The 57,671-nt window shown below is 40.6% G+C and carries 49 protein-coding genes and 1 tRNA gene (2 of these 50 cut by a window edge); 28 read left to right on the top strand and 22 right to left on the bottom strand.

What is annotated here, in order from left to right; genetic code table 11:
- Both HYG89_RS05925 and HYG89_RS05920 read right to left on the bottom strand, forming a co-directional pair.
- On the bottom strand, positions 1-695 hold the 5' portion of the coding sequence (locus HYG89_RS05925; protein ID WP_178866591.1) for an integrase arm-type DNA-binding domain-containing protein. The gene continues 532 nt to the left of window position 1, outside the view; the window shows 695 of its 1,227 coding nt (coding positions 1-695); its start codon is at positions 693-695; its stop codon lies beyond the left edge, outside the window.
- A gap of 163 nt (positions 696-858) precedes the next feature.
- Positions 859-934 (bottom strand) — tRNA-Arg (locus HYG89_RS05920).
- Positions 935-1,113: 179 nt separating this feature from the next.
- Between HYG89_RS05920 and HYG89_RS05915 the strand changes: the two genes are divergently transcribed.
- The 7 genes from HYG89_RS05915 to HYG89_RS05885 all read left to right on the top strand — a co-directional run bounded on the left by HYG89_RS05915 (position 1,114) and on the right by HYG89_RS05885 (position 7,264).
- Entirely contained in the window at positions 1,114-2,049 is a 936-nt protein-coding gene (locus tag HYG89_RS05915) for an ABC transporter ATP-binding protein (RefSeq protein ID WP_154320519.1), read from the top strand.
- Complete coding sequence (locus HYG89_RS05910; protein ID WP_096902393.1) at positions 2,046-2,819, top strand: ABC transporter permease; 774 nt, start codon at positions 2,046-2,048, stop codon at positions 2,817-2,819. The genes HYG89_RS05915 and HYG89_RS05910 overlap by 4 nt, the downstream gene beginning before the upstream one ends.
- A complete protein-coding gene (gene queF / locus HYG89_RS05905; protein ID WP_154320518.1) occupies positions 2,819-3,634 on the top strand; it encodes an NADPH-dependent 7-cyano-7-deazaguanine reductase QueF in 816 nt (271 codons plus the stop codon). Before HYG89_RS05910 ends, queF begins: the two co-directional genes overlap by 1 nt.
- A gap of 18 nt (positions 3,635-3,652) precedes the next feature.
- Positions 3,653-4,303 (top strand): hypothetical protein, encoded by a 651-nt coding sequence (locus HYG89_RS05900; RefSeq protein ID WP_070152374.1) that lies wholly within the window; start codon positions 3,653-3,655, stop codon positions 4,301-4,303.
- Between the two features lie 369 nt (positions 4,304-4,672).
- Complete coding sequence (gene mltB, locus HYG89_RS05895; RefSeq protein ID WP_096902392.1) at positions 4,673-5,674, top strand: lytic murein transglycosylase B; 1,002 nt, start codon at positions 4,673-4,675, stop codon at positions 5,672-5,674.
- 294 nt (positions 5,675-5,968) lie between these two features.
- On the top strand, positions 5,969-6,577 hold the full coding sequence (locus HYG89_RS05890) for a septal ring lytic transglycosylase RlpA family protein (protein WP_004972798.1): 609 nt from the start codon (positions 5,969-5,971) through the stop codon (positions 6,575-6,577).
- 231 nt (positions 6,578-6,808) lie between these two features.
- Positions 6,809-7,264 (top strand): DUF962 domain-containing protein, encoded by a 456-nt coding sequence (locus HYG89_RS05885; RefSeq protein ID WP_004972797.1) that lies wholly within the window; start codon positions 6,809-6,811, stop codon positions 7,262-7,264.
- 34 nt (positions 7,265-7,298) lie between these two features.
- Here the strand turns inward: HYG89_RS05885 and HYG89_RS05880 are convergent, their stop codons facing one another.
- From HYG89_RS05880 to rpsB, 3 genes are all read right to left on the bottom strand, one after another.
- Complete coding sequence (locus HYG89_RS05880) at positions 7,299-7,820, bottom strand: DUF3465 domain-containing protein (protein WP_104852266.1); 522 nt, start codon at positions 7,818-7,820, stop codon at positions 7,299-7,301.
- Between the two features lie 192 nt (positions 7,821-8,012).
- Positions 8,013-8,888, bottom strand: a complete 876-nt coding sequence (gene tsf / locus HYG89_RS05875) for a translation elongation factor Ts (protein ID WP_004972793.1) — start codon at positions 8,886-8,888, stop codon at positions 8,013-8,015.
- A gap of 143 nt (positions 8,889-9,031) precedes the next feature.
- The gene (gene rpsB, locus HYG89_RS05870) at positions 9,032-9,778 is read right to left on the bottom strand and encodes a 30S ribosomal protein S2 (RefSeq protein ID WP_004972791.1); all 747 of its coding nucleotides are present in this window, start codon (positions 9,776-9,778) and stop codon (positions 9,032-9,034) included.
- A 208-nt stretch (positions 9,779-9,986) separates the two neighbouring features.
- Here rpsB and map point away from each other — a divergent pair, with 208 nt between their 5' ends.
- The 5 genes from map to HYG89_RS05850 all read left to right on the top strand — a co-directional run bounded on the left by map (position 9,987) and on the right by HYG89_RS05850 (position 14,944).
- Positions 9,987-10,814 (top strand): type I methionyl aminopeptidase, encoded by an 828-nt coding sequence (gene map, locus HYG89_RS05865; RefSeq protein WP_004972787.1) that lies wholly within the window; start codon positions 9,987-9,989, stop codon positions 10,812-10,814.
- A gap of 341 nt (positions 10,815-11,155) precedes the next feature.
- Complete coding sequence (locus HYG89_RS05860; RefSeq protein ID WP_178866589.1) at positions 11,156-12,208, top strand: OmpW family protein; 1,053 nt, start codon at positions 11,156-11,158, stop codon at positions 12,206-12,208.
- A 195-nt stretch (positions 12,209-12,403) separates the two neighbouring features.
- A complete protein-coding gene (locus tag HYG89_RS05855) occupies positions 12,404-13,615 on the top strand; it encodes an MFS transporter (RefSeq protein WP_178866587.1) in 1,212 nt (403 codons plus the stop codon).
- Positions 13,608-13,742, top strand: coding sequence for a hypothetical protein (locus HYG89_RS16000; RefSeq protein ID WP_004972778.1), 135 nt, complete (start codon positions 13,608-13,610; stop codon positions 13,740-13,742). The genes HYG89_RS05855 and HYG89_RS16000 overlap by 8 nt, the downstream gene beginning before the upstream one ends.
- Positions 13,743-13,987: 245 nt before the next feature.
- Positions 13,988-14,944, top strand: coding sequence for a TauD/TfdA family dioxygenase (locus HYG89_RS05850; RefSeq protein WP_178866585.1), 957 nt, complete (start codon positions 13,988-13,990; stop codon positions 14,942-14,944).
- A gap of 160 nt (positions 14,945-15,104) precedes the next feature.
- On the opposite strand, the gene sthA is transcribed toward HYG89_RS05850, so the two are convergent.
- On the bottom strand, positions 15,105-16,520 hold the full coding sequence (gene sthA / locus HYG89_RS05845; protein WP_042068765.1) for a Si-specific NAD(P)(+) transhydrogenase: 1,416 nt from the start codon (positions 16,518-16,520) through the stop codon (positions 15,105-15,107).
- A gap of 287 nt (positions 16,521-16,807) precedes the next feature.
- Here sthA and lipA point away from each other — a divergent pair, with 287 nt between their 5' ends.
- Positions 16,808-17,821, top strand: a complete 1,014-nt coding sequence (gene lipA, locus HYG89_RS05840; protein ID WP_096902386.1) for a lipoyl synthase — start codon at positions 16,808-16,810, stop codon at positions 17,819-17,821.
- 333 nt (positions 17,822-18,154) lie between these two features.
- A complete protein-coding gene (locus HYG89_RS05835; protein WP_004972770.1) occupies positions 18,155-18,541 on the top strand; it encodes a carboxymuconolactone decarboxylase family protein in 387 nt (128 codons plus the stop codon).
- Positions 18,542-18,618: 77 nt separating this feature from the next.
- Here HYG89_RS05835 and HYG89_RS05830 read toward each other — a convergent pair whose 3' ends face one another.
- Positions 18,619-18,879 (bottom strand): hypothetical protein, encoded by a 261-nt coding sequence (locus tag HYG89_RS05830; protein ID WP_004972768.1) that lies wholly within the window; start codon positions 18,877-18,879, stop codon positions 18,619-18,621.
- Between the two features lie 205 nt (positions 18,880-19,084).
- On the opposite strand from HYG89_RS05830, the gene HYG89_RS05825 reads away from it, so the two are divergent.
- Positions 19,085-19,597 carry a tetratricopeptide repeat protein gene (locus tag HYG89_RS05825; RefSeq protein WP_004972766.1) on the top strand — a complete coding sequence of 171 codons (513 nt, stop codon included), beginning with the start codon at positions 19,085-19,087 and terminating at the stop codon, positions 19,595-19,597.
- Positions 19,598-19,686: 89 nt separating this feature from the next.
- Here the strand turns inward: HYG89_RS05825 and HYG89_RS05820 are convergent, their stop codons facing one another.
- Positions 19,687-20,193: a cysteine peptidase family C39 domain-containing protein gene (locus tag HYG89_RS05820; RefSeq protein ID WP_178319510.1), complete on the bottom strand. Its 507-nt coding sequence runs from the start codon at positions 20,191-20,193 to the stop codon at positions 19,687-19,689.
- Positions 20,194-20,413: 220 nt separating this feature from the next.
- On the opposite strand from HYG89_RS05820, the gene ahcY reads away from it, so the two are divergent.
- The 6 genes from ahcY (at position 20,414) to HYG89_RS05790 (ending at position 30,385) form a co-directional block, all read left to right on the top strand.
- On the top strand, positions 20,414-21,796 hold the full coding sequence (gene ahcY, locus HYG89_RS05815) for an adenosylhomocysteinase (protein WP_004972762.1): 1,383 nt from the start codon (positions 20,414-20,416) through the stop codon (positions 21,794-21,796).
- 183 nt (positions 21,797-21,979) lie between these two features.
- A complete protein-coding gene (gene metF, locus HYG89_RS05810) occupies positions 21,980-22,816 on the top strand; it encodes a methylenetetrahydrofolate reductase [NAD(P)H] (protein ID WP_004972760.1) in 837 nt (278 codons plus the stop codon).
- A 42-nt stretch (positions 22,817-22,858) separates the two neighbouring features.
- A complete protein-coding gene (locus tag HYG89_RS05805; RefSeq protein ID WP_178866583.1) occupies positions 22,859-23,575 on the top strand; it encodes a 16S rRNA (uracil(1498)-N(3))-methyltransferase in 717 nt (238 codons plus the stop codon).
- A 188-nt stretch (positions 23,576-23,763) separates the two neighbouring features.
- On the top strand, positions 23,764-26,640 hold the full coding sequence (locus tag HYG89_RS05800; protein WP_178866581.1) for a bifunctional diguanylate cyclase/phosphodiesterase: 2,877 nt from the start codon (positions 23,764-23,766) through the stop codon (positions 26,638-26,640).
- Positions 26,641-26,779: 139 nt separating this feature from the next.
- Positions 26,780-29,059 (top strand): NADP-dependent malic enzyme, encoded by a 2,280-nt coding sequence (locus HYG89_RS05795; protein WP_004972754.1) that lies wholly within the window; start codon positions 26,780-26,782, stop codon positions 29,057-29,059.
- 90 nt (positions 29,060-29,149) lie between these two features.
- Positions 29,150-30,385 carry a multifunctional CCA addition/repair protein gene (locus HYG89_RS05790; protein WP_004972751.1) on the top strand — a complete coding sequence of 412 codons (1,236 nt, stop codon included), beginning with the start codon at positions 29,150-29,152 and terminating at the stop codon, positions 30,383-30,385.
- A 170-nt stretch (positions 30,386-30,555) separates the two neighbouring features.
- Here HYG89_RS05790 and epmA read toward each other — a convergent pair whose 3' ends face one another.
- Both epmA and HYG89_RS05780 read right to left on the bottom strand, forming a co-directional pair.
- Complete coding sequence (gene epmA / locus HYG89_RS05785) at positions 30,556-31,536, bottom strand: EF-P lysine aminoacylase EpmA (RefSeq protein WP_178866579.1); 981 nt, start codon at positions 31,534-31,536, stop codon at positions 30,556-30,558.
- On the bottom strand, positions 31,533-32,600 hold the full coding sequence (locus tag HYG89_RS05780; protein ID WP_004972744.1) for a 4-phosphoerythronate dehydrogenase: 1,068 nt from the start codon (positions 32,598-32,600) through the stop codon (positions 31,533-31,535). Before HYG89_RS05780 ends, epmA begins: the two co-directional genes overlap by 4 nt.
- Positions 32,601-32,651: 51 nt before the next feature.
- Here HYG89_RS05780 and HYG89_RS15995 point away from each other — a divergent pair, with 51 nt between their 5' ends.
- On the top strand, positions 32,652-32,783 hold the full coding sequence (locus tag HYG89_RS15995) for a hypothetical protein (protein WP_256732322.1): 132 nt from the start codon (positions 32,652-32,654) through the stop codon (positions 32,781-32,783).
- Between the two features lie 26 nt (positions 32,784-32,809).
- Here HYG89_RS15995 and purL read toward each other — a convergent pair whose 3' ends face one another.
- From purL to HYG89_RS05720, 12 genes are all read right to left on the bottom strand, one after another.
- A complete protein-coding gene (gene purL / locus HYG89_RS05775) occupies positions 32,810-36,646 on the bottom strand; it encodes a phosphoribosylformylglycinamidine synthase (protein WP_178866576.1) in 3,837 nt (1,278 codons plus the stop codon).
- A 331-nt stretch (positions 36,647-36,977) separates the two neighbouring features.
- A complete protein-coding gene (locus tag HYG89_RS05770) occupies positions 36,978-37,745 on the bottom strand; it encodes an OmpA family protein (protein WP_178866574.1) in 768 nt (255 codons plus the stop codon).
- 2 nt (positions 37,746-37,747) lie between these two features.
- Positions 37,748-38,707 carry a type VI secretion system-associated protein TagF gene (tagF, locus tag HYG89_RS05765; RefSeq protein ID WP_178866572.1) on the bottom strand — a complete coding sequence of 320 codons (960 nt, stop codon included), beginning with the start codon at positions 38,705-38,707 and terminating at the stop codon, positions 37,748-37,750.
- A gap of 37 nt (positions 38,708-38,744) precedes the next feature.
- The gene (gene tssM / locus HYG89_RS05760) at positions 38,745-42,569 is read right to left on the bottom strand and encodes a type VI secretion system membrane subunit TssM (protein WP_178866570.1); all 3,825 of its coding nucleotides are present in this window, start codon (positions 42,567-42,569) and stop codon (positions 38,745-38,747) included.
- A gap of 25 nt (positions 42,570-42,594) precedes the next feature.
- Complete coding sequence (locus HYG89_RS05755) at positions 42,595-44,022, bottom strand: hypothetical protein (RefSeq protein WP_136144007.1); 1,428 nt, start codon at positions 44,020-44,022, stop codon at positions 42,595-42,597.
- Positions 44,016-45,017 carry a type VI secretion system baseplate subunit TssG gene (gene tssG, locus HYG89_RS05750; protein WP_004972723.1) on the bottom strand — a complete coding sequence of 334 codons (1,002 nt, stop codon included), beginning with the start codon at positions 45,015-45,017 and terminating at the stop codon, positions 44,016-44,018. The genes HYG89_RS05755 and tssG overlap by 7 nt, the downstream gene beginning before the upstream one ends.
- The gene (gene tssF, locus HYG89_RS05745; protein ID WP_178866568.1) at positions 44,981-46,789 is read right to left on the bottom strand and encodes a type VI secretion system baseplate subunit TssF; all 1,809 of its coding nucleotides are present in this window, start codon (positions 46,787-46,789) and stop codon (positions 44,981-44,983) included. The genes tssG and tssF overlap by 37 nt, the downstream gene beginning before the upstream one ends.
- Before the next feature lie 12 nt (positions 46,790-46,801).
- Positions 46,802-47,278 carry a type VI secretion system baseplate subunit TssE gene (gene tssE / locus HYG89_RS05740; protein ID WP_004972715.1) on the bottom strand — a complete coding sequence of 159 codons (477 nt, stop codon included), beginning with the start codon at positions 47,276-47,278 and terminating at the stop codon, positions 46,802-46,804.
- Between the two features lie 81 nt (positions 47,279-47,359).
- Positions 47,360-47,863 (bottom strand): type VI secretion system tube protein Hcp, encoded by a 504-nt coding sequence (locus HYG89_RS05735; RefSeq protein WP_004972712.1) that lies wholly within the window; start codon positions 47,861-47,863, stop codon positions 47,360-47,362.
- A gap of 45 nt (positions 47,864-47,908) precedes the next feature.
- Positions 47,909-49,390, bottom strand: a complete 1,482-nt coding sequence (tssC, locus tag HYG89_RS05730) for a type VI secretion system contractile sheath large subunit (protein ID WP_136144009.1) — start codon at positions 49,388-49,390, stop codon at positions 47,909-47,911.
- Entirely contained in the window at positions 49,383-49,886 is a 504-nt protein-coding gene (gene tssB / locus HYG89_RS05725) for a type VI secretion system contractile sheath small subunit (protein WP_004972705.1), read from the bottom strand. Before tssB ends, tssC begins: the two co-directional genes overlap by 8 nt.
- A gap of 15 nt (positions 49,887-49,901) precedes the next feature.
- On the bottom strand, positions 49,902-50,567 hold the full coding sequence (locus HYG89_RS05720) for a hypothetical protein (protein WP_004972704.1): 666 nt from the start codon (positions 50,565-50,567) through the stop codon (positions 49,902-49,904).
- A 439-nt stretch (positions 50,568-51,006) separates the two neighbouring features.
- Here HYG89_RS05720 and tssH point away from each other — a divergent pair, with 439 nt between their 5' ends.
- The 6 genes in view from tssH to HYG89_RS05690 are tightly spaced (at most 28 nt apart) and all read left to right on the top strand, a layout consistent with a single transcriptional unit that may run on beyond the window.
- Positions 51,007-53,673: a type VI secretion system ATPase TssH gene (tssH, locus tag HYG89_RS05715; protein WP_218644923.1), complete on the top strand. Its 2,667-nt coding sequence runs from the start codon at positions 51,007-51,009 to the stop codon at positions 53,671-53,673.
- Positions 53,674-53,701: 28 nt separating this feature from the next.
- Positions 53,702-54,793 (top strand): type VI secretion system protein TssA, encoded by a 1,092-nt coding sequence (tssA, locus tag HYG89_RS05710; protein ID WP_178866566.1) that lies wholly within the window; start codon positions 53,702-53,704, stop codon positions 54,791-54,793.
- Positions 54,794-54,803: 10 nt separating this feature from the next.
- The gene (gene tssK / locus HYG89_RS05705; protein WP_136144160.1) at positions 54,804-56,168 is read left to right on the top strand and encodes a type VI secretion system baseplate subunit TssK; all 1,365 of its coding nucleotides are present in this window, start codon (positions 54,804-54,806) and stop codon (positions 56,166-56,168) included.
- A gap of 10 nt (positions 56,169-56,178) precedes the next feature.
- On the top strand, positions 56,179-56,979 hold the full coding sequence (icmH, locus tag HYG89_RS05700; RefSeq protein WP_136144161.1) for a type IVB secretion system protein IcmH/DotU: 801 nt from the start codon (positions 56,179-56,181) through the stop codon (positions 56,977-56,979).
- Between the two features lie 10 nt (positions 56,980-56,989).
- Positions 56,990-57,556: a hypothetical protein gene (locus tag HYG89_RS05695; protein WP_004972690.1), complete on the top strand. Its 567-nt coding sequence runs from the start codon at positions 56,990-56,992 to the stop codon at positions 57,554-57,556.
- Positions 57,557-57,559: 3 nt separating this feature from the next.
- Positions 57,560-57,671, top strand: partial view of a M15 family metallopeptidase gene (locus HYG89_RS05690; RefSeq protein WP_004972687.1) — the start only. The gene runs 839 nt beyond the window's last position; only the first 112 of its 951 coding nucleotides appear in the window; it begins with the start codon at positions 57,560-57,562; its stop codon lies beyond the right edge, outside the window.

The following is a 57,671-nucleotide window of genomic DNA, read 5'->3' as shown; positions in this document are numbered from 1 at the left end:
CGACCTGCATGTGTATTAATATTCTTTAATAGTTGTCCTAGCTTTTGCTTATCAGTAATAGCCGCTCGATGCTTAGTTTTACCCACCTTCAAAATACCGCTAATTTGGTCAGCAACGTTAAATTGACATAAACCCAAAGCAATCGCATACCGAAACACCTGAGATGCTTTACTTCTCATTCGCTTTGCTGAGTCAGTCTTACCTTGTCTTTCATAAAGACGGCATACTTCCAAAATTTGAGTGGCTGTTATCGAATCAATGGGGAACTCACCAATAGCAACATAAAGCTTATCCCAGATAAACTGATTCCGACGTTGTGTACTTGGTTCCAGCTCTTCTGTCTTACGGTATTCATCTGCTACTGATCTAAAACTATTATTTCGACATTGGGACTGTTTATCTTGCTTTTGAATTGCTGGGTCAATATTCTGCGCAAGCAGTTCTCTAAACTCACTTCGTTTTGCGCGAGCTCTGGCCAATGTACAACTTGGATAAATACCGATAGCTATAGTGGCTCTTTTCTTAGAGATTGGGCGAATATAATCAAAACGCCAATATGCCCCGCCTTTTTTATCTAATAACAGATAAAGGCCACCACCATCTGAAAGCTTAATATTTTTTTCAAATGATTTCTTTTGCATTGATATTGCAGATTTAATTTTTGAGTCTGTAAGACTAATAACGAGTTTAGGCATTTTTTTACGGTATATTTTTCAAGAAACAGAATGTACCGTAAAAAATACCGTAAAAACTTGCGGTATCCTAAAACGCCCTCGGACATTATCGGACAATAAGCAGATATAAGTTATTAATTTTTAATAATATTAGGATTAATTCGGATGTGATCAAACAAGGAAATGGTGCGCTCAGCGGGACTCGAACCCACGCCACAGGCTTCGGAGACCTGTACTCTATCCAGTTGAGCTATGAGCGCGCGCTGCACATCATAACAAAAAATTGCTGAAGGTAAAGCAACTATATATAAGTTACGTATTTTTATGCTTATGCTTTAAACAATGTTCCAAACTTGCAACATAGAATTCCATCTAACTTACTTGGTTTATTGGCGCAGATCGCTCACAATAGTGGCTCTATTCCTCAAGTGAGAATTTCATGACTGATGCATTGACGTTAAGGGACGTGTCAAAGACCTATCGAAATGGTTTCCAAGCACTGAAAGGAATTAATTTGACCGTTCCTGAAGGCGAGTTTTATGCCCTACTTGGACCCAATGGTGCAGGTAAATCTACAACCATTAGCATCATCAGTTCTCTCACCAAAAAAACGGCAGGCACGGTAGAAATTTTTGGGCACAATCTGGATACACAACCATCTCAAGCCAAGCAGTGCTTAGGAGTTGTGCCGCAAGAATTTAACTTCGGTCAGTTTGAAAAGACGTTTGATATTTTGGTCACACAAGCAGGCTATTACGGTATCCCTAAAAAAATTGCCGAACAACGTGCCGAAGAATATTTAGAAAAACTGGGTTTGTGGGATAAACGTGCCACTCAAGCGCGAATGCTGTCTGGCGGCATGAAGCGTCGTTTAATGATTGCACGTGCCATGATGCACGAACCGAAACTACTTATTTTAGATGAACCGACTGCAGGCGTAGATATTGAGCTGCGTCGTTCAATGTGGGATTTTTTAACAGAGATGAATGATAAAGGCACCTCAATCATTCTCACTACCCACTATTTAGAAGAAGCCGAAATGTTGTGTCGTCGTATCGCGATTATTGATCGTGGTGTGATTAAAGAAGACACTTCCATGAAAAACTTCTTAAACCAGTTAAGTGAAGAATCTTTTATTTTCGATTTAGCTGAACCGATTCAACCCATTCATTTAGATATTATTGGTGTACGTTTCAACTTAATTGATGCAGTGACCCTAGAAGTCACTATGGATAAAGCTCACACCTTAAATGATTTATTCCAACTTTTAGAAGCACAAGGCATTCGCGTGCGCAGTATGCGTAATAAGTCCAACCGTCTAGAAGAGTTATTTGTCAAAATGGTCGAAAAGAATTTAGATGGAGCTGCGCAATGAATTTTACCCAACTACGGATTGCACTCTATACCTTAGTGCATAAAGAAGTTCGTCGTTTTATGCGCATATGGCCTCAAACCTTGCTCCCGCCAGCCATCACCATGAGTTTGTACTTTGTGATTTTTGGTAATTTGGTCGGTTCGCGTATTGGTGAAATGGGCGGCTTTAGCTATATGCAATTTATTGTGCCCGGCTTAATTATGATGGCAGTCATTACCAACAGCTATGCCAACGTATCTTCAAGTTTTTTTAGTGCAAAATTCCAGAAAAGCATTGAAGAACTAATCATGAGCCCTGTACCTTTGCATGCCATTTTATGGGGCTATGTTTTGGGTGGTGTTAGTCGTGGCGTATTGGTCGGTATTATTGTCACCACCATGAGTCTATTCTTTACCGACCTTTATATTACCAATTGGTTTGTTACCATTTATACCGTATTAATTACGTCCTTTTTATTTTCATTAGGCGGTTTTATTAATGCTGTTTATGCCAAATCATTTGATGATATTTCTATTATTCCAACTTTTGTACTGACTCCACTGACTTATTTAGGTGGTGTATTCTATGCCATTAGTGCCTTAAGCCCTTTTTGGCAAAATCTCTCTTTAATTAACCCTGTGGTGTATATGGTTAATGCTTTCCGTTACGGCATTTTAGGACATAGTGATGTCAACGTGACGATTTCATTATCTGTGATTACACTATGCTGCGCAGTGCTTTATGGTATTGCCTATCATTTACTTTCTCGTGGTTCAGGAATGCGTGAATAATGAGTGTTGAACAATCTCTCCTTGGTAAAGACACCAATTATCCTACAGAATATCAACCCGATATTTTATTCCCTATTTCACGTGCTGCTGCACGTGAAAAATATGCAGATGTTGAGGGAATTCAACTGGGGCAAGACTGGTGGCACGTTTTTGAAATTTCGTGGTTGAATGCCGCAGGCATTCCGCAAGTTGCGATTGGTCGGATTACACTACCTGCTTCATCGCCTAACCTGATCGAATCAAAATCATTAAAGCTCTACTTTAATAGTATGAACTTTACCCGCTTTCAGTCTGAAGCCAATTTCATTGAAACTGTTGAGCATGATTTAACGGCTGCTGCGCAAGCACCTGTTACGCTAACTTTATTTCAGGTCGATGATTTAGCGATTAGCCAGCCTGAGGGCATTTGCATTGATCAGCTCACGCCTGAGCGTTTAGAGCAGCATCCTGACCCAAGTTTATTGCAATTCGATTTAGAACAAGCGGAAGATATAGAGGTACAACTTTTCTCACATTTATTACGCAGCAATTGTCCTGTCACAGGACAACCTGACTGGGGCACGGTTTTTATCCGTTATCAAGGCAAAAAACCTTGTTATCGCAGTATTTTGGCTTATATTATTTCTTATCGTCAGCATAATGGTTTCCATGAACAATGTGTGGAACAGATGTTTGCAGACATCTGGCAAAAATTCGCACCAGAAAAACTGATGGTATATGCAACCTATACACGTCGTGGTGGTTTAGACATTAACCCTTGCCGTGTATCGGACTTAACATGGATGCCTCGCCCTATTCGTTTAGCGCGACAATAACAACATTGAGGTTGAACAATGCCATTTTTTGGATTCATTCCATCTGCAGAATTATTAAATACGATTGAAACTGCACAACAGAAAAAAAATTCAAGTGAGCCGCTGTACCCACTGCGCGACAAAACCGCATTAATGATTAATGAAGAAATCATTGATGCCATTTTAACCGAGTTGGTACGTCGTTTTCCTGCCAGCGATAAACGCGACACTGCCGAAAAACTTGCGGGCTATGTCAAATCTACCGTTGCAGTACTCCTAAAACAATTATTAAGCAAAGCGCCAAATGATGTCGTGAAACAATCGATTGAATTTTCTGAGCGCAGTAGCTTTAAAGATGCAGCAGGCAATGCACGTGTAGGTGAAACGCTCGATGCAAGTCTAGTGACCAACCTGAAACACAACTATGCCGAAATTCAAGCAGGCAATGAAGTGAACAAAGCTGCTTTAACCGAACTATATAAACAGTTTGCAGAAGCGACGGTACGCCACTTTATGAGCGACTTTAACAAAACCCTCGATTTGGGCATGATTAAGCGTAAAGCAGCAGATATTGGCGCAGCAGCGGTAATTAAAGCTGTCCATATTGCGGTGGATAAAATCATCCCAAATTTAACCAAAGAGGAACTCTTGGTTTTAGCGGAATATCACGACACCTTATTCCATCATTAATATCAGTGGGTTTAACTCATAATGCGTTTTAAGCCCTTTTGTTGCATGTTAAGTGCAAAATGCCTGATTTTGATCAGGCATTTTTATATGCAATGCAATATCAGGATATGTCTGCAACTTTTGCACAATCAAGAATAACTTTTTGCACCTAGATTGAATTTTGTTACAAATCCTGCGCGCTTTTTACACATTCTTTGTCTATTTTTGTATAAGTTTTTGCAAACCAGTCACGCATGAATGCTATCTTAGCCACTTACTTCGCTTTCGCAGTTTGGCCCCAATAGCGGCTTATTCTTCATATATAAGTAGCAACTTATTTACTGCATATAAATAAGTTGTGTAAATCATCAATTTGGAATTTTCCTCAATATGTTCAAACTTGATTTTTATAACAAACTAAAACGTCTTTCTTTACTCATTGGTGCATTTTCTATCACCAGTTTTTGTCAGGCCAATGATTTCCAAAATCATCCGTCTTATGCCAGTTTTAAACAAAAAACCATGCAGACCTATGGCTTGAGTGCAGCACAAGTCGATTGGGCGATGGAAGGCTCTAAAAACTTACCCAATATCATCAACATCATGAACCGCCCAGGCGAAAGTAAGCCTTGGTACGACTATAAAACCAATTTCCTTGCAGAAAGCACTATTCAGCGCGGTGTGCGCTTTAAACAACAATATGCAGACACGCTCAATCGTGCTGAACAGCAATTTGGTGTACCGCAATCCATTATTTTAGGGATTCTGGGTGTAGAAACAGGTTTTGGAAGCAATAAAGGCTCTTTTGTAACCCGTGATGCCCTTGCCACCTTAGGCTTTGGTTATGAACGTCGCGCGGAATACTTTAAAGATGAACTCGCAGCACTGATCGCATGGTCATATAAAGATGGTGTGCCAACTTCTTCAATTGTTGGTTCTTATGCAGGTGCTGTTGGTTATCCGCAGTTTATGCCTAGCAATATTCCAAAATTTGGGGTCGATTATGACGGCAACGGACATATTGATCTACGCAACTCGGCAGTCGATGCCATTGGCTCCATTGCAAACTACTTGGCACAACATGGCTGGCAGCGCAATCAACCCATTGCATTTGCTGCACGATATACAGGCAACAATCCTGACAGTGTCATTGCCAAAGATTTGACCCTGCCAACACCTTATGGGGTTTTAAAATCGCAAGGCGTGATGCCAATGAATCCAATTGTGCAAATAGATGACCTCGACTTGGTCAATGTCATTCAATTACAAGAAAATTATGGTCATATCTACTATATAACCTACCCAAATTTTCAGGTGATTACGACTTATAACCGTAGCCGTATGTATGCGACTGCACTGTGGTTATTGGGCACTGAAATTGCGAGTCGCTAAGTACAAATTTAAATATAAAACCAAAAAGTCAAGAAATATTTTTGACAATTTGATCACAAAACAAACTTTTTACATATAATGTTACAATATTGATTATTTTTTAATCAAATAGAGTTGGTTTTTGGTACTTTTTGTCATTATTTTCGTATAAAGACTAGACACCTTTAGTGAGGGATGAATATGATCCATTTCGTCAAATGTAGTCGAAAAAGTGAAATTACAGACAGGATTACCACTATTTCAATCAGTTAAGAGCGAAATAAGTTAAAAATTCTGTCTTCAGGAGTTCAAACCATGCATAGTTCACTTAAATACTTACTTGCACTTTCTGCAGCTGTTGCCCTAAGTCAGTCGCAAGCTGAAATGGTGCAATCATCATTCAACAATGATAATGAGTCATCTAGCCTAGCAGCGCGTGTACTCAACAAAGAAGCACAAAGTTTTAATTCACATTTCTCAAATTTGAATAGCCTTTCAATCACCGAACGTTCAGGCGACCAAATCCGTCGTCAAACGATTGCAGCGAAAATTGAAATTCCTGCTGAAGAGCCTTCAGTGATTGAAAAGTTAAATACAGTGGCATCGAACACTGTACGTAAATTTAGCCAAACAGGTATGGCATCTTGGTACGGTCGTCAATTCCACGGTCGTAAAACTGCAAGCGGTGAAACGTTCGACATGAACGCAATGACTGCTGCACACCGTAGCCTGCCGCTAAACTGCTATATTCGCGTAACCAATAAAAACAATGGTAAAAGCGTTGTAGTTAAAGTAAATGACCGTGGTCCATTCCATGGCAACCGTGTACTCGATCTTTCTTATGGCGCTGCAAAACAATTGGGCATCACCAATGCAGGTACTGCCAAAGTAAGCATTGAGCGTATTGACGGTCCAAACTCTTAAGATTCGCTTACACGACTTCACATTTGACTTGAAAGCCACAGCAATGTGGCTTTTTTAATGCCTGTAAGATTTACAGTCATCCCATGCATGTCTGCACAAAGATGATCCACACAAATTTTGTTGCCACTTCATTTTGAAAATATGAATACTGTTTTGACCGCCTCACTGTTCTCAGTTATATTTTAGACAGTCAAACAATAACAACGGATGATCGGTCTACAGGAGTAGCACATGAAGACAGTAAGCGAGTGGCTAGATGAATACAGCGAGAGCCATCAAAATAAAACCAATAAATTAATTCACTGGGTGTGCGTACCTACGATCTTTTTTTCGATTGTCGGCATCTTGGCGCATTTCAGCGCTTTACTAACAACATTACTTCTGGTGCTCAGTTTTATTTTTTATGCACGTTTAGACTTGGTTCTTGCAGTTGCAATGGCAGCATTAATGCTGGTAATGGCATGGCTGATTTATGTTTTGCCTGTTGGAATGGGTTTTTATATCGCAATTTTTGTTTTGGCGTGGATTGGGCAGTTTTATGGTCACAAAGTTGAAGGGAAAAAGCCTTCATTCTTCAAAGACCTCCAATTCCTTCTCATTGGCCCAATTTGGTGCATGGATGCCTATTTAGGTAAAATCCTACCCTCTTGGAAAACACGTCGTAAAAACAGCATTATGAGCATTTAAACGCTATATCCTATTTTCGTTATCGGAAGAACCGTTATTGATAGGTTCTTCCTTGATGTTTTAACCATCCGCCCACGTGTTTGTTTGCTGGATCATGATGCGTCCAGTGAATCACCCCACCCTTATCTGAGTATTCATATTCACCAAAAAACTCAACAGTATCACCTTTTGCAATATTGGTAATTCGTGGTGCAAGATCAATATTATGTGCAACCAATACAGTTTGCCCATTATTCAGTTTTAAAATAAATTTTTGATGACGTGAGCCTTCGTTGTCATCCGCTAACACTGCAATGACCTGCCCACTCGCACGGACTTGTAAATCGCTCTGTTTGCGCTCAAACGCACGTTCAATCAGCTGAACACCCTGAGCATCATCTTGCAGCGTATCTCGCTGTACGTCTAACTGCTCTTTTTCATCTTGTGATGTGCGAGCAGTGCTTGTAGTTGGCGCGCTTGATGTTTCAGACTGAAACTGTTGTAAATCTATGCCAAAAAATGCAGCAATTAACACCACAATAATTGCGCCAATGCTTAAATTCTTTTTATTTGCCATATAACCTCCTTGTTCTGATTCCACCCTATACGATTAAGTCAATTATTCGTAACATACTGATTTAAAATTAATATCTTTAATCTTCATCTCAATATTTATGCCACGATTGCATATTGCCAAAATCTATATTCACAAAAAAGCCCCAAAATAAATTGGGGCTTTCCTTACAAAATATTTTACCTTAAGTAAAAATTATTTTGCAGCAGCTTGAGCAGCAGCAACTTCTTCAGCGAAGCTCATTTCTGCTTTTTTCTCAATACCTTCGCCTACTTCGAAACGAACGAATTGAGCAACAGTTGTACCAGTTGCTTTTAATACTTCAGCAACTTTCTTCTCGTTGTCAATTACGTACATTTGACGATCAAGCGCAACTTCGTTCAAGTATTTTTCAACTGAACCAGTTACCATCTTCTCTACGATGTTTGCAGGCTTACCAGATTCAACTGCTTTCGCTTCTGCAATTTCTTTCTCTTTAGCGATAAGATCAGCAGGAACTTGTTCAGCAGTAACAGCAACTGGGTTGAATGCAGCAACGTGCATTGCAATACCTTTACCAGTCGCAGCATCACCTGTGTAAGAAACAACAACACCGATTTTTAAACCGTGCTTGTACACAGCAAGGTTTTCACCTTCAACGATTTGTGCACGACGAACTTGGATGTTTTCACCAATTTTTTGAACAAGTGCAACACGTGTTTCTTCAACAGTTGCGCCATCTTCAAGTTTAAGTTCAGCAATTTTAGCAGCATCAGTTTCGTTTGCAGCAAGAGCAGCAGCAGCAACTTTCGCAGAGAAACCAGCAAAGTTTTCGTCTTTTGCAACGAAGTCAGTTTGACAGTTTACTTCTAAAAGAATCGCTTTGTTGCCTTCTTGAACGATTGTGATTGCACCGTCAGCAGCAATGTTACCTGCTTTTTTAGCAGCTTTTGCTTGACCAGATTTACGAAGGTTGTCAATCGCTAATTCGATGTCACCGCCCGCTTCTGTTAATGCTTTTTTACATTCCATCATTGCTAGACCAGTACGATCACGCAATTCTTTAACCATGCTTGCTGTAACTGCAGTCATGTTTATCTCCTAAAATCGGTAGAAAATGAATTCTTTTTTTAACAGAAACGGCCCAGAGGGTGTCTCTTGGGCCGTCTGCATACATGACGCTTACTTTGCCACCATCACATGTCGCAAAAATGACAAGCTTACGTCAAAACGCATTAAGCCTCAGAAGCAGGAGCTTCTTCGCCTTTTGCTTGAGCATTGGCTTGAGTTTGAGCGTATTCTTTACCAGCAATGATCGCATCAGCCATTGAAGAAGCGTAAAGTGTTACTGCACGGATCGCATCGTCGTTACCCGGAATAACGTAGTCTACGTTGTCTGGGTTAGAGTTTGTATCAACGATACCGATTACAGGAATACCTAAGTTTTTCGCTTCTTTAATTGCAATTGCTTCGTGATCAACGTCAATTACGAATAATGCGTCAGGTAAACCACCCATGTTTTTCACACCGCCTAAAGCGCGCTCAAGTTTTTCCATTTCACGGCTACGCTCTAAAGCTTCACGTTTAGTAAGCTTAGCAAAAGTACCGTCAGTAGACTGAACTTGAAGATCTTTTAAACGGCTGATAGATTGGCGAAGTGTTTTCCAGTTCGTCAACATACCACCTAACCAACGGTGATCTACATACGGTTGACCAGCGCGTTGAGCTTGTTCACGGATGATTGCAGAAGCAGCACGTTTTGTACCAACGAACAAAACTTTGTTCTTTTTGCTAGCCAATTGGTTTGCAAAGTTCAAAGCATCATTTAACGCAGGAACAGTGTGTTCAAGGTTGATGATGTGAATTTTGTTACGCGCACCAAAGATGTATTGACGCATCTTTGGGTTCCAGAAACGTGTTTGGTGACCAAAGTGTGCGCCAGCTTGAAGAAGGTCGCGCATGCTTACGTTGTAATCTGCCATTTTCTTTACCTTAAATGTTTGGGTTAGGCCTCCATATATCCGCATTCTCCACCCCAAAGGGCACCCAGAGTAATGTGACGATATATGTGCGGATTTTTAATTTCCCTTTTACCAAGCTCTTTGAAACATATTCATAAAAAGCATTTGATAAAATGGGCGGCTATTTATACCATAGTCACACACAAATTTCCAAAAGTTTTTAAAGATCATGAACACAACTTATCAAGCACCTCGTCGACTCATCAAAACCGCAGAAGATATTGAAAAAATGCGCGTGGCAGGACGACTGGCGGCAGAAGTTTTGGAGATGATCAAAGCACACGTTAAACCAGGCGTTACTACGCTCGAACTAGATACGATTTGCCATGACTATATTGTCAATCAGCAACAAGCTATTCCTGCCTGCTTAGGTTATGGTGCTGCTCCGGGTCGTCCAGCATTCCAACACACCATTTGCACATCGGTTAACCATGTGGTTTGTCACGGTATTCCGTCAGAAAGTAAAGTGCTGAAGAAAGGCGATATTTTAAATATTGATGTCACAGTCATTAAAGATGGTTTCCACGGCGATACCAATATGATGTATATCGTGGGTGGTGAAACTTCCATTTTAGCCAATCGTTTATGCAAAGTTGCCCAAGAAGCGATGTATCGCGGTATGGCAACCGTTAAACCCGGTTCAACCATTGGTGATATTGGTCATGCGATTCAAAAATATGTTGAATCTGAACGCTTTAGTGTCGTGCGTGAATATTGCGGTCATGGTATTGGGACGACCTTCCACGATGAGCCACAAGTATTGCACTATGGTCAAGCCAACACAGGCATGATTTTAGAAGAAGGTATGACTTTTACCATTGAACCAATGGTCAATGCAGGCGTATGGCAAACCAAATTACTTGGCGATAAATGGACAGTGGTGACCAAAGACCACAAATTATCGGCACAGTTTGAACACACCATTTTGGTCACCAAAGATGGCTTGGAAGTGCTGACTGCCCGCCCTGATGAAGATTTATCACGCTTTACTGCATAACGTGTTTGCAGCCAAAATCTGTCATTGGCTAAAAATTTAACCCGTATGTCAAAAAGATCAGTTCCGACTGGTCTTTTTTATTAATTTCAACGCATACAATTTCTATAAAATCTTTTTATTTCAAACCAATAGAACTTTAAAGCCATCCAATAAAACAAGCATTTTCACGTATTCAACAGTTTTGGATTTAACAAAACACCTGCACACTTTTCCAGTTATTCACAAAAGTTTAAAAAAATATCTTGTAAAAACAACAGTTTTATTTTTCCAGTCCATTTCATAATGCCTTGCATAACAATGCCGTAAATAACAACAAGCAAAATTGGACATGGAGTTCCACAATGAAAAAAACACTATGCTGTTTGGCACTGAGTAGTTTGCCAGTCATCAGTTATGCCAACTCACCTTATTTTAGTTTAAAAGATGGCGATGGTTTTAAACGCTTTTCTGTTTCGGTTGGTGCACTGCATGTTATGCCGCAAGGCAAGGCACAACCTTTTCGAGTCAATACAGCTATTCAAAATGGCTACACAGCCGATGTCGGTGAGGTTCAATCCCAAACTGTAAAAGATAATTTACGTGACGGTTTTGAGCCACCCGTATTATTAAGTGGGGCATTAAATTTGCTGCCTACCGTTCCTGCCAACATGAGTGGACAAGCCACAATTTCAGGTTTGGAGCAATGGGATAATCATGGTACAGGTTTAGAAGCAGATGATGTCACCACGTTGGGTATCATCAGCAACTATTTCTTTACCGATAATATTTCCTTTGAAGTCAAAGGTGGTATTCCCCCTAAAGTTGATTTACAAGGTAAAGGTAAAATCTATGCACCCTTCTCAGCAATTGCACGTCCATTAGGCGGCGCATTGGGTGAGCTTGAATTACAAAATGATATTTTCATTACCGATTTAGAAGCACATGGCCCTGCTGCCTCTGCCCGTGCCTGGACACCTGCATTCGAGTTTCAATACCATTTTGGAAAAACAGGTGTAAATAAATTCCGTCCTTATGTCGGTGTCGGGTTAATGTATGCTTATTTTAATGAATTAGAAATTAACCCACGCACTGAACAAGACCTGATCGCCGCAGGTCACATGATTGCCAATATTAAAGAAGGAAAAGCGGGCGCATCTTTAGAAGGTACACCAAGTGCAGCCAATCCTAAAGTTGAATTAGACGCCACCGATGCCTTTGCGCCCGTTGCAACCGTAGGTTTTACCTATGACTTTAATGAAAAATGGTTTGCTGTCGGTTCTGTATCTTATGCACATCTTAAAAACGAAACCACCATTACTGTGACCGATGCTAAACACGGCGAACTCATTCACTCCAAAGCCGATATTGAAGTGAATCCGATCATTGCATACGCAGGTTTTGGGATGCGCTTTTAAGCTCTAATTTTTCTCTTCCCTCTTTCAACTAAATTTAAGACGGCTACGGTCGTCTTATTTTTTCCTGTACTTTTTAATTAAAGCAATCGCTTCAATCTTAATAACTCAATTTTATCATTTGATGAATTTTATTTTATCGCGATCTTGAGCTGAATCGACTACCATAGCAGTCTGTTTGCTGTTGTTGGATGCCTTATGTCGAATGCTCAATTTTCCAAACCTCTGATTTACATGTTAATTGGAAGTGCCATTATTTTGGCATTGTCACTTGGTGTTCGACATGCCTTTGGCTTATACCTTGTGCCAATGAGCCATGAATTTGGCTGGGGACATAATGTTTTCAGTTTAGCCATTGCCATGCAAAACCTCATTTGGGGTGCAGTCCAACCCATTACAGGCGCTTTTGCAGACAAATACGGCAGTAAAATTGTAGTGGCCGTAGGCGGTGCACTGTATGCCATTGGCTTATTACTCATGGCCGTCAGCTCAACAGGCTTGTTGCTAAATTTGAGCGTGGGTTTAATTTTAGGTCTCGCTTTATCTGCCACTTCATTTCCTGTACTACTTTCAGCAGTTGGTCGTGCGGCACCACCTGAAAAGCGAAGCCTTGCGATGGGTATTGCCAGTGCAGCAGGCTCTTTTGGGCAATTCATTATGCTGCCATCGACCTTATTGTTATTACAAAATGTTGGTTGGTCGGGTGCTTTAATTGTCAGTGCTATTTTAATTGCATTGATTGTTCCTTTGGCATGGATGCTCAAAGCTCCCATGTATCAAAACCCTAATGCAAGTTCAGTCAGCCAACCCGCTTTAGGCTTTAAACAAGTTTTGGTGATTGCCAAAAACCATAAACCCTTTTGGTTTTTAGCTTTGGGCTTTTTTGTCTGTGGTTTTCAAGTGGTGTTTATCGGGATTCACCTCCCTAGCTACTTAATTGATCATGGCTTTAATGCAACCACAGGCACAGTTTTTCTAGCACTCGTGGGTTTATTTAATATTGTAGGCACCTATACCGCAGGTTGGTTAGGCGGTCGCTATTCGAAACCGCACTTGCTGATGTGGCTTTACGGACTACGCGGTATTGCCATTATCGCCTTTTTAATCCTGCCTTTAAGCATCTGGACAATTTATGCATTCGGGATCATTATGGGTTTGTTGTGGTTATCTACAGTGCCTTTAACCAATGGTATTGTGGCAAATATGTTTGGGATTAAATACCTGACCATGCTCAGTGGCATTGTGTTTTTTACACACCAAGTCGGCTCATTTTTTGGTGGATGGCTTGGCGGTTTAAACCACGATCTGACAGGTAACTATAATGCTATCTGGATTGTTTCTATTGCTTTAAGTGCGTTTGCGGTCTTGGTGCATTTCTGGGTCAATGAGGAGCACGTCATTCATGACTAATTCTTTATTTAATTTTAAAGTGCTGCTCGCGCTGGCGGTTATTGCCCTGCTCGTCTTTTCAATTTTTTTATGGATGCAAACGCCTCAACTGTTTGAGTATTTTAATCAGGCATTCTGCGCACATTAATTGTCTGCGTCACTCGATCTCTTTATCAATGTATTCAATACTGAAGGAGTAACTTATATAACTTGCTCCATTGACTAGATTGCATTTAAACAGCAAATCTATGCAAAATAAGTTAAATGGTTCAAGATCAAACATTTATTTAAAAAGATAATATTTTTCATAAGCTTAGCATTTCTTTTAATTTTATCTGATGGCTGTTTTTACTTAAATTTTCTTGACCATATACCAAGAAAGAGTAAAACCCAATGAGCAGTCTAAGCCCACTTTCTCAAGCGATTCATGATGCACCACGTTGGCATCAAGCCGATTCATTACAAAATCCTAATGATATTCAAATACAACCTTTAGCAGGTGCTGCCTTAGGTGCTGTCGTGACAGGACTAGATACGAAAAAATCCCAAACAGGGGCAACAATTTATCGTCTAAAACAAGCTTTGGCACAACATCTAGTTTTGATTTTTAAACAACAACAGCTAGATGATTTACAGTATTTAGCATTTGCCAGTTACTTTGGTTCTATTTTCCGTCCAAGTTCAGACAATCCTGTTTTAGGCAGTCAAGCCGACACAGGCACACCGCCCGATGTTGTACCGGTATCTAATGCTGTTGGACAAGGTGATTATACGGGACATGCAGAACTCAAACCGCATGCAGACCATCAATGGACACCTCTACCCTCTTTTGCCTCGCTGCTGTATGCCATAGAAATTCCAAAACAAGGCGGACAAACTACGTGGTACAACACCATTAAAGCCTACGATGCCTTAGATGAAACCACCAAAGCGGAAATTAATCACCTTCAACTCATTACATACAACCCTTTTGTTCGTGCGCAAAATACGACTGCAACGGGTAGCTATGGTAATTCGCCGCTGTATCGTTTTCATGATCAACCTATTGTTGGTCATGGCTATCCACACCCTTTGGTGAGAGTCCATCCTGAAACTAGACGTAAAGCCCTTTGGCTGAACACCCATTCTGAAGTTGAGTTGCTCAATTATGACGATCAGGCAGGTAGTGAATTAATTGCTCGGCTCCGCGCACATATTTTAAAGCCAGCCTTCCGCTACACGCATCATTGGGAACAAAGGGATTTGGTATTTTGGGACAATCAAGTGACCTTACACTCTAGGGAGCCATTCCCTGCCGAGCAACGGCGCTTACTTAAAAGAATAAGTTTGGCGGGTAGCCGGCCATTTTAATCTTGCTACTCATGTTAAAAGGCAGCACGCCACTATTGGACTCAAATAAAAAGATGCGCCAAAACTAAAATAACAAACGAACAACTTAGAATAAGAAAACCCGTAAAGCCTAAACTTTACGGGTTCTTTTTTAATGAACTTTAAGCAATATTGCAGCAACTTAGAATAAACGATTCATACCATTTAAAGTTGCTACACGGTAAGCTTCAGCCATGGTCGGATAGTTAAATGTTGTTTCAACAAAATACTTAATTGTATTGTTCGGGCTGTTCATCACCGCCTGACCAATGTGGATAATCTCTGCCGCATTATTACCAAAGCAATGCACACCCAATACTTCTAAAGTGTCACGGTGGAATAAAATCTTCAATTCACCCACTGTATCACCCGTAATTTGCGCACGTGCCAAATGACGGAAAGATGCCTGACCAACTTCATAAGGAATTTTTTCTTCCGTCAATTCCTGTTCAGTTTTACCAATCGAAGAAATTTCTGGAATGGTATAAATACCTGTTGGAATATCGGTCACAGGCGCAACATTTTCTTCGCCACTCATATTTGCACCCGCGCAACGACCTTGGTCATAGGCAGCTGATGCTAACGAAGGCCAACCAATTACATCGCCCGCAGCATAAATATTCTCTACTTCGGTTTGATATTGATCATTGACTGTTAACTGACCACGGCTGTTTGGCTTAAGTTCGACATTTTCAAGACCTAAACCATCGGTATTACCCGAACGACCGTTACACCACAAAATCGCATCGGCTTTGATTTTCTTGCCACTTTGCAAATATAAAACCACGTGATCATCAAAAGTTTCTAAATGATCAATTTGCTCATTGTGGCGAATCAGCACCCCTTGCGCACGCAAGTGATATGACAAGGCATCTGAAATTTCATCATCCAAATAGCTGAGCAATTTGTGCTGAGTATTAATCAAATCAACTTTATGATCTAAACCAATGAAGATGGATGCATATTCACAACCAATCACACCCGCGCCATAAATAATAATTTTTTGAATCGAGAAATCCAAATCCAAAATTTTGTCTGAATCAAATACACGTGGATGGTTGAAATCCAACATTTCTGGACGATATGGACGGCTACCTGTCGCAATCACAATTTGCTGACACATAATGGTTTCTTTAATGCCATCTGCACCAAATACCAAGACCGTATTTTTATCTTGGATATAAGCACGACCATGATAAATCGCAATTTCATTACGGTCATAAAAGCGAGAGTGCGTTTCAACTTGCTGCTGAATAACTTTATGCGCACTTTGCAACACTTGCTTCATGGTGAACTGACGCCAATCGCCCATTTTTTTAAACATTGGGTCACGGCGATAACGGATAATATTCGACACTGTCTGACGCAATGCTTTACTTGGAATGGTACCCACATGGGTACAGTTACCGCCAAGCTGCTCACGAACATCTACAATCGCAACACGCTTACCAGATTTGGCAAGTTTCATTGCCGCGCCTTCACCCGCAGGGCCTGAACCGAGAACAACCGCATCGTACTTCACGAAAGTTCCACTAACGACCTCTTTTTTACGTGGCATTCAACGCTCCTTTTCTTTAAATCTGTCTTTTCAATGGGCTATATTATGACGTAAATCTTTTGAATTTTCTGTATTTACTGTGCATATATTACGTGATAACCACATTTTTTATATGAATATCGTTTTTACCCAATTTAAGCACAATTTCGTTATAATAACCGTCTTATGATGAAGTTAAGGTGACATTTTACTTTTGCACTTAGATTCGGTTTAATCAGACTCTATTTCACGTAAAATCTAGCCTACACTAAATCTCTCCCCTTTCAAAAACAGTGGAAAAGTTGAATATGTCTGCAAACCGTAAACCAGAACAGGGTGTCAAACTTCGTGGTGCTGAAAAAGTCGCACGTATTCCTGTAAAAGTTGTTCCTACGGTTGAAACGCCTCGTAAACCTGACTGGATTCGGGTCAAAATGACGGCACCAGAAGAAGTTCAACGTATTAAAACCACTTTGCGTCAGCAAAAATTGCACACCGTTTGTGAAGAAGCCGCTTGTCCAAACCTTCCAGAATGCTTTGGTGGTGGTACAGCAACCTTTATGATCATGGGTGATATTTGTACCCGTCGCTGCCCGTTCTGTGATGTTGCGCATGGTCGTCCAAATGCACTAGATCCTGAAGAACCTCGTCACATGGCAGAAACCATTGCCAACTTAGGCTTAAAATATGCCGTGATCACCTCTGTAGACCGTGATGACTTGTTAGATGGTGGTGCACAACATTTTGTCGATTGTATTAAAGAAGCCCGCTCTTTAAGCCCAAATACGTTGTTAGAAATTTTGGTGCCAGACTTCCGTGGTCGTATGGATATTGCACTACGCATTATGACCGAATGTCCGCCAGATGTTTTTAACCACAACATTGAAACTGTGCCACGCTTATATAAAGCCATGCGTCCGGGTTCAGACTATCAGCACTCTTTGAACTTGCTGAAAATGTTTAAAGAATATTGCCCAGATATTCCAACCAAATGCGGTTTGATGGTAGGTATTGGAGAATCTGAAGAAGAAGTTATTGCACTGTTAGATGATCTTAAAGCGCACGATGTAGATTATGTGACCATTGGTCAATATTTACAGCCATCTAAAGAACATGCGCCAATTGACCGCTTTGTAACACCTGAAGAATTTGAGCGTTATACAGCGCATGGTCAAAAGTTAGGTTTTAAAAATATTTGGGCTGCGCCAATGGTACGTTCAAGTTATTTTGCAGACCGTCAATATTATGGTGAACCTGTACCAACAGTACGTCGTAAAGCCGACCCTGCTAAAAAAATTAGCGTGCAAACCATTGAAGCTTAACACTCGCTTATTTCAAAATTTGCGATAAAGCTAAAACAGCCCCGACTTTATGTTCGGGGTTTTTTATACCTTGTGGATATATTAAAAATAGATAGATGTGAATATTTTTTGATGGTCTACGACCAAGTGCGCATGGTGTCATCGCCATAAATTGTTAATCTATGCACTGGCTTTGTTGCATAAATATGTAAGCATCTGATTTAAATAAATTTAATTTTGGATCAAAAAATAATCAAAACTTTTAAAATCATATAGTTATGAAATCTTTGTGCAACAAAGCCCTATGCACTTAATCTATACACCGAGCTCAAACAATAAAACAGGGATAGTAAAATGTCACAACAAGACTATGACAATGGCTTAAAAGTTCGCACTGAAGTCATGGGCGAAAGCTTTGTAAAACGCGCACAGGACAACACTGTACCATTTACCCAACCTTTGCAGGACTGGATTAATGAACATGCATGGGGTTCAACTTGGCAACGTGAAGGTGTGTTACCACGCAAATATCGTTCCTTAATTACTATCGCCTTTTTAACTGCTTTAAAAAGCCCGACAGAGCTTAAAGGACATATTCGTGGTGCGCTAAATAACGGGGCAAGTGTCGAAGAAATTCAGGAAGTCTTGTTACACAGCTTGCCTTATTGTGGCGCACCTGCAACTCAGGAAGCTTTTCGCGCAGCTTTGGAAGTTTTGGCAGAACATACTGCAAATACTTAAACGCAATCTAAATCAAAAAATATAAACGCTCGACATTTCACTAAAACTATTTGGTGAAATGTCGGTAGAGTTGAGTTTTAAATCCAATACACATTAAAGCTATAAAAGAACTCATTTAACTCAAAGCGCACCTGATAACCCAAATCAGTCAGCTGTGCCGATAAATTTCGAATATCTTCTAAAGGTAAATGTTTTGGCAGCACAGTAAAAACTGCGGTATTGCCCTGCTTGGCATTCTCTTCGATTAAAGACGCCAAACGCTGCTTATATAATTCAATATCTAGCTTGGCATGATCTGAATAAACTTTTGCTTGTTCAGCAGTTAAAAAATTTGCCATCTTATTGTTCTCATTATGACCATGTTTAAGATTCAGCATATTGAAACTTGACGATATGGCTCAAGTGATTTTTTGTTATTGTCTGCATAAACGCATGATCAATTAACCCTAATTTTTTAAAAAAATCACACCGAAGATGGCTTTTTCCCAGCAGACCTTTTAGGCTATCGCACAATCTTATGTTGTAATTTTGCTGGATGACATTATGTCAGAATCTGTTTCAATCTCCCCTGCGCTAATGAACCGCGCCATTGCAGGACAAGCCGATGCCCAATTTGAAATGGCGGTGCTGTATATGCAAAGCGATTTTAATGAAGATATTGAACTTGCCGAACAATGGGCGCTCAAAGCTGCCGCAAACGGACATATCGAAGCCATGTATTGGCTTGGTGAAGGCTATACCGTATATGCCAAAGATGTTCTAGAAGATGACCCTGAAGATGCAAAACAACATTTTGAAGATGCTTTTGTCTGGCTCAAAAAAGCCAGTGATGCACAACACCCTGCCGCTATTTTAGAGTTGGCAGGCTACTACCGTCGTGGTGATGTGGTTGAACAAGATGTCGCTCGCTCTGTGGCATTGGTACAGCAAGCAGCAGAATTGGGCGAAGTACAAGCCATGCGAGACCTTGCTTTTATTTATGCAAATGCTTTGGGTGTAGATGCTGACGAAAATAAAGCTGAATATTGGACACAAAAAGCAGACGCAGCGGAGTAATCCCTTTGTCTAGCCAATCAATTGATGGGCTAGACAATTTTTGCATGACTCGAATCGTCATTGAATAAAGCTTAGACTTTGAATAACACTTAGACTTCGACCACAATTACTTGTCTGCAAATGCCCTCTTGCTGACGCTGTTGTTCAAACACAGCCGCAGGCATCGGCTCAAAACTGTCAAAGAAACAAATTTCAGCATCATCAATAGAATATAGCAATGAGTGATTGCCCACGCCTTCTAAAGTGTCGTAGTAGACAATTACAAATTTATTTTCATCAAATGCGTGCTGAATTTGCTGATAGCCGATTGCCGCCAATACAGGCAATTTAAGCTGTTCAGCTTCGGCATAACTTAACTTTTCTGCATCTTGTAAATCTGGGTCAGGGTCAGTATAAAACTGCACATTAAAGCCAAACTTTTTCAGTCCAACAGCCAAACCAATTGTGGTTGTGCCCTGCTCTGGCGTATAACCACACACTTCAATCAATTGTTGAATATCGGCATCAATTCCTAAGTGTCGTAGCAACATCCACACTGCGTAAATCCCGCCGTTGGCTTCTAAATTTGCCAACTCTTGAGGAAGCTCTAAAGCCATCATTCAATCTCAAAAATATGTTTGTAGTGATAATAAACAAAACATGATTGGAACTGAATCAATTTCCAAGTACAATATCGCGCTAGTCGAGGGATGCTGCGACGTTTTACAGGCACGAAATGTAAAATCGCCAGGCTCGACCAGCATAGCAACGCGTTTGCTATGCAAGAAACGGCATCCGCGAACTGAATGATCAATTGTTTTTTATAAGGAGATCGTGATGAACGCGGTTAATGCTTCATTTACAGATTATAAAGTTGCCGATATCACACTAGCTGATTTTGGTCGTAAAGAAATCAAACTTGCAGAAGCAGAAATGCCAGCCCTTATGGGTTTGCGTAAGCGCTACTCAGCTGCAAAACCTCTTGCAGGCGCGAAAATTCTCGGCTGTATCCACATGACCATTCAAACTGCTGTTTTAATTGAAACGCTAGTTGAATTGGGCGCAGAAGTTCGTTGGACTTCTTGTAACATCTTCTCTACTCAAGACCACGCTGCTGCAGCAATTGCTGCTTCAGGTGTGCCTGTTTTTGCTTGGAAAGGCGAAACTGAAGAAGAATATGTATGGTGTCTTGAACAACAAATTAATGTAAATGGCACACCATGGGATGCCAACATGATTTTGGACGATGGCGGTGACTTAACTGCACTTGTTCACGAAAAATATCCTGCATTATTAGAGCGCATTCACGGCATTACTGAAGAAACCACTACGGGCGTACAACGTCTAATTGAAATGTGGAAAGATGGTTCTTTAAAAGTGCCTGCAATTAACGTCAACGACTCTGTGACTAAATCTAAAAACGACAATAAATACGGTTGCCGTCACTCACTCAACGATGCGATTAAACGTGGTACAGACATGTTATTGTCTGGTCGTCGTGCATTGGTTATTGGTTATGGTGATGTAGGTAAAGGTTCTGCACAATCTTTACGTCAAGAAGGCATGATTGTTCGTGTTTCTGAAATTGACCCAATTTGTGCAATGCAAGCATGTATGGATGGTTACGAAGTTGTATCTCCGTACAAGAATGGCGTACAAACAGGCAATAAAGCAGACGTGAACCTAGAGCTTTTAGAAAATACTGACTTGATTGTGACTACAACAGGTAACTATCACGTGTGTGACGCAGCAATGCTAGATACACTTAAAGCAGGCGCTGTTGTATGCAACATTGGTCACTTCGATACTGAAATCGACACCAACTACTTACGTGGTTATAAGTGGGTTGAAGTGAAGCCACAAGTACACCAAGTGTATCGTTCAGAAAACGAAAACGATTATTTAATCTTGCTTTCTGAAGGTCGTTTAGTGAACTTGGGTAACGCAACAGGTCACCCATCACGTATTATGGATGGTTCATTTGCTAACCAAGTATTGGCACAAATGCACTTATTTGCAGAGAAATTTGCCGATCTTCCTGCCGATCAAAAACAAGCGGCAATTCGTGTTGAAATCTTACCGAAAAAACTAGACGAAGAAGTTGCTGCTGCAATGGTTGCTGGTTTTGGTGGTGTATTAACACAATTGACTCAAGTACAAGCGGACTACTTAGGTGTAGCTGTTGAAGGTCCGTTTAAATCGGATGCTTATAAATACTAAGTTTTTAATCCTTCTCCCTAACCCTCTCTCATAGGGAGAGGGAATGATTCATTGTTTAATGAATGTATTCGAGGGTAAGTCCTCTCCTGAGCAAGTTTAAAGCACTGCTTTTAAACCCAGCGCAAGAGAGGATTTAGGAGAGGTGAAAAAATATAAATAAGTATTTATAGCAAGGATTTAATCATGACCAAACAAGTTCCTATTTCATTTGAATTTTTCCCATCTAAAACCGATGTAGGTGCAGAAAAACTCAAAGTTGTGCATCAAGAATTACAACTTTTAAATCCAGAGTTTTTTTCTATCACTTATGGTGCAGGTGGTTCTACTCGTGAACGTACTTTATCGACCATTAGCGACTTCAATGGCAAAGGCACACCTGTAGCGCCGCACCTGTCTTGTATTGGTGATGACAAAGCGCGTATTGCTGAATTGCTTGATATTTATAAAGCACAAGGCATTGACCGCATTGTGGCTTTGCGTGGTGATTTACCTTCAGGTCAAGTTGGTTTAGGCGAATTGCCGTATGCGTCTGACTTGGTGCGTTTTATTCGTGAACATTCAGGTGATCATTTTCACATTGAAGTTGCGGCTTATCCTGAAATGCATCCACAAGCAGACCACTTTGATCAAGACATTAAAAACTTTGTCACCAAAGTAAATGCTGGTGCCAATGCTGCCATCACCCAGTTCTTTTTTAATCCAGATGCGTACTTTTACTTTGTAGAACGTATTCAAAAGCAAGGTGTGAATATTCCTGTTGCGCCTGGCATTATGCCGATTACCAATGCCAGCAATTTAATTCGCTTTGCAGATGGTACAGGTGCAGAAATTCCACGCTGGATTCGCAAGCAATTGGCCACTTATGGTGATGACACAGCTTCAATCAAAGCCTTTGGTCATGAAGTGATTATTAAACTGTGCGAGCGCCTGATTGCAGGTGGTGCACCAAGTTTGCATTTTTACACCATGAACAACACCGAACCGACTCGTCAATTAGTGACAGATCTTGGTTTGGCTTAAGCTGTATTTTTCATATTTTATTGACTTGAACGAGTAATCCCTATGCCCCGTTTTTATATTGAGGCTGAATTAGCAGTAGATACGCAAGTTGAACTGACTGAAACAGTATTTCATCACTGGGTGAAAGTACTACGCGCACAAGTCGGTGAAACCGCCACCTTGTTCAATGGGCAAGGTGGTGAATATGAAGTGGAACTGGTTGAAGTTACCAAAAAAACAGCGCAAGTGCAGATTAAAAGTTTTAATCCAGACAATCGCATCCCAAGCTTTAGCGCCTTATTAGGACAAGTAATGAGCAAAGGCGATCGTATGGATTATGCGATTCAAAAAGCGGTAGAGCTTGGCGTGACTAACATTCAGTTGCTCACCTCTGAACGCTGTGAAATGCGCTTAAAATATGACCGCGATCAAAAAAAATTAGATCATTGGCAAAGCATTGCCATTGCAGCCTGTGAACAATGTGGCATGAATATCGTACCGAAAATTTTAGCCCCACTACGTTTAGAGGACTGGCTGAATAGCGACCTTCCTGCCACCAAACTAGTGTTAGCACCGAATAAAGATCAAGTAGATGTACTAAACAATGCCAGTAAAGATTTAGCTTTATTAATTGGGCCTGAAGGTGGTTTAAGCGAAGCAGAAATTAGTGCTGCCAATGCCGTTGGCTTTCAAAACTGGTGTATTGGCTCTCGGGTATTACGCACTGAAACCGCCCCTGTGGTTGCTTTAGCTATCTTAAATTATCGCTTGGCTGAGTAATTTATCCGTTTTTACAGAAATCGATTGCCAATAACATTGCAATTTATAAAGTACAGGATTAATCTCGAACAATATATTAAAAAATTTGCATAAAATTTAAACACAAAACAGCAATATTTTATGCATGAACGTGATGTTATTTAAGAAAATATAAATGTTGGAATCATTTAACTAGATTTTGGGGAAGTATGTCAGACGCTCAAGATGAATTGTTGCAGCAATACTTAGATGCTGCGCAAATCACCAATACCATTCGGCTTATTCGATTCTTTTTGGTCAGCATCCTGATTGTTTGCCTGTATGTGTTTTTTATTTATCAAATTTCTTTCTCACATTCATCACCCTACCTCAATATCTGGTTTATTCTCACTGAACTGACCATTGGTTCGTGTTTACTGCTCACAGCAGTTCACTTTAAAGCGGGACAATATCAACTCCAACAAGCACATCGTTGGTTAAAATTGGTGTGTTTCTTGATCGGAACAGCAATCGCGGTTGGGGTAAGTTTACTGTATTACTTTTTACCTCAGCAAAACCCTGAACTGAGCAACTATGAAGCGATTATTTTAGCGGCCTTATTAATTATTGTGAGTCAAACCTTTGCCCTCACCTTTTTAACGCAGCGCTTGAGTTATTTTTGCTGGGTATTCATTCCAGTGATTACACCCTATATTGTCGCACAGTTTTTAGTTCACTCCGAAACTTCCGCTTTCTTTTTTCTCGCGACAAATTTTGCCTTAATTACCTTACTGATTTGTGCCAATACTTCAATGCACATGCATCGTCGTTTATCGAGCGTCTATTTTAAGAACGACCAACTCAAAAAAGCCGCAGAGCAACAAGTCGGCTGGACAGATCAACTCTGCCAACAATTACAAGTTGAAATGAACAAGTCCAAAGATATTGAACTTCAACTGCAATTTAACAATCAAATGCTAGAACAAAAAGTAAGAGAACGTACCTTTGACTTAGAACAAACGCACCAAGATTTAATCAATCAACAACATAGTTTAATTTTAGCGCATGAAGCCGCAGGTCTAAAAGCATGGGACTGGAATATACGGCAACGCAGTATTGTCTTTGGTAGTGGCGCACAGCAAACTCGTTTAGAGAATACCAAACAGCATCGGAATAAATTACAGCAACTGATTCACCCTGATGATATTCCGCACTTTCACCAAACCATGAAACAACATTTACGGGGTCTAACTGAACGCTATCAAGCCACATATCGCGTACAACATAGTTCAGGTCAATGGTATTGGGTGCATGATATTGGTCGGGTGATTGAGCGTGATCCTGTCACCAATAAACCTTTGCGCATGGTGGGGATTCGCCGTGACATTCACCAAGAACGAATTGGACAAGAGCGCTTAAAACTCACTGCCAGCGTACTTGAACAGGCAGCCGAAGGTATTTTTATTTTAGATGAAAACTTACGTTATATTGAAGCCAACCCATTCTATGCTCAAATGAGCGGATTTAAACGCGACCATATTTTAGGCAAATATCTGTTTGATTTAGTCAAATCCAACAAAGCAAATCCACGCATGACACAAGAGGAAATTGTTCAACAATTACTCAGCAAGGGTGAATATCATACTGAAAGGAATATAAAATTCCGCTCAGGAAAAGAATTAGAAGTTCGTATGCATATCAATGCAGTCAAAGATGAGCAAAACCGTATTATTAATTATATTGGAATTGTGTCTGATTTAACCGAACATAAACTACAAGAACAGCGTTTATCCTATTTAGAAAATTATGATGCGCTGACCGATCTCCCCAATCGTTTTTATTATAATTATCAACTACATCAATATCTTATTTCACAGCAAGATTCATTGCAGCAATTGGCGGTCATTCGACTCAATATTGACCGTTTCAGACCTTTAAACGAATATTTAAGCAATAATGGTGGAGATGAATTACTCCGCCAAGTGGCGCAGCGTTTACGTATCACCAATGCCGAAGCGCTGTTTGTTGCACACTTAAATGGCGATGATTTTGCAATTGTTTATGAAATTTCTCATATTCGCCCTTCAATCGAAGAGCACTGTGAACGTATCACCAAAGCCTTTAATTTGCCGTTTAATGTACAGGGACAAGAACATATTATTACCCTATCGATGGGGGTTTCCCTCTATCCTGAACATGGACGCCAGTTGGATTATCTAAATAATTGTGCTGAACAAGCCTTGTCTGAGGCTAAGCGTTTAGGTGGCAATACCATTAAATATTACACTTTAGACAACACCAAACTGCTAGAGCAGGATGTACATTTAGAGCGTGACTTACGCCAAGCCATTAAAAATGATGAATTAATTGTATATTATCAACCTAAAATTGATTTCCATAATTATCAGGTGATCGGGTTTGAAGCATTGGTGCGCTGGCAGCATCCAACCAAAGGCATTATTCCACCCAACCTATTTATTCCTATTGCGGAACAAACCAGTTTAATTTCCGATATTGGTCGGGTTGTAATTCAACAAACTGCCAAGCAAATTCGTGAATGGAATCTGTTAGGTTTTGATCATATCCAAGTATCGGTTAATGTAGTTGCACAACAACTGCAACGTGGTCAATTGCTGCAAGATTTAGATGATGCGATTAATACCTATCAAATTTCAGGTGCAAGCTTAGAATTAGAAATTACCGAATCCTCTTTAGTGGAAAACTCCACAACCGTGAAGTCTTTATTAGATGAAATTAAACAACGTGATATTCATATCGCCTTAGATGATTTTGGTACAGGCTATTCTTCACTTTCTTACTTAACAGACTTCCCAATTGACAGTTTAAAAATAGACCGTAGCTTTGTTTCTAAAATTGGGAATACCAAACAAGAAGCCATTGTTAGTGCCATGATTGCTATGGGCAAAGCCATGGGCATGAGTGTGGTGGCTGAAGGGATTGAAACTGAGCAACAACTGCAATATTTGCAGAATTTAAATTGTGATATTGCGCAGGGGTATTTATTCTCTAGGCCTTTGCCTGAAAGTGAAGCGACCCAATTTCTAAAAGCCAATTTAGTATCGCGCGCTTATCGCTCCTTAATCTGAAACTAGACCCAAAAGCTCTAAGTTTGTTCTAAAAATAAACAGTGACGTCTGTGCTAAGGGGGCAAGTAATGGTATATTCGATAAGATTCATAAAAAAACCACCAGCATCGCTGGCCAACTTGTCACACACGAGATTCAGATGGACGATCAATCATTAAAACAGCAGGCACTTTACTATCACGAATTTCCAACACCAGGAAAAATCAGCGTTACTCCAAGTAAGCAGCTGGTCAACCAACGTGACTTAGCGCTCGCTTACTCACCAGGTGTCGCAGCACCATGTTTAGAGATTGAACGTGATCCTTCAACAGCTGCACTTTATACCGCTCGCGGTAACTTGGTTGCTGTCGTTAGTAACGGTACAGCAGTATTAGGTTTAGGTAATATCGGTCCTTTGGCGTCTAAACCTGTGATGGAAGGTAAAGGCGTACTCTTTAAAAAGTTTGCTGGTGTCGATGTATTTGACATCGAAATTGCTGAAAATGATCCAGACAAAATTGTAGATATTGTTGCAGCATTAGAACCAACTTTTGGTGGTATCAACCTTGAAGACATCAAGGCGCCAGAATGTTTCTACATTGAGCAAAAACTTCGTGAACGCATGAATATTCCTGTGTTCCACGATGACCAACACGGTACGTCAATCATTGTAGGTTCTGCCCTACTCAATGCCTTGTTACTTAACGGCAAGAAAATTGAAGAAATCAAAATCGTTGCTTCAGGTGCAGGTGCAGCCGCACTGTCTTGTTTAGACCTGTTATGTGCATTGGGCGCGAAAAAAGAAAATATCATTGTTGCGGATTCGCGTGGTCTAATCACCACCAAACGTGAAGGTTTGGATGACTCGAAAAAACGCTATATGCAAGACATTGAAGGAACGCAACTTGCTGATGTAATTAGCGGTGCGGATATGTTCCTTGGTCTTTCTGCAGCGGGTATCTTGACCAAAGCTATGGTCAAAGAAATGGCTGAAAATCCAATTATCTTTGCTTTGGCTAACCCAGACCCAGAAATCTTGCCTGAACATGCGCATGAAGTACGTCCAGATGTGATTATGGCAACAGGTCGTTCGGATTATCCGAACCAAGTTAACAACGCACTTTGCTTCCCGTATATTTTCCGTGGTGCATTAGATGTTGGCGCAACTACCATCAACGAAGAAATGAAAATTGCTTGTGTACACGCAATTGCACGCATGGCACACATTGAAGCAGATGCAGCAACTTATGGTGAAAAATCTGCATCATTTGGTCGTGACTATTTAATTCCACGCCCACTTGATCAGCGTTTAATTCTTGAAATTGCACCTGCAGTTGCTCAAGCGGCAATGGATTCAGGTGTAGCAAGTCGCCCAATTCAAGACTTCTCTGCATACCGTCAGCGTTTGTCTGAGTTTGTATATAACTCGGCATTTATGATGAAGCCTATTTTTGCTCAAGCAAAAACTGACCCTAAGCGTATTGCTTATGCAGAAGGTGAAGACTTACGCGTACTTCGTGCAGTACAAATTGCAGTGGATGAAGGCTTGGCTAAACCAATCCTTGTAGGTCGTACCTCAGTAATTGAAGCGAACATCAAAAAGTTAGGTTTACGTCTTGAACATGGCGTGAATATGGAAATAGTAGACCAGGAAAACAACCCTAACTACGAAAAATTTGCAGATGATTACTACACCATCATGCAGCGTAAAGGCGTTACACCTGAATACGCGCAGCGTGAAGCACGTCGTCGCTCTACCCTCATTGCAGCAATGTTAGTGAAGCATGGTTTAGCCGATGGTATGTTATGTGGTACTTATTCAAGCTACGACATTCACCTTGATTTCGTAAAAAATGTGATTGGTCTAAAAGAAGGTCGTACTAACTTCTTTACCCTTAACGCATTGATGCTTGAAGATCGCAACTTGTTCATTGCCGACACTTATGTCAACACAAACCCAACTGCTGAACAGTTGGCTGAAATGACACTTTTAGCGGCTGAAGAAGTACGCCGTTTTGGTATGACACCACGCGTTGCTCTACTTTCTCACTCAAGTTTTGGTTCTGACCAACAAGACTCTAGCGCACAAAAAATGCGTAAAGTCTTTGAAATCTTGAGTGAGATTGCACCTGAGCTTGAAGTTGAAGGTGAAATGCACGGTGATGCAGCATTAGACGAAAATATCCGTCATTTTGCTTTCCCGAACTCACGCTTCAAAGGTTCTGCAAACTTGTTGATTATGCCGAACTTAGATGCTGCCAATATTTCATTTAACTTGTTGAAATCGACTTCAGGTAACAATGTTACGATTGGCCCTATCTTGTTAGGTGCAGCAAAACCTGTACATATTTTGACTCCGACTGCAACGACACGTCGTGTTGTGAATATGACTGCCCTCACTGTTGCTGAAATTCAACAAACAGCACAAGTTAAAGCATAAACCTATATTTCTGAGTGACTGACTCAGAATTATAGACTTGAGAAAACCTCTATTTTGTAGCATGATTGCTTGAAGAATAGAGGTTTTTTCATGCAAGTTTATTTAGTAGGCGGTGCAGTTCGAGATCACTTACTCGGGCATCCCTATCACGAAAAAGATTATGTTGTCGTTGGTGCAACGCCCGAACAACTTTTGGCTCAAGGCTTTCAACCTGTGGGCAAAGACTTCCCTGTTTTTCTTCATCCTGAAACTAAAGATGAATATGCACTTGCTCGTACAGAGCGCAAATCTGGACACGGTTATCACGGTTTTGAATTTCATACCGACCCAAGCGTGACCTTAGAAGAAGATTTAATCCGTCGTGATTTAACCATTAACGCCATGGCAATGGATAGTGATGGCAATGTCTACGACCCTTACGGTGGACAGCAAGATCTGTGCAATAAAGTGCTGCGCCATGTTTCCAATGCTTTTGTAGAAGACCCGTTACGGGTGCTGCGTATTGCTCGTTTTGCAGCACGTTATCATGCTTTAGGCTTTGTGGTTGCACCTGAAACCTTGTTATTAATGCAAGAGTTGGCAGAATCTGGTGAGTTACATGCGCTGACACCTGAACGCGTATGGAAAGAAACTTCACGTGCCTTAATGGAAGCACGTGCCGATGTTTATTTTGAAACATTGCGTGCCTGTGGTGCTTTAAAAGTTTTATTTCCTGAATTAGATGCTTTATTCGGTATTCCACAGCGTCCTGAATATCACCCTGAAATTGACAGTGGTGTGCACACCATGATGTCACTACAACAAGCCTGTCGTGCCAATTACTCACTCGATGTACGCTTTGCAGTGTTATTGCATGATTTAGGCAAGGCCTTGACCCCTGCCGATGAATTACCACGGCACATTATGCATGAAGAACGTGGGATTCGACCTGTAACGGAAGTGTGTGAACGCCTGCGCGTACCGACCAATACCAAACAACTTGCACTTGCTGTATGTAAAGAGCATTTAAAATGCCACCAAGCATTGAGCTTAAAGCCTGGCACGTTATGGCGCTTATTACAGCGTTTGGATGTCTTGCGTCGTCCTGAGCGTGTAGAAGCCTTTGTACAAGCCTGTGAATGTGACTCTCGTGGGCGTTTAGGTTTGGAAGATCGTGACTATCCGCAAGCGAGCTATATTTTGGAAGCGATTCAAGTGGTACGCAGCATTAAGGCGCAAGACTTACCTGCCGATGTCCAAGGCCCCGATATTGGTGAAATGCTGATTGAACGACGCATTAAAGCGATTGAGCAATTAAAGGCACGTCACTTGGCTGCTACTGCTTAGGCTATTTAAGTCTATAGAACGTCATTACATGCGTTCTTTGATCTATCATTCTTAACCTATTTAAGTCAGCCTAAATTTCTGATCGAAAAGCCGTAATCTTCTAAAATATAGAAGCTACGGCTTTTTAGCTCAAATAAATCCTTCTTGAAATAAGAAACTGTCTTTTGCTTTTAGGCAAGCTGCGCAGGAAAGCTAATCACTTGCTCTAAACGCATCTGCTCAGTTGCAATCATCAATAAGCGATCTATGCCCAAGGCGATACCTGAACATTCAGGCATGTTCGGCAACGCAGCCAATAAATATTCATCAATTGGCATCACATGTAAACCAAGTTGTGCGCGTTCTGCATTATCGGCTTCAAAACGAGAACGCAGCACAGTAGCATCAATCAATTCATCATAGGCATTGGCAAGCTCTAAACCTTCGATATATAGCTCAAAACGGGCTGCGACCAATTCCCCATCATCATCTGTTCTGGTTTTAGCCAAAGATGCTAATTCAGGTGGAAAATCGGTTAAAAATACAGGAGCATCAAAGCCCAAACTTGGTTCTACAAAATGTGAAAACAATAGGTCGATGTAGCCTAGACGGTCATCACCCAAATCCAGATGCAAACCCACACGATGACAGCAGTCTTTCAATTGTTGCAGACTTGCCTGTAAAGGATTTAAATCCAAACGATCCATAAATGCGTGTTTATAACTCAACACTGTTGGACGTACTTCGCCAAAGCGTTGTTTTAACGTCAGATTAAGTAAATCTGTCACCTCAAACATAAGCTCTTTCAGGCTAAATTCGGGACGATACCATTCCAATATGGTAAATTCGCTGTTGTGTTTACGTCCATGCTCATCATCACGAAAGACTTTACAAATTTGATAAATAGCACCACTACCACTGGCCAATAAACGCTTCATGGCAAATTCAGGTGAGGTCTGTAAATAGTGCGTATGCAATTTGCCCTGCACATGGCGCTGTGCTTGCACTGAAGCCAAATGCACATCTGTCACTCCTGCCTGTGACAAAATTGGCGTTTCAACTTCAAGTACTTCACGTTCCGCAAAAAAATGGCGTATTTGTGCATACAATTGTGCACGTGCGCGCATGCTGTTTAAGTCGCAAGTTGGTTGATATTGGAGATTTGAACTCATGCTTGCGGGCCTCCGTGTGCTGCCCATTCACGACGCAGAGGATAGGTTTTTCTTAAATGATCAAAAGCCTGCTGCTCAACTTTGCCCGCTTTGACACAGGCACGTAAATTGGCATCATCCTGTGCAATATCATAAATTTGACTTAAATGTGCATGCAGACTATTTTTCAAATCTTGGGTTTTGAAATATTGCGCGCAGCTTGGCAATTGAGTTTCAAATTGTTTTGTGGCATCTAAACCAAAATTTTCACAAAAAGCCTGATAAATCATTTGTGTGCCGCGTGCCTTGCCTTCTAGGCTATACCCTGCAATATGCGGGGTTGCCAAAGCAAGCAAATCTAATAATTCTGCAGAGATTTCAGGTTCATATTCAAAAACATCTAATACCACTAAACGCTGAGTATGTTGAATATCCTGCATTAAAGCCGCTTCTTCTACCACTGGCCCACGCGCTGAATTAATCAGAATGGCTTGAGGCTTCATACATGCCAAACGCGCTGCATTAATTAAATGATGAGTAGGATGTTCACCAGTTTCTGTTAATGGCACATGAATGGAAATTGCATCTGCCTGTTGTAATAGTGCATCTAAGTCACATTGCTGCACATTGGGCAACTGCACAAATGGATCGTATGCGATGACATCCCAACCTAATAATTGTGCCATTTTGACCAAGCGCGAGCCGACATTGCCCAGTCCAATAATGCCAAGTTTAAAGTTTTGATTGGCATGTAGTAATTCAGGCTCGAGATGAAGCAATGCGGTAATCACATACTCACTCACCGCCTGCGCATTACAACCTGCCGCATTTGACCATGCAATGCCCTGCTGCTCGATGGCTGGGATATCAAGGTGGTCTGTGCCAATGGTCGCGCTGCCAATAAATTGAAGCGCGGTCTGTTGAATCAATGCTGCATTCACTTGGGTGACGGAACGAACTAGCAGCGCATCAGCATCTTGCACATCTTGATGCGTTAGACGGCGTCCAGCCTTGTGCTCTATTTCTGCCAAATCTGCAAAGAAATAATCGGTATATGCCAGATTTTCATCTGCAATGATTTTCATAACGCCATCCCATGTGTGTTTGCTTGTTTATGATAGCTTGAGTTGTCTAGGATGACTATGATTGTTGAGATTAATGCAGAATTGTTGAACAGCAAGCCGACGATTCATTTAGGTGGAAACATGCACGTCTATATAAAAGTTGCATATTCACAGCAAAAAAATCAGCCACCCGAAGGTGGCTGACTGCTATAGATTAAGCGAGTTAAATCTTAACCAATAAATTTACGCGCATTGCGGAACATACGTAACCATGCACCATCTTCAGTCCATTCTTCAGGTTTCCAAGAATGTTGAAGCGCACGGAAATTACGTTCAGGGTGCGGCATCATAATTGTTGCACGACCATCTTTTGAAGTTACGCCTGAAATACCTTCTGGCGAACCATTCGGGTTCATTGGATAATGTTGAGTCGCATTTCCGTGGCTATCGACATAACGTAAAATCACTTGGTTGCCTGCGTTCAAGGCTGCCAAATTAGCTTCTGGTGCAACGACGCGACCTTCACCATGTGCCACTGCGATTGGTAAAATCGAGCCTTCCATATCTTGCAATAATACAGAGTTTGATTTTTCCACACGGACGTTAACGCTACGCGCTTCAAACACTTCTGAAGTATTGCGATGGAAACGTGGCCACGCTTCTGCACCTGGAATGAGTGGTGCTAATTGTGACAACATTTGACAACCGTTACAGATACCCAGTGAGAACGTTTCTTGACGGTTAAAGAATTTCTCAAACTGGTCGCGTAATTTCGGGTTGAACAAGACTGACTTCGCCCAGCCACCGCCAGCACCTAATACGTCACCGTAAGAGAAACCACCACACGCCACTAAGCCTTCAAAGTCGTCTAAATCGACACGCCCTGCAAGCAAGTCGCTCATGTGTACGTCAACGGTGTTAAAGCCGACTTTGTCAAATGCTGCCGCCATTTCTACATGACCGTTTACACCCTGTTCACGTAAAATCACCATATTAGGACGACGTGTATTGATGTACGGCGCTTCAACTGGCTCATTTAAGTCGAATGTCGGTTGAGCAATCAAACCTTTGTGGTTCTTATCTGTAATCAAGGCAAATTCTTGATCAGCAGTTTCTGAGTTGTCACGTAAACGCTGGATTTGGTGAGATACTTCACTCCAAGCCGCTTGCAAATCGGCACGTTCAAGCACCAAGCCATTTACAGCAAGTTGATCTGTGTTATTGACTGTACCGACTACCGAAATTGCATCTTTCAGAGTAGATGCAGCAACTTCAGTAGCTAAGTTAGCCCAGTCTGCTTTAGAGATTTGTAGTACTGCACCAATTTCTTCAGCAAACAATGCCGCAACAGATTGATCTTCTAACGCCACACCTAAACGTGAAGCGAACATCATTTCTGTTACAGTTGCCAATAAACCACCATCACCAATGTCGTGATAAGCTTGAATCAAGCCACGGTTATTCCAGTCTTGTACCAAAGCAAAGAATGCTTTGAATTCGTCAAAGTTATCGACATCTGGTGTTACTGAACCAATAGCTTTATACACTTGCGCTAAAATTGAACCGCCTAAACGGAACTGACCTTTAGACAAGTCAATACGTACCAATACTGAATCGGTATTTTTCAATTCAGGGGTTAGTGTTTTACGTACATCGGTCACTGGTGCAAATGCAGTAATTACACCTGACATTGGTGAAGTTACAGATTTATCAATACCTTCGTCATTCCAAGTGGTACGCATAGACAATGAGTCTTTACCTACTGGAATTGCAATTCCTAGCGCAGGACACATTTCCATACCAATGGCTTTTACACCTTCAAACAAAGCTTGGTCTTCGCCTTTTTGACCTGCTGCTGCCATCCAGTTTGCAGATAATTTAATGTCGCTGATCTGGTCAATTTTGGCTGACATGATATTGGAAATAGATTCTGCCACTGCCAAACGCGCAGATGCTGCAGGGTTTAATAAAGCTACAGGTGGACGTTCACCCATCGCCATTGCTTCACCTGTAAAGCCTTGCAAGCTGGTAGTGGTTACTGCTGCATCTGCAACAGGCACCTGCCATGGGCCAACCAACTGATCACGTGCAACCATACCTGTAATTGAACGGTCACCAATCGTGATTAGGAATGATTTAGAAGCAACAGTTGGATTCTTGATGACACGGTAAATCGCATCTTTCAGATCAGTAACTTGAGCTGCATCAAAATCATCACCTTGACGCTCAATGCTTTCATAAGAACGGCTCATGCGTGGCGTACCACCTAACAAGACCTGCATTGGCATATCTACAGCTTTGTTATTGAACAGTGGATCTTCAACCGTTAAATGACGCGCTTCTGTCGCTTCACCCAATACTGCAAACGGACAACGCTCACGCGCACAGATTGATTCAAATAATTCTAAAGAACTTGGACGGATGGCCAATACATAACGCTCTTGCGCTTCGTTTGACCAAATTTCCATTGGTGACATGCCTGGTTCTAAAGATGGAATCTTACGCAAATCAAGTACAGCACCTAGTTCGTGATCATTCACCAACTCAGGCATTGCGTTCGAAATACCACCTGCACCCACGTCATGCACTGATACGATTGGGTTAGCATCTTCCAAACGCCAGCATGTATCAATCACTTCTTGGCAACGGCGTTCCATTTCTGGGTTTTCACGTTGTACTGAAGCGAAGTCAAGATTTTCACCCATGGTTCCGCTATCTACAGAAGATGCAGCGCCACCGCCTAAACCGATCAACATCGCAGGGCCGCCTAAAACGATTAATAAATCGCCTGGCTGAATTGGGTCTTTTTCGACATGGTCTGGACGAATGTTGCCGTAACCACCTGCAATCATGATTGGTTTATGGAAGCCTTTTACTTCACCATTCACGTTTTGCTCGAAAGTACGGAAGTAACCATTTAACGCAGGACGACCAAATTCGTTGTTAAACGCTGCACCGCCCAATGGGCCTTCAATCATAATTTGTAATGGCGATGCCATACGTGAAGGCTTGCCATAGTTTTCTTCCCAAGGCTGTTCAAAACCAGGAATATTTAAATTCGATACTGTAAAGCCTGTTAAACCTGCTTTTGGTTTACCACCACGACCTGTCGCGCCTTCATCACGGATTTCACCACCCGAACCTGTCGCAGCACCTGCAAATGGTGCAATTGCAGTTGGGTGGTTGTGTGTTTCCACTTTCATAAGAATGTGGGCAGCTTGGCTCTTATATTTATAAACGTAGTGACCTGTTGCAGCATCTTTTTTCGGATAGAAACGCTGCGTATCAAAACCAACAATCACCGAAGCGTTGTCTTTGTAAGCCGACAATACGTCTGTTGGTGATTCTTTATAAGTATTTTTGATCATTTGGAACAATGACAATGGCTGTACTTCGCCATCAATTGTCCATTCAGAACCAAAGATTTTGTGACGGCAGTGCTCAGAGTTGGCTTGTGCAAACATCATCAATTCAATGTCATGCGGATTACGGCCTAACTTGATAAATGCTTCGGTTAAATAATCAATTTCTTCATCAGACAAGGCAAAACCAAACTCACTGTTGGCTTTTACCAATGCCGCTTTGCCTTCACCCAAAATATCAATGCTATTTAAAGGTTTTGGTTCAGTTTCAACAAATAACGCTGCAGCATCGTTAATGTGGTTAAACACACTTTCGGTCATGCGGTCATGCAATACTTGTTTTACTTCGTTTGAAACGTCTGTAATACCTTTTAAGGTAAACAAAACACCGCGTTCTAGGCGGTGTACAGGCGTATTACAGTTGGCAAAAATATCGGTTGCTTTTGATGACCAAGGAGAAATTGTGCCCACACGTGGTGTCACTAAAATTTGAACTTCATCACTTGCAGCTTGGCGTAATTCAAAAGATGCACCATCGTTTAAAAGCTGTAAAGCAGATTGCTGTTGTTGCTCGTCGAGCGCTTGGTCAAATAAATAAACCCATTGGCTATCGAAAGATTGAACAGAACTCATTGACGCTAAACGGTTTAAGAGTTGAGTTTTCTTAAAAGATGAATGTGCAGGTGCACCGGCAACGATAAACATGCTGATTTTGGCTCCACGGGCTGATCTTTTGGACCATGCCACAATGTGACTTGAAGAGAGCGCATATTCTACTGTGAAATGCCATAATCAGCTAGATGGAAAATGGTTTTCTTGGCGCGTTTCGGCAGTAAAACTTCCGAATGTTGATTTAAAGCCTCTATTTCAGATCAATGTATTCAAGATTCGTGCTTTAAATTGCACAAAGCACTATCACTGTGGAAATTACTGAATGATTGATGCTGTTTTTATTTTCTATGCCATCTGTTTACACACAGATGCTCTAAAGATCAGGACATGACGCTCAACTTCCGCCTTGCTCAATATCAACTAATCAAAGCACCTCAAATTCAATACGTCGATTTTTCTTACGTCCTTCTAGCGTTGTATTGTCTGCGACAGGCTGATTAGAACCTTGACCTTCGGTGCTTAAATGCGTTGCCGTAATACCTTTATCGACCAAGTAATTTTTTACCACTTCTGCACGTGATTGGCTTAACACTATATTTTTATGCGCATCGCCCGAACTGTCTGTATGTCCAACAATTTTCACTTTTTTGGTGCCAACTTGCTTCAATGCCACAACCATTTCATCCAGAATTTTTTGACCTGCATCAGTTAAAATCGCACTACCCGATTCAAACTCAATAATCCTGTTTTTGAGCGTAGCATCCAGCATCTTTTGTTCATACTGATTCCCTGAAAGCTGCGTGTTTAAACGATAAGGCTGCTGTACCAAAGCCTGAAAGTTTGCTGTCGTAGCTTGAATTTGATGAGCAGCACTCACCTTTCCTATCAAATCAATTTGAGTCCCTTTCACACGTAACTGCCCTTGAGAAATCTTTTTTAAATCCGCTGTAATCATACGCGAAACTGAGTCATCCCAACCATTCGGTGCAGCAACTGCACGGACTTGAATTTTATCTAACACCTGCGATTCACCATACACAGCTTGCATTTTCGCCAAAATGGCTTGTTTACTTGCTTCGTTTGGCACCACACCTTCTATAACAATGGGCGCTGCATAGATCAAATGACTTTGGACTAAAAAACACAAGCCAATAAGTAGACTTACGCGAATACGTTTTTGATTATTTTTCATATTTATTCATCTAAAAAAGTTTGTCTAAACAGCTTTAATGCTTGGTTAAGATTTAACTGCCGCTGACAAAGTAATTGTTCCAATGTTGCAAGACCTGCATTTTGTTCTAAATAAGCATCAATCCAAGTGGCTTGAATTAAAGAAACCCAATGTTCACCCTGCATATTTTGAATAAATAGATCGCGCAGCGTCATGACATCAGCCCCCTGAAAATCAATGATCAAAATGGGTGCCTCAAAATGTAGTATCCCCAGCAAAATTTCAGTATGATGCGCGCCTAAAAACCGCCCGATCATGCCCATCCAAAATGCTGCGATTTCAAAGCAATATCGCGGATGATTCAGCGGTAAAATCATCACTTTGTTTAAACGACGAGTGCCATTTTTGAGGACGGGTTGCAGTAAAAGTCCCAACCCAATCACACTCTGAGCCAAGTCATTGACACTGATTTTCATTAATTGTGCCAATGAATGCGTGCTGTGTTTTTCATAAAAGTCTTGGTATTCTTCTGCACTCAAAAGTTGAACCCTATTCGGCAATTGATTCAACAGTTCAAATGACATATTGGGATCACGGATATTGCTTAAGACCTGATTGCGTTGCAATAAATCAGTCCAAATAGCTTTGTAAAAAAACGGCACAAATAATAACTTTTGACTCGGCTGTTCGACCTCAAACAACTGCCCCAGTAGCATTGGAAATGCCCGCCCCGAGCTATCTTGACTCGCCTTTAAATTAACAGCTAAAAACATTGGTTCTGCTGGATGGGCAATCAAAAAATCTAAAGCAGGCAAAGTTGCATAACGCTGTTTAAAATCTGCGCTCTGCATGGCATGTTCCAGTGCATTACTAATCCACTGATCGAGCTGCTGAATGAGTTCCGATTGCCCTTTAGACTTTATAAAATCACCACGGGCAGGTATTTTTCCATAATATAAAGGTACGGTTTTTACTGCTTGCATACCCACCACGCCTTTTGCCAAGTGTTATTTCTCTTGATCATTGCGGAACGCCTCCCACTTGTGCAGACATTGTAGTTTTAGACTGCGTAGCCGCTGTTTGTGCGGGACTCATTGCTGTCGTTTGTGCAGCAACCACAAGAAGTGCTTTGGTCGTGGTGACTTGATCGACCAACTGCAACCCCACATAACCACGACTTGAACCAATATTGCCCGAGCTATGTCCGCTAATGAGTCGGAAATTCACTTTTAAAGATAAAGATGGTTCCGTTTTACTGACCCAAGTCATTTCAAAGTGACCGTTTTGCTCTTTGCGCTGTGCAGCATCAATTAAACGGTTAATGCCATATTCGCCCGGTGCTTCAAAAATAGTATGCGACTGACCGTTTAAATCGACTGCACTAATACGCACGCCGGGAATTGCGCCTGGATTGGGCCACACAAAGTTGACCCATTGTTGAATTCCATTTTCAAACTGCATTCGCTGACCATCAATATCGATGCTATACGATAAAAATTGTGGGTGCTGTAATGGATAAAATTGGAAATTGGATTGATTTGAAACAGCAGATGTTGCAGGCTGATCTAAACGTCCTGTTGCCATACCATGAATTGGCGCAACATATCGCGGAAATGCCATCACAAACTGAGGATTTAAATTTAAGCCTAAATCTTTCCATGTTTTTGAAGTTAAGACATAACCACGACGAATCAACAACGGATCTAAAGTGTCTTTGACAAAGCCAGCAATACTTCCTGTTTCACCAAAAATTTGTCCCATTTCCTGACTGGTTGCCTGTAAAGTCCCCCCTGAATGAAATGGATATTTCTGACCTAAATGTGTTGCAAACGGTTGATAGGCTTGAATACGCCATAATTTATTAATTTCATCTTGTGTCGGTACAATTAAACTTGCAAAAGATTGAGTTAGCGGTGTCATCAACAGTTTTTGTAATAATTGTTGGTCAGCCTCTTTTAAACCCACCATCATTTTTTCATCGACATATTTTTGCGTTGTATTAAAGACCGAGTTTTGATCATGGATGGTTTTTTTGAACAATGCCATTGCACTTGGTCCAATTTCCCCTGCCGTTTGAAGATCATTTAACTTGCTGCGCACCTGTGCAAGGTTGTTCATATACACATCAAACAGAGATTGATCCTGTAAATCGTCACGTTTACGCAGCAGTTGATAAAACATTTGGTATTCTTGAGAAATCGCACCTTGCGCTTTTAGGGTCGCCTGTGCTGCAGCTTTGTCATTAGACTGACGCAGCACTTTGTCTTTAAACCACGCCATAAATCCTTGTTCAGGCACAGCAAGTTCAGCTTGCACAATTGGATTATCCCAATTGGTTTCCACTGCAATACGTTGCAATAACTTACGAATTGGCGAGTTTTGCGGCTCTCCCAACAGATCAAGCTGTTTCACTTGCTGATTGAACTGATCTGTTTTTGCATAATGGATGCCATTTAGAAATTTCTTCCATTCACTCACATATTCTTGCTGATACAAGCTCAGCAATTGTTTACGGATTTGTTCAGGACTTCCTGAAAAAGTTAGATCATCCGACTGATGACTATTGAGCACCCAATCTTTGCTGTCCGTTGGCTGATTGGCTACCTGATCAATGGCTTGTTCGACATATTCATTCCACGCCTGCTGCGTAAAAATACCAGGCAAAGCATGACTGCCTAAAACAATGCGACTGTGTTGCTCCCCCACAATTTGACTGACCGTAAGTGCAGGAAAACGTACTGCTGCACGCATTTTTATTTCGTTATATACCCGATCTCGTGCAGGCATTCCCTGAATGACCGACAACAGCACTTGACGAGTTTGATCGACCATTTGTGCATCGCTTTCCAGTACAGGAAAATCGTCCTGATGAGCGAGTGTCATGGCATAAGACAGGATTTTTTCTGCCTGCTGAATCATGTCCGTACGTGGCATTTCTCCACGATGGGCATCCAACCAAGTGCGCCAAAAACGTGAAATCTGATCACTTAAATGACTGCTCTCCCGATATTCAGGATTCGTCAGCATTAAATAAGTCTTTAACGCATTATAAGCATCTTGCGGATTTTGCACGGAAGGCTCTAAATATGGTTGAGTTTTCGCAACTTGCTGCGTTTTTGCATGTATATGATGCGCTTTGAGTGTTGCCGCATCTTGTTGGACACGCTGTAAGTATTGCGCGATATTTTGCTGGGTTGGCAACAATACAATCTGCTGAACGCCTTTTAGATATTCAACTTTGAGCTGTTCGCGTAACTGCTTGCCCTGATATAAGCCAAAACTGAACTTAAGTGGACGTTGTTCGGAAAACCCATCCAACTGTTGCAGACGTGCTTGTAAAATTAATAAGCTTTCGAGTTGTGTGGATAAAACCTGCCCAGAAGTTTTTTCCAAACGTACAACTTGATCTAAATCTGCCTGAACATCGGCAATGAGTTGTTGATTATGACGATATGACCACACCCAAACACTGAGCAACAATCCAACACCAAGCAATGCAGCAGTAAATGCCATATAACGCTGACGTTTTTTCGCAGGATTAATATGTTGTTTCACCAAATGCTGATCTCGCAAAATCACATTGGAAAACAGACCTTGTAAAAAATAGCCATGATTTGGGGCAATCGAACTTTTTTCTTCGTCCTGAAAAGGACTTGCAATCTGCTGCAGTTGAAATTCTTGTGCGATACTTTCTGTCATCGGGCTTTCGATGCTGCCTTCCTGTAACGCACTGGTAAAGTAAAAACCTCGAAAAACAGGTTGGAATTGATACGGATTATCTTCAAATAAAGTCCCAATAAAACTTTTTAATGCTGGCTTTAAAGTTTTAAATTCCAATGGAAATGTCATGACACTCGGCGAAATATTTTGAGCATGACGGCGACTTAAATGTGTGGTGCTCACGCTTTTTAAGCCATCATATAAAATGTTGTAATGTTTCTCGAACAATGTCACGGCATGCTGCGATGAGTTTTGCTCATAAGGCAAAGTCGCGCCCCAAGCCTGATTATATTCTTGCGCTGCATAACAATTGAAAAACTCGGTAAACCCTGCAATTAAATCCATTTTGGAAAATACCAAATACACAGGAACCACAACTTCCAGTCTTTCGGTTAAATCCTGAATTCGGGCACGTAAATTTTTAGCAAGTTTCAACGAATGTTCGGGGCTTTGACTGATTAATTCAGCAATACTCACGATCACAATCAAGCCATTTACAGGGGCTTTGGCTCGGCTTTTTTTAAGAATATTTAAGAAGCCAAGCCATTCCGCATGATCTTCTGCATACACCGAATAACGTCCTGCTGTATCTAGCAAAACGCCTTGGGTAGAAAAAAACCAGTCACAACTTCGGGTGCCGCTTAAACCAGCTGACACCATTTTTTGATGAGTTTCTTCAAATGGAAACTTCAAGCCTGAGTTATAAATTGCAGAACTTTTACCTGCAGCAGGATTACCAATCACCATATACCAGGGCAATTCATATAAGGCAGCATTGCCCTTTTTATCGCCAAGTTTAGATTTACGAATCAACTGGATTGATTCTTTCACTTGTTGTTGAATTGATTGTAATTCTGCCTTGTCTTTATATTGGGTAGAAACAGCCTGATGGCTTTGTTCAATAGCATGGGCAAGTTTTTCACCTTGTTCCGCGTGCTGTTTGCGCTGGATGAGCCAATAAATAACATAGGCAATGACACTCAGCGCATAACTGACTACCAATATCCAAAATATTTTGCGGGGTAGCACTGAATATGTGGATAGCAAGGCAATGAATAAAGATAAAGCAATCATCGCTTTAGGATTACTCATGTACTGCCACAAATAAGCTAAAATAATATGCATGGAATTCTCTTATTATTGTTGTTCATTAATCAGCAAATGCTGCACATGCTCGCTCTGCGGGAATCTCAGAAAAAGTTTGGATGCATGCCTGTAAATTTTGTGTATAAACCAAAGCGGCTTGATGACTTGGGAGCAATGCTCCCAACATCAACCCAAATGGTTTGGCTAAGTTCAGGGTATTTCCGACAGCGGGTTTACAATATAAATAGTGATACGGCTCGACAGGACTTTCTGCGAAAAACTGTTCACATTTTTTCATTGCTTTACGATCCGTAGCATCTTCAAGCATGAATACAAAAGGCGCTTCGGCTTGGTCTAGTGCCAACTCACGCAGTTTTAATATTTCAAATATTTGTTGCACATGAGCTTGATCGGCAAATAGATTAAAAGCCTTGATAGGTCGTTGCTGTTCTAGTTGCACAGCAGTATTTGCAACACACCAACTACTAATAAATTCGGCAGGGAGATAGCTGCTATTAATCCAACATTTTTCATCAATCAATACTTGATCAATTTCAGAATCCACCACAATGATCAAAGCAATTTCATGTGCTTGATGCTGAATACGCTCAAATAATTCCTGTAGTTCCTGTTCGGCAGATAATGCGCTTAGATAATGATATTCAAGGTGAATTTTTTCTAAAATGATGCCCATTTCATCTAAAATACGCTGAATAGCCGTATTACTGTGTGAATCATCCCAAACATCTACAAGCTCTGCAGACAATAAAATATGTAGATTCAGACGATCTAAACGATAGACCTGTTCAAGCTGAGCAAGCTCACCCTGTTCAGTATCTGCCAAACTTAAATCTGTCCATGCAGGATGCATACGATATTCATGTAAATGCTGGCTTTCATAAAATAAACTTGAGCATTTTAGCTGCGCTGAGATCAGACTCAAAAGCGTAATGTGCTGTTCAATTTGCTGTTGAATTAATGCCATGATGCGCTGCTGTCGAAGTGACAAGCATGATTCATCTTGCTCATGCGCACTTCCATCACCGTGCTGTTGATCTAAATCTTCAATGCGATACGAAAGCATCGGCAGCCCATGTAAATTCAGTAAATTTCGATCTAACTTTGGACTGGTAAAATGCTGAATACCTTCCAGAATTGCCTCATTTTCACCTAAAGCACTATATGCAGCTGCTGCATACACATGCAATTTCAAATATTGAGGGTCAACATGAGGCATGGCTGTTGTGAAAAACTGCGCTGAATCAAATTCAGTCTGTGAAGCTTGTTGCCGCTGCATTTTGTAGTGCTGATAAACCTGATAAATAAACCAAGGTGCAAACAAAGCTGCACTGATCAGCATCGGTACAACCAAAAAATATGCAATCAAATCTGTCAATTCAGGTTGATATTGAATATCACGCCAATAATCAATCGCGCCCCATCCAAACAAAATAAAACAGGCAATCCATGTTGCTAAAAACTTCTTCAACATGGCGCACGTCCTATTAAGGCATAGCAAGTTTCAGCATGATGGTCTAATGTCTTAGTAGGCATTAAAAATGCACCTTGCCCCAACCCCATCTCATGTTTTGAATCTAAACACATCGGCTGAATTTCTGTTCGACCTAAAATCAAACGCAAATCAATATGCAAACTTGGATCACACCATGTTTCAATCAGACGTTTTAATTTGTGGCTTAAAGGTTGATCTGGCAAAAAAGCGAGATATTGCGCTCGGCATAAAGGCCCAATTTGAATCTCAATTTTGCCATCCATTTGCTGCATAGTACTTCCACAAAACGTATTCAGCCCGAGCAAACTTGGATTCTTGCCACCTAAGCAGGATTTTTGTTCATCCTGTAACTGAAACTTTTCTTTTACAAATTCCCGAATATGTATTTGCTGCGCAAAAATGCAGGACAAGACCGTTTTTAAGGCATGTGCAGTGTTATTCTGCCCCTGCATGAATCCAGAAAACTCGGCAAAATATTCATCTAAATCAGGCTGTTCATGATGAGTTCTCGAATAACCACTTAACGCATGCAAAATATCGAGATAATCATTTTTGTGTTCTATCTCATAGCGGATGGGCAAGTGATATGCCAAAGTCGCATCGACATATTTTGCGGTCAGTTGATGATTAAATAAGCCTAAAAATGCTTGCGCTTCCAAACGCTGTTGACGCAAATGCTGTTTTAACTGATGCGTATAACTATAAGGCAAAGCCCCTTGTATACCAGTCAGTCCGATCACTAAATTGCTTAGATGAATACGTTGATCCTGATAATGCAACGATTCAATTTCCGCTAATGGAAAACTCAAGCGAAATGAAGGTTCAAAATAAAACGCTGCTGACCAATGGTATTGACCTTGCACTACAGTCGAATGACGTAATAAGCGCGTCGATTGAACAAATTCAAATGTGCCTGGCTGTTTAAAGACTTGATCAATTATAGAAGTGTCTTGCCACCAACGTTCTGCACGCATGGGTAGATCTCCTGTTGATTCAGACTGTCTTTAATGACGACATCCACAAAACTATTGATTTGAACTTTCAGATTAAAAAGATGACTTAATAATTGGCTAAAAATATAAAGACTGTGTCCATGAAAAACACGTGGATCTATACAAAGCTCAGCTTTCACACCCCGAACAAACATAGGAAATGGCTGTGTATTCACTAACTTATGTGTTGTGGAAAAACTGAGTTGTTTGATTGCATCAATCAATACAATATTGTCTTTCGACTGCGGCAAATTGTATAAAGTTAAAAGCTCTTTCACGTGACTCAAAGCATCACCTTTCATTAAAGCCAAAGTATTGAGTGAAAGATGCGAAATAATGCGCCATTGTTGCTGACTATTTTGATCAAATGAAACCGCCAAGGTAGGTCGTTTTAGAATATTGGCACGCCTTGCCAGACGACTGTCATTTAAATGTAGAACATGATTGCTCTGACTTAGCGCTTCATGCGCCAAATCACCGTTGGAACACAGCAAACGTGTACTGATAAAATCCGATTTAACTTCATCTGGCTGCAACTGTTTGGAAATAATCGAATAGCTGATTGGCATCATTTTATTTTGCACAGGCTGATAATGCAGCGTATAAAAAAATTGAGTTTGATCTGGATGATAATGACTCATGGCAAAAAATGGCAAAACAGGCAAATGAGTTGCAGCCTGCCGAGTCTTTTCGCGCAGCATATTCATTTCGATCACTGCATAAACTTGATATAACTCAGGGTGATGCGCATCTGTAATCAAGGGATAGTGTAATTGTGTATGTAAAATCTTTTGCGGTTCTGCCTGCTTTTCAAACAGGTTAATTGCAGGTGTACTAAGCAATTTAAAATTTGCGACATTCAATGCGGAATAATTGCGTAGAAGTGCCTGATTATTCAAATTCAGTTTGAGATGAATCAATATTTCAAAACTATTTTGCTGCTGCAAGTGTTCATTTAAAACACTCAAATCAAAGTTTAAATAATGAAACTTTTCAGGAAAACAAAAATACTCCATCAATAAACGATAAGCATGATGCGTGTGTTGATCAATCGGCAATAAACTCTCTTGTTCGCTAAATCCCATCACGGTAAATGGGTTGCGAATATCAGTTACGCTTTGTCCAACACGAAGGGAAAAAGCTGTTTCCTGACGAAAAATACCATCTAAAACTTGTAGGGGAAAATTAGAAAGAGCATCCAAATAGATCGGTAGTTTTTCATCTAAAATCCAGCTGTGTGCATCATTAAAAATTTCAAATTTCAGACTTAAAGTTGCATTCTGATTCAAATTCAGATGTACACTTGGTGAGGTCTGAAATGCCAAATCCGTTATTGCAATCGGCAATAAACGCACATCTTGACTGGTGTTAAATTCACATTGTACGCCTTTAAAACTACGTGACTTTAATGTAGTTTTTGCTGGAATTAACTGTGCTGCAGTCAATTGTTTCAATTTATCGCGCTCATCAAAACTCACCACCGTACACGCGGGAAAATGACGTAGATACTGCGGAAACATCACCTCAAACAAAGAATAAGTAAAAACCTCATAACTGTCTGCTAATTTTTTATCAATACGTGCAGCAATAAAGGAAAATGCCTGAATGAGACGCTCGATATGCGGATCATCAATTTGCTCTTGATTTAACGCGAGTCGCTGTGCAATCTTCGGATATTTCTCTGCAAATGCTCTAGATTGTTGACCGAATTCTTGTAATTGTTTTTCATAATACGGTAAAAGTTGCTCTATCACAGTGGACTCCCACTAAGCTCGGGCAGAAATAACATATTGTTGTGTTGTGGGTTTGAGTAAGGCATCAAAAAAAACAGGCTCATACAATGGGTGAATATTTAAATAAGCTTGAATACTTAAACAAAGCGCGCCCATGTTGTGTCCATCAAATAGCATGTCAACTTTAATCTGCTTCAATCTTGGTTCGTGCGCTGTAATGGACTGCTCAATCGATTGACAAATTTTATCGCGATCTAAAGGGTTCGCTGTCGACAATCCAATAAAGTCAATAATGCCAAACTGCAAAATCGATTTTTTAACGAGTGGGAACTCATCCATATTTCGATCAAACTTTGCAATTCGACTATTCAGCAAATCTTCTAAATCACGTGCAACTGACTCGCGCAATTGCTGAATCGACATCCCGCTTAATCCGTTTTCTTGTTCAGCGAACAAACGATCAAATAAAGTTGATCTAAAACCATAAGGATATAAATGATCTAAATTCATGATGATCACGATAATCTTTGAGAGATTTTGAGAAATTAGAGCTGAGGTGCTATGACCTCAGTCTAATCACCCCATGCTTGATTAAGCAGCGTATGAAGCTGTGTTATTGGACAACGACCACTTTTTCGTCACTGCACCTTTTGCAGTGCCATTAATGTCTTGTTGGTTATACGTCCACTCAACTGCTGCATATTTCAAACCAAATGTTTCAGCCGGAACGCCCTCTTCATTTACAGTAGGCGTCACACTTGAAACCAAAACATGCTTCAATTTGATTTGTAAGTACTTGATTCGCTTATCGCCATTGGCACGATAATAATCAATTTGCACTTCATCGAAGGTATAACCCGCAGAACACGCTTCCCATAATTTAGGACTGGTTGCATCTAAGTCTTTCACAAAAATCATATCTGAATGTTCAACTCGTTCAGCGGTATGACCACCAACGCTACTTGAGGTCGCAGATTTAGGTTGACGAATGTGATGTGACCAAGAGTTCACTTCAAGCCAACCTTTGTGTTCAGCATCTCGTGATTCTCCATCGACTTTGTACTTGCCGCGAAACTCAACATATATATCTTTCATTTATAATTGACCTCTATTTTTATATTTAAAGTTATGATTAGGCTCTTAATGTGAGGACTGAGGTAATTCAGTCACGAGTCGCAAAGAAACAGACAACTCGTCTAGCTGGAAATGTGGTCTTAAAAACACCACAGACTTGTAATGACCCGGTTGAGCTGGATCTTCTACAACTTTTACAGATGCCTCTCGAAGCGGATATTGCGCTTTTGCTTCTTGAGATGCACCATCATCAAGCAAGACATACTGCGAAAGCCATTCATTTAAAAAGGCCTCCACATTGCCTGCAGATGCAAAACTTCCGACTTTGTCGCGCATCATGGCTTTTAAATAATGTGCGATACGTGACACCGCCATGATGTATTGAATTTGACTCGACAATGCAGAGTTCGCATTGGCTGTATCATTGTCATATTTTTTAGGTTTCTGTGCAGATTGCGCACCAAAAAATGCTGCATAATCGGTATTTTTACAATGAACCAAAGGAATAAAACCTAGATCGCTGAGTTCTTTTTCACGGCGATCTGTAATGGCAATTTCAGTCGGGCATTTAAATACCACTTCACCATCTGAGGTTTTAAAGGTGTGTACAGGTAAGCCTTCTACCAAACCACCACCTTCAACCCCACGAATCGCAGCACACCAACCATGCATATCAAAAGCATTGGTTAAGCGCGTGCCAAAAGCATAAGCAGCATTCATCCATAAATAATCATCATGCTTTTCGCCAGACACATGTTCTATAAAATTAAAGCCTTCTGTGGCTGTGCCATCTTTGGGATGGTAAGGCAGGCGACCCAACACATGCGGCATAATTAATGCAACATAGCGTGAATCTTCACTCTCTCGAAATGAACGCCATTGCACATATTCAGCCGTTTCAAAGATTTTTGAAACATCACGCGGGCGGTCAATATCCGTGAATGATTCAAGTCCTAACATGCTCGGACTTGCAGCCGATACAAAAGGTGCGTGTGCCGCTGCAGCCACATGCGAAATTTGTTCCAATAAATACATATCTGACGGGGTACGATCAAACTCAAAATCGCCAATCAGTGCCGCATAAGGCGCTCCACCAAACGAGCCATATTCTTCTTCATAAATCTTTTTAAACAAAGTGCTTTGGTCAAAATCAGTTGCCCCCTGAAAATCTTTGACCAATTCTTTTTTTGTCGTATTTAACATACGAATTTTGATCATGCTATTCGAGGGTGTTTCTTGGCAAAAATAGTAAAGCCCCCGCCAAGTTGATTCAATTTTTTGAAACTGCGCATGCTGCATAATCTGGCTGAGCTGACTGGAAATTAATGCATCAATTTCGGCAATACGCTGATCAATAGACAGCGTCATATTCTCAGAAACAGTAATTGTTCCCGCCATGACTTCTTTTGCCAACTCACCAATCAAACTTTTGGCACGAATCTGCTCATCCGCATTACGCGCAATACGGCTTTGCTCAATAATTGAATCCAATAAACCTACCGATTCTACTTGCTGATTTGATGCAACTGCTGTTTGTAAATTATTCACGTTCAGCCTCTGCACTCAATTGACGAATTTGATCGGTATTGTTCAGCACTTCATCCAGTAAATCTTCTAAACGTTCGCTATTAGAAATTTTATTACGCAAATCCGTTAAACGCTCACGCGCTTCTAGCAACTTACGCAGCGGATCCACTTGTTGTACGACCTGTTCTGGACGAAAGTCTTCCATCGAGTTAAAAATGAGATCAACGGATAGTTTTCCACCTTCCGCAGTCAAGGTATTTTCCACTTGAAAAGCCGCACGCGGTGCTAAAGATTGCATCACTTCATCAATATTATCTAAATCGACATTAATGAATTTTTTGTCTTTTAATTTGGTCTTTTCTACTTCGGATGCCGCTGAAAAATCCCCCATTACTCCAACCACAAACGGTAATTCTTTAGATGCAATACCATCACCAACCTCAACATCATAAGTCAGCTGAACACGCGGTGGACGTATGCGTTGCAGTTTCTTCTGCACGCTTTCTTTTTTAGCCATGAGTGATTCCTTTGGTTATTTTTTTAAAGTCGCAAATGGATTTGTACTACTTGGTGCAACAGCAAGTTGAACCATTTTTACAGGTTGAGTTGTTACGGTTTTTTCTTTTTTTGGTGATTTTGCAGTCACTTTAGATATTTGCTTTTTAGGTTTAGGTTTAGGTTTAGGTTGCAGTGATTTTTTTGACGATTTCTTGACGTAACTAGAAGCCTCTTTTACCGCTAAAACAGGTGCAGGCTTTGCTTGTTCAATTGCATCGACCAAGTTTTTTGCTGCTGGATAAGTCTGTTCTTCACTTAAATAGCGAACTTCATTACGACGCATTTGCTCAATCGCTGAAGATGCCATTTGCGTACTTGCCATAAATTGCACATCCGTCAATGCAGTACTTTGAATATCTTGCTCGTGCAAATGACTGATCAACTGCAATGCTTTAAAATTCTGTCCAAGCTGCTGATGTTGCTGTGCGGCTTGAATGAGTAAATTATTTTTATTTTGACGATTTTTCTTGTCACAAATCTGCGCATAAATACCACGCAAAGCAAGGTCTGACTCCCCTTCCATCCACGGATATTGTTGGATACATTTCTTTTTAAGCTTCACTTCTGATGTATTTGCAACCACATGCTGATTGAAAGTAAAACCAGACAAAATTGTGATAAAAATAACGATTCTTTTCAAGACAACCTCTTATTTATTTGTTATTTGAACTAATTTCTAATCATTTTTATTAAAATGAGTTTCTCTTAATTTTTGTAATTCAACTGGAGTCAAAATTAACTTTTATTTTGATTATTTCCAGTTCAAATATAGTTATAAAATAATTTAGCGAGCGCATTTAACTAGAACATGAATAGATAAGTCAAGTCATACGTGAAAATTCAGTTAAGTATTCCAATATATTTTGTTGTGAGTGAATTACAACATTTAAAAATATTAAAATTTAGTTTGATTTTATTTTTTGATTTAAATATGATGCGGTTTCCCAAGACAGGAAAGCAATCGTTTTTGTCGCAAAAATAAAAGTAAAATATATTATTTTCAATAATTTAAATAAAAATAGAACGATTAGATTCATTTAAAAATAAAAATTTTCTTACGATAAAGTTAGAGCCAGATAATGAACAACCTAAAAACACTCATTACAAAACTTTCGCAACCGACTAAAACAGCATTAGAAAAATCTGTAAACTTTTGCATAAGTCAAAGTCATTATGAAGTCGAGATTGAACATCTTTTATGTGAATTATTAAAGGAACAATCCAAAACTGATCTTTCTATATTATTTGCTAAATATAAAATATCAAAATCCAAATTTATTGATGATTTAAATAACAGCCTTACAACACTGTCTAAAGGAAATACACGTACACCTATTTTCACAAAATCAATTATTCTTTTATTAGAACAAGCTTGGTTACTCGCTGCTGCAGATCAACAGCCGATTATTCGCAGTGGTCATTTAATCATTGCCTTATTAACTTCTGCCGATTTATATCAAGTGGCAATCCGTGCCTCAACTTTATTTGAAGCATTTCCCATTGATACCATGAAACATAAGTTTCTAGAAATTTGTGCTGAAAGCTGTGAAAATTTTAGCCAAACAAATCAAACATCATGTGCAGAAAACACGAATCAACTTCAAGCAAAAACATTAGCACCCAAAACCCCTGCATTGGATCAATACACCATCGACCTGACCCAAAAGGCACAAAATGGTGAGATTGATCCTGTCATTGGGCGTGAGTTTGAAATCCGTTTGCTGCTTGACATCTTAATGCGACGTCGTCAAAACAACCCAATTTTGACAGGTGAGCCAGGTGTTGGAAAAACAGCTGTTGTAGAAGGTTTGGCATTAAAAATTGCCCAAGGTTTGGTACCTGATGCCTTAAAAAATGTGCATCTGCATGCCTTAGATTTAGGTCTGTTACAGGCTGGTGCCAGTGTCAAAGGTGAGTTTGAAAGTCGCCTAAAGCAAGTGATTCAAGAAGTTCAATCTTCCTCTCATCCGATTATTTTATTTATTGACGAAGCACATACTTTAATTGGGGCAGGTGGTCAAGCAGGACAAAATGATGCCGCAAATTTACTGAAACCTGCCTTAGCACGCGGAGAATTAAGAACGATTGCCGCAACAACTTGGAGCGAATATAAGCAATATTTTGAAAAAGATGCTGCGCTTAGCCGTCGGTTTCAAGTTCTCAAAGTTGCTGAACCTACAGAAGCTGTCGCAATTGACATGCTACGTGCCATGATTCCAGTCATGCAAACACATTTTAATTTACAAATTGATGATCAAGCCATTATCAGCGCAGTACAAGCATCTAATCGCTACATCAGTGGTCGTCAACTTCCAGACAAAGCCATTAGTGTTTTAGATACTGCTGCGGCACGAGTGGCTTTAACCCAAAATGCACAACCTGTTGTTTTGGATCACCTCAAAGCACAGTTACACAATCTACAATTAGAACAGCAGCTTATCACGCAAGAACATCAACAACTCTCGATTTATCAGGAACGATTATCACAACTCAAACAACAGCTCGTTCAGCTAGAACAAGAAATTGCCGATACTGAAAAACGGTGGCAACAAGAGTTGAATTTGGTTCAGCAGATTCAGCAGCTCAATACGCAAAACGCCTCAGATGTTCTGGATAAAGTTACGCAATTAAGAATCCATTTAGCTGAATTACAAGGTCAAAATCCTCTAGTTTTTGAACGTGTTAATGCACAGATCATCCATGAAATTATTTCTGATTGGACGGGTATTCCTGTTGGCGAAATGCTCAATGATGAAATCCAGAAAATTCTAAAGTTAAAGGTCAAACTGAGCCAACGTGTGATGGGACAGGAGTATGCCTTAACTCAATTGGTGCATGGGATTCAAACTACCAAAGCAAAATTAGAAGACCCACAAAAGCCTCAAGGTGTTTTCTTATTAATTGGTCCAAGCGGTGTCGGTAAAACTGAAACAGCGCTCGCCCTCGCCCATGAACTCTATGGCGGTGAGCAACATCTCATCACTATTAATATGTCTGAATATCAGGAAGCACATACCGTTTCTACCTTAAAAGGCGCGCCACCGGGTTATGTCGGTTATGGGCAAGGCGGTGTCTTAACCGAAGCCGTGCGCCGCAACCCTTATAGTGTCGTGTTATTGGATGAAATTGAAAAAGCGCATCCCGATGTTCAAGAATTATTTTATCAAGTCTTTGATAAAGGCATGCTGGAAGATGGTGAAGGTCGCAGCATTGACTTTAAAAACACCACGATTTTACTGACCTCAAATACAGGTTCGAGTGCAATTATGCAAGCCTGTTTAAATCAACCTGTAGAAAATTGGCCTACTGCAGAAAAGTTAATTGAGCATTTAAAAACAAGTCTATCTCAACAATTTAAACCTGCATTTATTGGGCGAATGCGCATCGTACCTTATTTTCCGCTGCACGATGATCTTTTGGTTCGTATTATTCAGCACAAACTCGAAAAAATTATTACGCGTATCGAACAACAGTATGCAATACAGGTTCAATATTCTGATGATGTGATTGAATTAATTTTGCAGCGTTGTACTGAAGTAGATAGTGGCGCACGCAATGTCGACCACATCTTGAACGCTACCATTCTACCTACTTTAGCCACGCATATTTTAGTTGCTTTGGCAGAACAGCGCCTACCGAAGTTGATTTTGATGCATGTCGTCAATGATGAAATTCACTATCAACTAGATCCAGCAGAACCAACAACCAAACAAGCCTCCAATCCAGAACCTCAAGCTGCGGTTTAAAACTTTAAAATTGAGTTAATTTAGCTATATGGATATTTTATCTTTACTTGCACCTATTCAAGCACAATTGCCTTGTGGCGAAGATTATTGTTTTTCAAATGAATTTCATGCAATCAAACTCGCTAGAACTCAAGATGATACTTTACTGGAACAAGGGGATTGGGTCATTGCCCCCAAACAGGCAGATTGGGACTTTGTTGCAAATACAGTAATACATTTACTGCAAACGAAGACTAAAGATATTCGTTTGCTGACTTGGCTTGCTGAAGCATGGGCGAACTTATCTGGTTTTGAAGGGATCAGTAAAAGTCTGGAACTCAGCCATCGCCTCATCGCGCAATATTGGATAACGCTCCATCCTGAAATTGAAGATGAAGATTTAGACCAACGAATTGGACTATTACAAGGACAGATCAATCAATTGCCCATCTTGATTAAAAAAGTTCCCTTGGTCAATCAGGCGCCTTTTTATTGCCTACTCGACTATGACAATTTTCTTTATCAGGAAAACATGCTTCGTAAGCAAGGCGATGATAGCAGCGTGGATCATTCCGCGGAATTGGCTCATTTAGAACAAGCCGTATTGGAGCTAAATCCAGACATTCAGCGCCAAAACTATCAATATTTTACAGAGATTTTACAGCACTGGACGACCTTAAAGCAGGTGCTAGATCATGTGCTGGGCTTAGATGCGCCAAGTTTTGCTGCAATTGATTCAAGCTTCAATAGCATTCATCTTAGTCTGAAGAAAATTTATAAAGTAGCATCACTTGAACAAAGCCCAGTCACTGCACTTACAGAAGTGACAGCTTTATCGCCCTCTATTTCACCTCCAGTCAGCATTCAATCGTCTACTGCACAACAACTGTCATTTCAACCACAGCAACAGTCACACCTAGAAAATCGTGAACACGCCATGCAAATTCTGCAGGAAATTTCAGCATATTTTCAAAAAAATGAACCGCATAGTCCTGTCAGCTATTTACTGGAAAAAACCATTAAGTGGAGCCAAATGCCCTTGCATGAATGGCTAGCGCAGGTGATTAAGGATGAACATCCATTGAACATGCTACAAGACACGCTTGGCGTTCAATCCAACAATCAATACCAATCAGAATAAGTGAATCACCATGTTTAAAGCAGAAAAAATCCTTTGGGGTGAAGGCTTATTTTTACGTCCTCAGCATTTTCAAGTTCAAGATCGCTACCATGAACAGCGTTTGAATCACACCATCCGTGCCATGATTCCTCATGCCTATGGCATACAAAAATTAAAATTTGATGAAGCACAACTTGCAACACATATTCTTGCACTGCAAGAGGTACAAATGATTTGGCAAGATGGTGAAATTTACCATGCACCTGCACAAGACTTGCTACCTGCACCGTTGTTATTGGATGACCTGAATTTAAACACAGAGATGATGCTGTATCTAACTCTTCCGATTTTGCAGGCCAAGCAAAAAAATATAGCAGATGAAACACAGGCAATACCGAGTCGCTATCATAATTTTTTGCAGGAAACCCATGATTTATTTACCGATGCCAGCCCTGCTGAACTCAATTTTTTACATCGCCGCGCAGCATTTAAGTTATTAGAGTTGCATGTTCAGCCCAGTCAAAATCTGGATGGTTTTCTATACCTACCGATTGCGAAACTCAAACGCCATAGTTCAGGCAGTTTTGAGCTAGATTACCAATTTATTCCACCACTTTTGCATATTTCAGCTTCAGAAGTCTTAATCAATCACTTAAAACGTAGCCTAAACATCATTAAGGCGAAGATAAAAACCATTCAGGGCAATAATCGTGAAAATGAACAAAAACTGATTGAGTTCCGTTCAGGAGATATTGTTTCCTTTTGGCTAATCAATGTCTTAAATACAGCCTATGCCGAATTAAACCACCTATTACACTATCCACAGATTCATCCAGAACGCTTATTTTCAGAATTATTACGTCTAACTGGCTCATTACTGACGTTTTCAACTGCTTATAGTGTGGAGCATCTTCCACAATACCGACATTGCCAATTACAAGAGAGTTTTCAGCAGCTTGATCTCATCTTAAGAGATTTACTCGACACAATTATTTCCAATCGTTACTTCAGCATTGCACTGAAAGAAACCCGCCCATCATATTGGGTCGGTAGCCTTGAATCTGACAAGATTGACCGTGATACGCGACTGTATCTTGCAGTTTCTAGCAGCTCAATGCAAACCCATGAATTAATTCAAGTCGTGCCTTTACGTTTTAAAGTGGGCAGTACCTTTGATGTAGAGCAACGTGTCATTGCCGCACTACCCGCAGTTCCATTGCAGCATTTAGTCCAAGTGCCAAGTGCAATTCCAGTACGTTCTGGGGTCAGTTATTTTGAAATTGAATCACATCATGAGCTTTATCAACCAATGCTGGAATCCACAACAATTTGTGTGTATATGCCCGCAGGCTTCCAAGATATCAGCATCGAACTGATTGCAGTACTTAATCATTAAGAGAAAAATTATGACTCAACCCATCGGCATGCCCTCTTTATTTGATGATGAAGAAATTGGTTCAGACTTATCTCACCTGTCCTTACCAACAGCTCAAACCACCAGTTTAATTGACCTCTTACATGATGGCTTTTATTTAGTTTTTCTGCTGCGTAATCATTATATCCCTACCCATCCGAGTGAGTTTCGTGAAAAGATTCTGGATGTACTCAGTCATTTTGAGCAACAGGCAAAACGCTTACAATTTTCTGCCGATGATATTCACAACGCCAAATATGCCTTTTGCGCTCTGATGGATGAAACCATTGCCACACAACAAGATAATGCCTATTTTGACTTGCAAAATACATGGCTCATCAGTCCTTTACAATTGAGTCTGTTTGGTTCGCAATTGGCAGGCTATCGTTTTTTTGAAATTTTGGAACAGTTGCGTAGTCGCGGTAAAGAACATTTAGCAGCATTAGAAGTATTGCATTACTGCCTGTTACTGGGTTTTCAAGGGAAATATCGACTGGAATCGGTGGAAAATTTAAATCATCTTGTTGCCCGTGTTGGCGATGAAATTGATTATCTCAAAGGGAAAAAAGCGGCATTTTCTCCATTTGCTGCCATTCCAGATCAAATTAAGCATCTGATTCATCATGAATTACCTTTTTTCTGGATTTTAATTTGCCTCTGCATGTTTACGGTACTGACTTTCGCTGGCTTAACATTCATGCTTTCTCAACAGAGCCAGAATGCCTTAAGTCCCTATCAAAATGTGATTTCGATACCTGTAGAAGAAGCACATATCACAATTCATTTACCCTAGTGGATGATGTATGGCACAGGAAAAAAAGACTTCTTTACGCATCTTACAACATAAGAAAAAGACCTTAGCTTCTCGCTTTTATGTACTGATCGGTTTTATTGCAGGTTTGATTGTTTCTACCCTGATTTTCTTATTATGGGTGAACAACTTTAATGGCTCTAATCTACAGACCTCGCCAATATTAGATGAATCAGAAAAGAAACAAATGCATCCATCAATCACGGTTCATGCTCCATGGGTTGATGAGGTTGTAACAGATGATCATGAAACTTCTTTATTAAGTGAAGATCATCATTTCATTCAGCCGAAGGACAAGGATTTAAATAAATTCTTTGAGCGCCCGACATCCAACAACACACCATCAAACGGCGCTCCAACGCCGCCTGCACAGCAAGTTGCTCCCTTTGAAAATACCGCACAGCATCCAGTAAAGCGCATCACGAAAGTTGAGAAAATTAATCCAGCAACAACGAAATCCACAACATCGACACAATCAGAAGCTGAAACAGCAACGCCTGAAGCAACACTAAAAATTACGGTGACACAAAGACCATTGGCTATAGATGAAGATCAATAACCTATGATTTTTGTGATTTTTTTCTGCTTTGTTGCTATTGCACTCGGATTAATGCTGCTCATGTCTTATGAGATACAGCATACATGCAGGCAGCGTTTACGGTCTTTATTGCCAC

The sequence above is a fragment of the Acinetobacter sp. SwsAc5 genome (assembly GCF_013391485.1).
GTDB classification, from domain to species: domain Bacteria; phylum Pseudomonadota; class Gammaproteobacteria; order Pseudomonadales; family Moraxellaceae; genus Acinetobacter; species Acinetobacter towneri.
This window is presented reverse-complemented; position numbering and strand designations above follow the sequence as displayed.

Excerpts from the sequence above, each read along its gene's own strand:
- HYG89_RS05915 (WP_154320519.1), top strand. The coding sequence starts at position 1,114 with ATGACTGATGCATTGACGTTAAGGGACGTGTCAAAGACCTATCGAAAT.
- HYG89_RS05910 (WP_096902393.1), top strand. The coding sequence starts at position 2,046 with ATGAATTTTACCCAACTACGGATTGCACTCTATACCTTAGTGCATAAA.
- queF (WP_154320518.1), top strand. The coding sequence starts at position 2,819 with ATGAGTGTTGAACAATCTCTCCTTGGTAAAGACACCAATTATCCTACA.
- HYG89_RS05900 (WP_070152374.1), top strand. The coding sequence starts at position 3,653 with ATGCCATTTTTTGGATTCATTCCATCTGCAGAATTATTAAATACGATT.
- mltB (WP_096902392.1), top strand. The coding sequence starts at position 4,673 with ATGTTCAAACTTGATTTTTATAACAAACTAAAACGTCTTTCTTTACTC.
- HYG89_RS05890 (WP_004972798.1), top strand. The coding sequence starts at position 5,969 with ATGCATAGTTCACTTAAATACTTACTTGCACTTTCTGCAGCTGTTGCC.
- HYG89_RS05885 (WP_004972797.1), top strand. The coding sequence starts at position 6,809 with ATGAAGACAGTAAGCGAGTGGCTAGATGAATACAGCGAGAGCCATCAA.
- HYG89_RS05880 (WP_104852266.1), bottom strand. The coding sequence starts at position 7,820 with ATGGCAAATAAAAAGAATTTAAGCATTGGCGCAATTATTGTGGTGTTA.
- tsf (WP_004972793.1), bottom strand. The coding sequence starts at position 8,888 with ATGACTGCAGTTACAGCAAGCATGGTTAAAGAATTGCGTGATCGTACT.
- rpsB (WP_004972791.1), bottom strand. The coding sequence starts at position 9,778 with ATGGCAGATTACAACGTAAGCATGCGCGACCTTCTTCAAGCTGGCGCA.
- map (WP_004972787.1), top strand. The coding sequence starts at position 9,987 with ATGAACACAACTTATCAAGCACCTCGTCGACTCATCAAAACCGCAGAA.
- HYG89_RS05860 (WP_178866589.1), top strand. The coding sequence starts at position 11,156 with ATGAAAAAAACACTATGCTGTTTGGCACTGAGTAGTTTGCCAGTCATC.
- HYG89_RS05855 (WP_178866587.1), top strand. The coding sequence starts at position 12,404 with ATGTCGAATGCTCAATTTTCCAAACCTCTGATTTACATGTTAATTGGA.
- HYG89_RS16000 (WP_004972778.1), top strand. The coding sequence starts at position 13,608 with ATGACTAATTCTTTATTTAATTTTAAAGTGCTGCTCGCGCTGGCGGTT.
- HYG89_RS05850 (WP_178866585.1), top strand. The coding sequence starts at position 13,988 with ATGAGCAGTCTAAGCCCACTTTCTCAAGCGATTCATGATGCACCACGT.
- sthA (WP_042068765.1), bottom strand. The coding sequence starts at position 16,520 with ATGCCACGTAAAAAAGAGGTCGTTAGTGGAACTTTCGTGAAGTACGAT.
- lipA (WP_096902386.1), top strand. The coding sequence starts at position 16,808 with ATGTCTGCAAACCGTAAACCAGAACAGGGTGTCAAACTTCGTGGTGCT.
- HYG89_RS05835 (WP_004972770.1), top strand. The coding sequence starts at position 18,155 with ATGTCACAACAAGACTATGACAATGGCTTAAAAGTTCGCACTGAAGTC.
- HYG89_RS05830 (WP_004972768.1), bottom strand. The coding sequence starts at position 18,879 with ATGGCAAATTTTTTAACTGCTGAACAAGCAAAAGTTTATTCAGATCAT.
- HYG89_RS05825 (WP_004972766.1), top strand. The coding sequence starts at position 19,085 with ATGTCAGAATCTGTTTCAATCTCCCCTGCGCTAATGAACCGCGCCATT.
- HYG89_RS05820 (WP_178319510.1), bottom strand. The coding sequence starts at position 20,193 with ATGGCTTTAGAGCTTCCTCAAGAGTTGGCAAATTTAGAAGCCAACGGC.
- ahcY (WP_004972762.1), top strand. The coding sequence starts at position 20,414 with ATGAACGCGGTTAATGCTTCATTTACAGATTATAAAGTTGCCGATATC.
- metF (WP_004972760.1), top strand. The coding sequence starts at position 21,980 with ATGACCAAACAAGTTCCTATTTCATTTGAATTTTTCCCATCTAAAACC.
- HYG89_RS05805 (WP_178866583.1), top strand. The coding sequence starts at position 22,859 with ATGCCCCGTTTTTATATTGAGGCTGAATTAGCAGTAGATACGCAAGTT.
- HYG89_RS05800 (WP_178866581.1), top strand. The coding sequence starts at position 23,764 with ATGTCAGACGCTCAAGATGAATTGTTGCAGCAATACTTAGATGCTGCG.
- HYG89_RS05795 (WP_004972754.1), top strand. The coding sequence starts at position 26,780 with ATGGACGATCAATCATTAAAACAGCAGGCACTTTACTATCACGAATTT.
- HYG89_RS05790 (WP_004972751.1), top strand. The coding sequence starts at position 29,150 with ATGCAAGTTTATTTAGTAGGCGGTGCAGTTCGAGATCACTTACTCGGG.
- epmA (WP_178866579.1), bottom strand. The coding sequence starts at position 31,536 with ATGAGTTCAAATCTCCAATATCAACCAACTTGCGACTTAAACAGCATG.
- HYG89_RS05780 (WP_004972744.1), bottom strand. The coding sequence starts at position 32,600 with ATGAAAATCATTGCAGATGAAAATCTGGCATATACCGATTATTTCTTT.
- HYG89_RS15995 (WP_256732322.1), top strand. The coding sequence starts at position 32,652 with ATGACTATGATTGTTGAGATTAATGCAGAATTGTTGAACAGCAAGCCG.
- purL (WP_178866576.1), bottom strand. The coding sequence starts at position 36,646 with ATGTTTATCGTTGCCGGTGCACCTGCACATTCATCTTTTAAGAAAACT.
- HYG89_RS05770 (WP_178866574.1), bottom strand. The coding sequence starts at position 37,745 with ATGAAAAATAATCAAAAACGTATTCGCGTAAGTCTACTTATTGGCTTG.
- tagF (WP_178866572.1), bottom strand. The coding sequence starts at position 38,707 with ATGCAAGCAGTAAAAACCGTACCTTTATATTATGGAAAAATACCTGCC.
- tssM (WP_178866570.1), bottom strand. The coding sequence starts at position 42,569 with ATGCATATTATTTTAGCTTATTTGTGGCAGTACATGAGTAATCCTAAA.
- HYG89_RS05755 (WP_136144007.1), bottom strand. The coding sequence starts at position 44,022 with ATGTTGAAGAAGTTTTTAGCAACATGGATTGCCTGTTTTATTTTGTTT.
- tssG (WP_004972723.1), bottom strand. The coding sequence starts at position 45,017 with ATGCGTGCAGAACGTTGGTGGCAAGACACTTCTATAATTGATCAAGTC.
- tssE (WP_004972715.1), bottom strand. The coding sequence starts at position 47,278 with ATGAATTTAGATCATTTATATCCTTATGGTTTTAGATCAACTTTATTT.
- HYG89_RS05735 (WP_004972712.1), bottom strand. The coding sequence starts at position 47,863 with ATGAAAGATATATATGTTGAGTTTCGCGGCAAGTACAAAGTCGATGGA.
- tssB (WP_004972705.1), bottom strand. The coding sequence starts at position 49,886 with ATGGCTAAAAAAGAAAGCGTGCAGAAGAAACTGCAACGCATACGTCCA.
- tssH (WP_218644923.1), top strand. The coding sequence starts at position 51,007 with ATGAACAACCTAAAAACACTCATTACAAAACTTTCGCAACCGACTAAA.
- tssA (WP_178866566.1), top strand. The coding sequence starts at position 53,702 with ATGGATATTTTATCTTTACTTGCACCTATTCAAGCACAATTGCCTTGT.
- tssK (WP_136144160.1), top strand. The coding sequence starts at position 54,804 with ATGTTTAAAGCAGAAAAAATCCTTTGGGGTGAAGGCTTATTTTTACGT.
- icmH (WP_136144161.1), top strand. The coding sequence starts at position 56,179 with ATGACTCAACCCATCGGCATGCCCTCTTTATTTGATGATGAAGAAATT.
- HYG89_RS05695 (WP_004972690.1), top strand. The coding sequence starts at position 56,990 with ATGGCACAGGAAAAAAAGACTTCTTTACGCATCTTACAACATAAGAAA.